General features: G+C 69.2%; 47 protein-coding genes, 4 tRNA genes and 3 pseudogenes (1 of these 54 running past the window's edge). 25 read left to right on the top strand and 29 right to left on the bottom strand.

Annotation, left to right across the window (positions count from 1 at the left end; translation table 11 throughout):
- On the top strand, positions 1 to 317 hold the end of the coding sequence (locus tag D5S19_RS09975; protein ID WP_120023058.1) for a DUF2267 domain-containing protein. 319 nt of this gene lie to the left of the window's left edge; only the last 317 of its 636 coding nucleotides appear in the window; its start codon lies off the left edge, out of view; its stop codon occupies positions 315 to 317.
- Positions 318 to 1,108: 791 nt separating this feature from the next.
- Here D5S19_RS09975 and D5S19_RS09970 read toward each other — a convergent pair.
- Genes D5S19_RS09970 through D5S19_RS09955 form a run of 5 tightly spaced genes read right to left on the bottom strand, consistent with a single transcriptional unit; the run spans position 1,109 to position 5,743 of the window.
- A complete protein-coding gene (locus D5S19_RS09970) occupies positions 1,109 to 2,251 on the bottom strand; it encodes an MBL fold metallo-hydrolase (protein ID WP_120023057.1) in 1,143 nt (380 codons plus the stop codon).
- Between the two features lie 12 nt (positions 2,252 to 2,263).
- The gene (locus tag D5S19_RS32990) at positions 2,264 to 2,959 is read right to left on the bottom strand and encodes a hypothetical protein (protein ID WP_233573803.1); all 696 of its coding nucleotides are present in this window, start codon (positions 2,957 to 2,959) and stop codon (positions 2,264 to 2,266) included.
- Entirely contained in the window at positions 2,956 to 3,852 is an 897-nt protein-coding gene (locus D5S19_RS32985) for a hypothetical protein (protein ID WP_233573802.1), read from the bottom strand. The genes D5S19_RS32990 and D5S19_RS32985 overlap by 4 nt, the downstream gene beginning before the upstream one ends.
- Positions 3,849 to 4,766, bottom strand: a complete 918-nt coding sequence (locus tag D5S19_RS09960) for an ABC transporter ATP-binding protein (RefSeq protein WP_120023056.1) — start codon at positions 4,764 to 4,766, stop codon at positions 3,849 to 3,851. Before D5S19_RS09960 ends, D5S19_RS32985 begins: the two co-directional genes overlap by 4 nt.
- Positions 4,763 to 5,743, bottom strand: coding sequence for an Acg family FMN-binding oxidoreductase (locus D5S19_RS09955; RefSeq protein ID WP_120023055.1), 981 nt, complete (start codon positions 5,741 to 5,743; stop codon positions 4,763 to 4,765). Before D5S19_RS09955 ends, D5S19_RS09960 begins: the two co-directional genes overlap by 4 nt.
- Positions 5,744 to 5,971: 228 nt before the next feature.
- On the opposite strand from D5S19_RS09955, the pseudogene D5S19_RS32980 reads away from it, so the two are divergent.
- Together D5S19_RS32980 and D5S19_RS09945 are read left to right on the top strand one after the other, a co-directional pair.
- Positions 5,972 to 6,315 (top strand): annotated as a pseudogene (locus D5S19_RS32980) (Acg family FMN-binding oxidoreductase); the annotation flags it as partial.
- Between the two features lie 398 nt (positions 6,316 to 6,713).
- Complete coding sequence (locus D5S19_RS09945) at positions 6,714 to 8,045, top strand: phosphoribosyltransferase family protein (RefSeq protein WP_120023092.1); 1,332 nt, start codon at positions 6,714 to 6,716, stop codon at positions 8,043 to 8,045.
- Positions 8,046 to 8,229: 184 nt separating this feature from the next.
- Here the strand turns inward: D5S19_RS09945 and D5S19_RS09940 are convergent, their stop codons facing one another.
- On the bottom strand, positions 8,230 to 8,658 hold the full coding sequence (locus tag D5S19_RS09940) for a CBS domain-containing protein (RefSeq protein WP_120023054.1): 429 nt from the start codon (positions 8,656 to 8,658) through the stop codon (positions 8,230 to 8,232).
- A gap of 1,098 nt (positions 8,659 to 9,756) precedes the next feature.
- Between D5S19_RS09940 and D5S19_RS09930 the strand changes: the two genes are divergently transcribed.
- From D5S19_RS09930 to D5S19_RS32975, 3 genes are read left to right on the top strand one after another with little or no spacing between them, the layout of a single operon-like run.
- Complete coding sequence (locus tag D5S19_RS09930; RefSeq protein WP_120023052.1) at positions 9,757 to 10,017, top strand: SHOCT domain-containing protein; 261 nt, start codon at positions 9,757 to 9,759, stop codon at positions 10,015 to 10,017.
- A 14-nt stretch (positions 10,018 to 10,031) separates the two neighbouring features.
- A complete protein-coding gene (locus tag D5S19_RS09925) occupies positions 10,032 to 10,721 on the top strand; it encodes an AMIN-like domain-containing (lipo)protein (RefSeq protein ID WP_120023051.1) in 690 nt (229 codons plus the stop codon).
- 16 nt (positions 10,722 to 10,737) lie between these two features.
- Complete coding sequence (locus D5S19_RS32975) at positions 10,738 to 12,177, top strand: wax ester/triacylglycerol synthase family O-acyltransferase (protein ID WP_120023050.1); 1,440 nt, start codon at positions 10,738 to 10,740, stop codon at positions 12,175 to 12,177.
- Here the strand turns inward: D5S19_RS32975 and D5S19_RS09915 are convergent.
- From D5S19_RS09915 to D5S19_RS09895, 5 genes and pseudogenes are all read right to left on the bottom strand, one after another.
- Positions 12,159 to 13,487: pseudogene (locus tag D5S19_RS09915) on the bottom strand (wax ester/triacylglycerol synthase domain-containing protein); the annotation flags it as partial. The gene D5S19_RS32975 and the pseudogene D5S19_RS09915 overlap by 19 nt on opposite strands.
- Positions 13,488 to 13,558: 71 nt before the next feature.
- On the bottom strand, positions 13,559 to 13,828 hold the full coding sequence (locus D5S19_RS09910) for a hypothetical protein (protein ID WP_120023048.1): 270 nt from the start codon (positions 13,826 to 13,828) through the stop codon (positions 13,559 to 13,561).
- Between the two features lie 551 nt (positions 13,829 to 14,379).
- Positions 14,380 to 16,164: an AMP-dependent synthetase/ligase gene (locus D5S19_RS09905; RefSeq protein ID WP_120023047.1), complete on the bottom strand. Its 1,785-nt coding sequence runs from the start codon at positions 16,162 to 16,164 to the stop codon at positions 14,380 to 14,382.
- On the bottom strand, positions 16,161 to 16,673 hold the full coding sequence (locus D5S19_RS09900; RefSeq protein WP_120023091.1) for a flavodoxin family protein: 513 nt from the start codon (positions 16,671 to 16,673) through the stop codon (positions 16,161 to 16,163). The genes D5S19_RS09905 and D5S19_RS09900 overlap by 4 nt, the downstream gene beginning before the upstream one ends.
- A 14-nt stretch (positions 16,674 to 16,687) precedes the next feature.
- On the bottom strand, positions 16,688 to 18,025 hold the full coding sequence (locus D5S19_RS09895) for a nicotinate phosphoribosyltransferase (RefSeq protein ID WP_120023046.1): 1,338 nt from the start codon (positions 18,023 to 18,025) through the stop codon (positions 16,688 to 16,690).
- Between the two features lie 192 nt (positions 18,026 to 18,217).
- Between D5S19_RS09895 and D5S19_RS09890 the strand changes: the two genes are divergently transcribed.
- The 3 genes from D5S19_RS09890 to D5S19_RS09880 are packed head-to-tail and all read left to right on the top strand — an operon-like array spanning position 18,218 to position 21,071.
- A complete protein-coding gene (locus D5S19_RS09890) occupies positions 18,218 to 19,636 on the top strand; it encodes a glycosyltransferase (RefSeq protein ID WP_120023045.1) in 1,419 nt (472 codons plus the stop codon).
- A complete protein-coding gene (locus D5S19_RS09885; protein WP_120023044.1) occupies positions 19,633 to 20,559 on the top strand; it encodes a galactose-1-phosphate uridylyltransferase in 927 nt (308 codons plus the stop codon). Before D5S19_RS09890 ends, D5S19_RS09885 begins: the two co-directional genes overlap by 4 nt.
- Positions 20,560 to 20,588: 29 nt before the next feature.
- Positions 20,589 to 21,071 carry a universal stress protein gene (locus D5S19_RS09880; protein WP_120023043.1) on the top strand — a complete coding sequence of 161 codons (483 nt, stop codon included), beginning with the start codon at positions 20,589 to 20,591 and terminating at the stop codon, positions 21,069 to 21,071.
- 309 nt (positions 21,072 to 21,380) lie between these two features.
- Here the strand turns inward: D5S19_RS09880 and D5S19_RS34105 are convergent, their stop codons facing one another.
- From D5S19_RS34105 to D5S19_RS32965, 3 genes and pseudogenes are all read right to left on the bottom strand, one after another.
- Positions 21,381 to 21,764, bottom strand: coding sequence for a transposase (locus D5S19_RS34105; protein ID WP_407641738.1), 384 nt, complete (start codon positions 21,762 to 21,764; stop codon positions 21,381 to 21,383).
- Positions 21,765 to 21,877: 113 nt separating this feature from the next.
- A pseudogene (locus tag D5S19_RS34310) lies at positions 21,878 to 21,970 on the bottom strand (transposase); the annotation flags it as partial.
- A gap of 76 nt (positions 21,971 to 22,046) precedes the next feature.
- Positions 22,047 to 22,679, bottom strand: coding sequence for a transposase (locus D5S19_RS32965; protein ID WP_120023042.1), 633 nt, complete (start codon positions 22,677 to 22,679; stop codon positions 22,047 to 22,049).
- Positions 22,680 to 22,789: 110 nt separating this feature from the next.
- Between D5S19_RS32965 and D5S19_RS31635 the strand changes: the two genes are divergently transcribed.
- The 6 genes from D5S19_RS31635 (at position 22,790) to sbnA (ending at position 31,561) form a co-directional block, all read left to right on the top strand.
- On the top strand, positions 22,790 to 23,005 hold the full coding sequence (locus tag D5S19_RS31635) for a hypothetical protein (RefSeq protein WP_147397362.1): 216 nt from the start codon (positions 22,790 to 22,792) through the stop codon (positions 23,003 to 23,005).
- Between the two features lie 412 nt (positions 23,006 to 23,417).
- Positions 23,418 to 25,904, top strand: coding sequence for a Pls/PosA family non-ribosomal peptide synthetase (locus D5S19_RS09865; RefSeq protein ID WP_199730424.1), 2,487 nt, complete (start codon positions 23,418 to 23,420; stop codon positions 25,902 to 25,904).
- 48 nt (positions 25,905 to 25,952) lie between these two features.
- Positions 25,953 to 28,436, top strand: coding sequence for a non-ribosomal peptide synthetase (locus D5S19_RS09860; RefSeq protein ID WP_120023041.1), 2,484 nt, complete (start codon positions 25,953 to 25,955; stop codon positions 28,434 to 28,436).
- A gap of 25 nt (positions 28,437 to 28,461) precedes the next feature.
- The gene (locus D5S19_RS09855) at positions 28,462 to 29,466 is read left to right on the top strand and encodes a TauD/TfdA family dioxygenase (RefSeq protein WP_120023040.1); all 1,005 of its coding nucleotides are present in this window, start codon (positions 28,462 to 28,464) and stop codon (positions 29,464 to 29,466) included.
- Complete coding sequence (gene sbnB / locus D5S19_RS09850) at positions 29,463 to 30,530, top strand: 2,3-diaminopropionate biosynthesis protein SbnB (RefSeq protein WP_120023039.1); 1,068 nt, start codon at positions 29,463 to 29,465, stop codon at positions 30,528 to 30,530. Before D5S19_RS09855 ends, sbnB begins: the two co-directional genes overlap by 4 nt.
- Before the next feature lie 44 nt (positions 30,531 to 30,574).
- The gene (gene sbnA, locus D5S19_RS09845) at positions 30,575 to 31,561 is read left to right on the top strand and encodes a 2,3-diaminopropionate biosynthesis protein SbnA (protein WP_120023089.1); all 987 of its coding nucleotides are present in this window, start codon (positions 30,575 to 30,577) and stop codon (positions 31,559 to 31,561) included.
- Positions 31,562 to 31,840: 279 nt separating this feature from the next.
- Here the strand turns inward: sbnA and D5S19_RS09840 are convergent, their stop codons facing one another.
- Entirely contained in the window at positions 31,841 to 32,473 is a 633-nt protein-coding gene (locus D5S19_RS09840) for a GAP family protein (RefSeq protein WP_158605514.1), read from the bottom strand.
- A 147-nt stretch (positions 32,474 to 32,620) separates the two neighbouring features.
- The gene (locus D5S19_RS09835) at positions 32,621 to 33,979 is read right to left on the bottom strand and encodes a chloride channel protein (RefSeq protein ID WP_233573801.1); all 1,359 of its coding nucleotides are present in this window, start codon (positions 33,977 to 33,979) and stop codon (positions 32,621 to 32,623) included.
- Between the two features lie 107 nt (positions 33,980 to 34,086).
- Between D5S19_RS09835 and D5S19_RS09830 the strand changes: the two genes are divergently transcribed.
- Positions 34,087 to 34,302: a hypothetical protein gene (locus D5S19_RS09830; protein ID WP_120023037.1), complete on the top strand. Its 216-nt coding sequence runs from the start codon at positions 34,087 to 34,089 to the stop codon at positions 34,300 to 34,302.
- A 178-nt stretch (positions 34,303 to 34,480) separates the two neighbouring features.
- On the opposite strand, the gene D5S19_RS09825 is transcribed toward D5S19_RS09830, so the two are convergent.
- The 8 genes from D5S19_RS09825 to D5S19_RS09795 form a co-directional block, all read right to left on the bottom strand.
- Entirely contained in the window at positions 34,481 to 35,815 is a 1,335-nt protein-coding gene (locus D5S19_RS09825; RefSeq protein ID WP_233573800.1) for a DUF2252 domain-containing protein, read from the bottom strand.
- A gap of 446 nt (positions 35,816 to 36,261) precedes the next feature.
- A complete protein-coding gene (locus tag D5S19_RS09820) occupies positions 36,262 to 36,663 on the bottom strand; it encodes a helix-turn-helix domain-containing protein (protein WP_158605513.1) in 402 nt (133 codons plus the stop codon).
- 285 nt (positions 36,664 to 36,948) lie between these two features.
- A complete protein-coding gene (locus tag D5S19_RS09815; RefSeq protein WP_158605512.1) occupies positions 36,949 to 38,007 on the bottom strand; it encodes a hypothetical protein in 1,059 nt (352 codons plus the stop codon).
- A gap of 123 nt (positions 38,008 to 38,130) precedes the next feature.
- Entirely contained in the window at positions 38,131 to 39,021 is an 891-nt protein-coding gene (locus tag D5S19_RS09810) for a helix-turn-helix transcriptional regulator (RefSeq protein WP_120023033.1), read from the bottom strand.
- 325 nt (positions 39,022 to 39,346) lie between these two features.
- Positions 39,347 to 39,667, bottom strand: coding sequence for a hypothetical protein (locus D5S19_RS32960; RefSeq protein WP_233573799.1), 321 nt, complete (start codon positions 39,665 to 39,667; stop codon positions 39,347 to 39,349).
- 211 nt (positions 39,668 to 39,878) lie between these two features.
- Positions 39,879 to 40,370 carry a hypothetical protein gene (locus D5S19_RS32955; RefSeq protein WP_233573798.1) on the bottom strand — a complete coding sequence of 164 codons (492 nt, stop codon included), beginning with the start codon at positions 40,368 to 40,370 and terminating at the stop codon, positions 39,879 to 39,881.
- A gap of 9 nt (positions 40,371 to 40,379) precedes the next feature.
- The gene (locus D5S19_RS31630) at positions 40,380 to 40,781 is read right to left on the bottom strand and encodes a TetR/AcrR family transcriptional regulator (protein ID WP_147397361.1); all 402 of its coding nucleotides are present in this window, start codon (positions 40,779 to 40,781) and stop codon (positions 40,380 to 40,382) included.
- A gap of 237 nt (positions 40,782 to 41,018) precedes the next feature.
- A complete protein-coding gene (locus D5S19_RS09795; protein WP_120023032.1) occupies positions 41,019 to 41,882 on the bottom strand; it encodes a class I SAM-dependent methyltransferase in 864 nt (287 codons plus the stop codon).
- A gap of 180 nt (positions 41,883 to 42,062) precedes the next feature.
- Between D5S19_RS09795 and D5S19_RS09790 the strand changes: the two genes are divergently transcribed.
- The 4 genes from D5S19_RS09790 to D5S19_RS09775 all read left to right on the top strand — a co-directional run bounded on the left by D5S19_RS09790 (position 42,063) and on the right by D5S19_RS09775 (position 45,428).
- Complete coding sequence (locus D5S19_RS09790; protein ID WP_233573797.1) at positions 42,063 to 42,839, top strand: deazapurine DNA modification protein DpdA family protein; 777 nt, start codon at positions 42,063 to 42,065, stop codon at positions 42,837 to 42,839.
- Positions 42,826 to 43,539 carry a recombinase family protein gene (locus D5S19_RS09785; protein WP_120023031.1) on the top strand — a complete coding sequence of 238 codons (714 nt, stop codon included), beginning with the start codon at positions 42,826 to 42,828 and terminating at the stop codon, positions 43,537 to 43,539. Before D5S19_RS09790 ends, D5S19_RS09785 begins: the two co-directional genes overlap by 14 nt.
- Positions 43,539 to 44,162 carry a hypothetical protein gene (locus tag D5S19_RS32415; protein ID WP_199730423.1) on the top strand — a complete coding sequence of 208 codons (624 nt, stop codon included), beginning with the start codon at positions 43,539 to 43,541 and terminating at the stop codon, positions 44,160 to 44,162. Before D5S19_RS09785 ends, D5S19_RS32415 begins: the two co-directional genes overlap by 1 nt.
- Before the next feature lie 135 nt (positions 44,163 to 44,297).
- A complete protein-coding gene (locus D5S19_RS09775; protein WP_120023030.1) occupies positions 44,298 to 45,428 on the top strand; it encodes a tyrosine-type recombinase/integrase in 1,131 nt (376 codons plus the stop codon).
- Positions 45,429 to 45,545: 117 nt separating this feature from the next.
- Here D5S19_RS09775 and D5S19_RS09770 read toward each other — a convergent pair.
- A tRNA-Val gene (locus D5S19_RS09770) sits at positions 45,546 to 45,617 on the bottom strand.
- Positions 45,618 to 45,990: 373 nt separating this feature from the next.
- Here D5S19_RS09770 and D5S19_RS09765 point away from each other — a divergent pair.
- The 5 genes from D5S19_RS09765 (at position 45,991) to D5S19_RS09745 (ending at position 50,735) form a co-directional block, all read left to right on the top strand.
- Complete coding sequence (locus tag D5S19_RS09765; protein WP_098509629.1) at positions 45,991 to 46,416, top strand: SsgA family sporulation/cell division regulator; 426 nt, start codon at positions 45,991 to 45,993, stop codon at positions 46,414 to 46,416.
- Between the two features lie 139 nt (positions 46,417 to 46,555).
- Positions 46,556 to 46,628 (top strand) — tRNA-Gly (locus D5S19_RS09760).
- Between the two features lie 25 nt (positions 46,629 to 46,653).
- A tRNA-Cys gene (locus tag D5S19_RS09755) sits at positions 46,654 to 46,724 on the top strand.
- A gap of 1 nt (position 46,725) precedes the next feature.
- Positions 46,726 to 46,800, top strand: a tRNA-Val gene (locus tag D5S19_RS09750).
- A 1,520-nt stretch (positions 46,801 to 48,320) separates the two neighbouring features.
- Positions 48,321 to 50,735, top strand: coding sequence for a DUF7617 domain-containing protein (locus tag D5S19_RS09745; RefSeq protein WP_120023029.1), 2,415 nt, complete (start codon positions 48,321 to 48,323; stop codon positions 50,733 to 50,735).
- 196 nt (positions 50,736 to 50,931) lie between these two features.
- Here the strand turns inward: D5S19_RS09745 and D5S19_RS09740 are convergent, their stop codons facing one another.
- The 4 genes from D5S19_RS09740 to D5S19_RS09725 all read right to left on the bottom strand — a co-directional run bounded on the left by D5S19_RS09740 (position 50,932) and on the right by D5S19_RS09725 (position 57,445).
- Positions 50,932 to 53,577, bottom strand: a complete 2,646-nt coding sequence (locus tag D5S19_RS09740) for a phosphoesterase (RefSeq protein WP_456061903.1) — start codon at positions 53,575 to 53,577, stop codon at positions 50,932 to 50,934.
- Between the two features lie 90 nt (positions 53,578 to 53,667).
- Positions 53,668 to 55,017, bottom strand: a complete 1,350-nt coding sequence (locus D5S19_RS09735; RefSeq protein WP_120023027.1) for an ABC transporter permease — start codon at positions 55,015 to 55,017, stop codon at positions 53,668 to 53,670.
- A complete protein-coding gene (locus D5S19_RS09730) occupies positions 55,014 to 55,958 on the bottom strand; it encodes an ABC transporter ATP-binding protein (protein WP_120023026.1) in 945 nt (314 codons plus the stop codon). The genes D5S19_RS09735 and D5S19_RS09730 overlap by 4 nt, the downstream gene beginning before the upstream one ends.
- Positions 55,959 to 56,386: 428 nt before the next feature.
- Entirely contained in the window at positions 56,387 to 57,445 is a 1,059-nt protein-coding gene (locus D5S19_RS09725) for a ParB/Srx family N-terminal domain-containing protein (protein ID WP_120023025.1), read from the bottom strand.
- Positions 57,446 to 57,671 lie beyond the last annotated feature (226 nt).

The raw sequence follows: 57,671 nt of genomic DNA, 5'->3' as shown, positions 1-57,671 counted from the left end.
GTGCGATCTCCGCCGCGTTCGCCCGGTTGTGCTCGCCCGGTCAGCTCGAGCACGTCTTCACCCTGCTACCGGAAAGCCTCCGGGCGCAGCTCGACGGCGCCCAGGTCACCCCGGACCGGCCACCGCGCCCGGCTTCCGCCGAACATCTCCGCGTCAACGCGCTCGAAGACCAGGTGGCGACGTTGACCGACGCGCTCGGCACGCTCGCGCGCGGCCTGGAACTGCTTCCCGACGGTGAGCCCAGCGCGGACCGGGCGGCGAAAGCCGCCCAGGAAGCACACCGGATCCTGCTGGCGCAAGAGGACGTCCCGACCTGACTCGCGGTGACCGCGCCACTCCGGATTCGATCCATTGTGGACACCCCGGCCCGCGAACCGAACCCCGGCCCGGGGTGACACGTTCGCGACGACCATCGTCGACCCCGACATGCCGGCCTCACGGGTGGATCCGCTTCGGCTGCTCAGCGAACCGCTCTTGCCGCCACCGCCGGTACCGATAGGGATTCACACGGCGGCCCGTCGGCGAGCAAGGTCGCGGTGCCGCGCGGCCGGCCGCGCCGCGGAGATCTGCTGTGGACCGACGGAGACCACCGAAAGAGAGTGCCCCCGTTGCCCGGCCGCACCGGACGATCAGCGCGCCGGCTCCCGGATATCAGTCACCTCCGCCATCGAGCGGCACCCGGTCGTCCGCACCGAGTAGCCCTATCCGGAACGCAGCAAAGCACGAGCGTGGCCCAGCCCCCGGACAACTCCGGAAGCGGGCCGACGAATGATGTCGTCAGCCCATCCACCGTCGCGGCGAGCAGGACCGGCCGCAAGACGAGTCCGCACGCATCCCGCGGCCGTTCCCCGATCATCGGCCGGCGAAAGGGACCCGCTCGAACGGACGCGGCGACACAACCGGAATTCTCCGCAGAAGACCGCGACGACACCACCGGCGGGACCCTCGTCACCGGCCCGAACGCGGCAGTCGGCACACCGTCCGAACCGCCCACCGGACGCCCCGTCCACTACTCCGCCTCCACACGGAGCTCCGGATGCATCCGCTGCTCATGCTCGGCCTGCCGGACCAGAGCGGCCACGCGGGAGTAACGCCCACCCGTGCGCTCTCAGCACAGGACCCGTTCCCCGGGGGAGGGCACGACCGCGCACCAGTTCTCCTCGGCGTGCAGGGTCCTGGCCAGCACCGTGGCACGGGCCGGTTCGCCGAGCACGAACGCCGTGCCCGGGACAGGACCGGCCGCCGCCCAGGCCAGGAATTCCCGATCGCGGGCGGTCACGCCGAAATCGCCGATCCGGGTGATCTCGGCCCGGGCCGGCAGGTACCGCCCCAGCAGCTTCACCTGTCGCGCGCCCGCCGTCAGCCGGGCCGCCGGAGTTTCCGGCGCGACAGGGCCGGCGAACACCACCGCGTGCCTCGGGTCCGGCAGCATCCGGGCCAGCAAGGCCCTGGCCCGGCCGGCCGCTCCCGACTCCGGCCCGGCCAGCACCACGTGCGGCGCGCCCGGAGTGGCCACCGTGGGCCGGATCGCCGGCTCCAGGGCGCTGTCGCGCACGATCGGCAGCCGCGGGGCCGCGCCCTCGGCCATCAGCTCGGCCAAGGTCGCCTCGACGACCGCGACCGGCCCACCCCCGGACACCGCGATCAGGACGCTGCCGCCGCGTGCCACCGCGCGGTGCACCACCCCGGCCAGTCTTCCCGCGTCGGGTGCCTCGCCGTCGTGATACGGCGGCACGGTCAGGACCACCGTGTCCGCACTCGGCCTGGGCTCGGGTTTGACACCCAGCACCGGCGCGAACAGCGCGACGCGCTCCCCGACTCTCAAGCGGGCCCAGCTCGCACCGGCGACACCGCCGGCGTCGCCGAACTCCAGCCGGAGCCCTGGCCCGAAAGCACCTGGATCGGGACAGGTCAGCAACGCGGCGGCACGTTTCGCCTCCACCTCACCGAACGCCGCGGCCGATCCGGGCCAGCCCACAGCCGCGGCCTCCCTCTCGTCCTCGATGTTCGCGCGGGCCGCTTCCGCCAGAATCGGCGGCACCAGCGCGATGGTCCGCGCCGAGGCGTACACAGGTCCCGCCCAGCCGCGTCCCGCCAGAACCGGCAGACCGCCGCACCGCGCGAGCGTCGCGTCCGGCAGGACGACCGCGTCCAGGCCGGACGGTCGCGGCCCCTCGCCACCACAGCCCCACAGGATCCGGTTCTCCGGCGTCTCGATCAGGACCCCGGCCCCGGTGAAGGTCAGCAGCACGCTCCCGCCTCCTCACGCAGTCAGGTCGCGCCGGCCGAAGGCGGCGAATCCCACCCCGCCGAGCACCACGGCCACCGCGGCCAGCCACAGCAGCGGCCCGGCCGGCACAGCCGAACCCGGCAGACGCGGCAGGTGCGCATACGGCGAGATCCCCCATACCCACCTGGGGAAGTGGAACAACGAACCGAACTCCCCGAGCACCAGGAAGGCCGCCAGCGCCGCCCAGCCGAACCAGCCCGCCCGCGGCGCGCGCCCGAATACCGCCAGCGCCAACCCGGTAAGCACCCACACCGCAGGCAACTGCACCAGCGACGCACCGGACAGCCGCACCAGTTCCGCCCCGACGTCGCCCTCCCGCGCACCCCGGACCAGACCGGCTCCGAGCCCCGCCAGCAACAGCGGAATCGCCGTCCCGGCCAGGACGATCACCAGAGAGCCCGACAGCAGGCGCCGACGCGAGAGCGGCGCCGCCAGCAACGGCGCCAGGCGCCCGGCGTGTTCCTCCGTTCGCAACCGTCCGATGAGGACGATCGCGAACGCGGACACGAGCACTCCGGATACCCCGAACTCAGCGGCCAGGAAGGCGTCGGTCAGCGCCTGCTGACCGCCCAGCGCGGCGATCATCCGCCGCGCCTGGCCGGTGGCGAAGAAGGGGCCGAGCGAACCGGCGAGGCTGCCCGCGACCAGCCCGAGCGCCACGAAGATCATGGTCCACGCCAGAACCGCGCTCCGGTCCAGCCGCCAGAACAGCCCACCGGACCGGACAGGAACCGGCCCGCCCGATCCGCTCCGCGCCGGGTGGTGACCAGGCCGCCGCCCAGCTCACGCCCGCGCGAGAGCGAGATCGCGGCCACGCCGGCCAGGACCAGCGTCCCGAGCGGCAGGGTCAGCACCCACCAGCGGTCGCCGGCGTAGGGTTCCGCCAGGCCCGGCCAGCCGACCGGGGACAGCCAGGACAGCCATTTCGGGCCGGCCGTGTCGCCGGCCGCCCGCAGCAGGTAAGCCGCCACCAGCATGGTCAGCGTCGCCTCGGACGCTGCTCGCGCGCCCCGGCTGAGCTGCGCCATGACGGCCGCGAACCCACCGAAAACCAGGCCGGTCGCCGTCCAGCCGAGCCCGAACACGAACGAGCCACCGGCCGGCAGGCCGGCGAGCACCAGGCCGAGCGCCGCACCAAGGCCGAGCCCGGTGGCGGTCGCCCCGAGAGCCGCCCCGGCCGCGGCGAGACCGGCGTACCGGCCCACCGCGGCGCCACGGAGCAACTCCCATCGCCCTGACTCCTCGTCCGCCCGGGTGTGCCGCACGACGGTGAGTGTCGTCAGCACGGCCACCACAGCAGCGCCGAACATGGTCAGCTTGAACACCGCGGTCGCCCCTTCGGTGGGCTGCGAGACCGGCCCGTACAGCGCCACCAGTGCGGGCACCCCGTTGATCGCCGCCACTGCGGAAGCACGGTCCGCCGCGGTCGGGTATACCCCGGCGGTCGCAGCCGCGGCCCCGGCGGTCGTCACCGCCGCGACGACTGTCCACACGGGAATGCGCACCCGGTCCCGCCGCAGCGCCAGCCGAAGCAGGCCCCCGGCCCCGGCCAGCCCGTTCACCCCGCCACCGCTTCCGGCTCCCGGTAGTGCCGGAGGAACAGCTCCTCCAGTGTCGGCGGCCGGCTCACGAGGTTGCGCACCCCGCGGCGGCTCAGCTCCCCGAGCACCGCCGCCAGCTCGCCGTTGTCGACGGTCAGCCGTACCTCACCGTCCACCGCGGCGAGATCGTGCACGCCCGGCAGCCGAGCCAGCCCGTCGACCGGCCCGCCGAGCCGGACGGTCAGCGCGGTCCGCGTCAGATGCCGGAGCTGATCGAGACTGCCGCTGTCGACGACTCTTCCCGCGCGCAGGATGCTCACCCGGTCGCACAACGCCTCGGCCTCGGCCAGGATGTGGCTGGACAGCAGGACCGTACGGCCACGATCGCGTTCCTCGCGCACGCACCGCCGGAACTGCTCGGCCATCAGCGGGTCGAGCCCCGCGGTCGGCTCGTCCAGCAGCAGCAGTTCCGCGTCCGCCGCCAGCGCGGCCACCACCGCGACCTTCTGCCGGTTGCCCTTCGAGTAGGCCCGGACCCGGGTGGCCGGATCCAGCTCGAACAGCTGCAGGTACCGCCTCCGCCGCAGCGGGTCGAGCCCGCCGCGCAGCCGGCCCAGCAGGTCGATCGTCTCCCCGCCGGTCAGATTCGGCCAGAGCGCCACGTCACCCGGTACATACGCCAGACGCCGGTGCAACGCCACCGCGTCCCGCCACGGATCGCCGCCGAACAGGCGCATCCTGCCCGCGTCGGCACGCAGCAGGCCGAGCAGCAGCCGCAACGTGGTCGTCTTGCCCGCCCCGTTCGGCCCCAGGAAGCCGTGCACCTCTCCTGCGGCCACAGTCAGGTCGAGCCCGGCCAAGGCGCAGGTACGGCCGAATGTCTTGCGCAGACCCGAAATGTCGATCACGGGAGCCGAGGATCGTACGTCGGTCATGCCGGTCCTCCCCAGGAATCATCGATGATGAGCTCGCCGGGCGGGCGCCGCGGGGACGGCGGCGACGGCAGCTCCGGACGTCCGAAGCGCAGGATCACCTGTGGCAGGCCGGGCAACCGCAGGCGCTCGACCAGCGCGTCGCGTACTCCGGCCAGGTGCAGCGGCTGGGTGAGCACCGAGCCGGCGAGGCCGCGCGCCGTCGCCTCCAGCCAGGCCCGCTCCAGCGCGATGCCCGCCCCGACCACGTCCGGCCGGGCATCGGTGTGGGTACAGAGCAAGACAAGCCGCTCCGCCGCGAGCCAGGCCGCGAGACGCGCGTCGTCCGGGACCGGGGTGTCCCGGCGTACCAGGCCGGCGTAGGGCGGCGGCCCAGTGCCGAAAGCCGCTTCCGGGATTCCGTCCCCGACCGCGGTGCTGCCCTCGGTGTGCGCGGTCCAGACAGCCAGCTCCCGCTGGTATGCCGCGTCCGCGCGGTACACCCTGGTGGCGAACCCCATCAGTTCTGCCAGTGCCATAAGGTCGCACGGCTCGGCCACGTAGGTGCCGGGCAGCTCGGCGGCCGCGGTCACCGCCGCGAAATCCGCCTCGCCGACCGGGTCCGCCGAGAACCGCGCCCGATGGCTGTGCCGCCGCCCGATCGCCCGGTACCGGGCGAGACCGGTGTATGTCGGCCGCTGGCCACGTCCGATGTGGACAGTCGCGACGAGGGGGCCTTCCGCCGCACGCACCGTCGTGACCGTCCGGCCGAGCACCGCGAGTGCGAGCTCGACATGCGCGAGCGCCGCGCCGCAGGACAGCAGCCGGTCCCGGCCGTCCGGGTCGTGGCCGGGCACCGCGAGGTCGGTGCGCTCGATCAGGTCCACGTCGGACTCCCGGATCCGCAGCCGCCAGGGCTGGGTGTTGTGGACCGAGGGAGCCCGGCTCACCGCGCGGGCGAGCACCTCACGCTCGGACGGGGTCAGGGCCGTGGTGATCATGGTCGCTCCCGGAACCGGGGACCTTCGCCCCGTACGCCTCATGCTCACCCGGAACGTGCCCCGTCCGCCGGGGCACAAAGTCCCCGGCGACCCGCCGGACGGCCCCGCCCCGGCCCGTCCGGGCGAAAGTCCCCGGCTGAGGGGAAACCCGGCTCCGCCGGACGGACGCGGCACCAGGCGAGAGTCGGACAGGACAGGACAGGACCGACGAGCCGAAAGCAGCCCGCCATGGATTGTGGACTCCCCGACGACCTCACCGTCCGCAGCGCGGTCGCTTTGGCCACCCGCGCGCCCTCGGTGCACAACACGCAACCGTGGCGCTGGGCCGCCGGCCACCGATCCCCGCGCCTGTTCGCGGATCCGGCCCGATGGCTGCCCGGAACCGACCCTGACGGGCGGGATCTGCTGATCAGCTGCGGCGCCGCACTGCATCACCTTCGCGTCGCCTTCGCCGCGCTCGGCTGGTACGCGCAGGTCCACCGCCTGCCCACCCGGACGAGCCGGAGCACTTGGCCGCGCTCCAATTCCGGCGGAACGAACCACTGTTCGGCAAGCTCGTCACCTGTGCCGCCGATGCGGGCCTGCTCGCGGCGGCGCTCGAGGAGGCGATCTTCCGCTCGGAGACCCACCGGCCGGACGCGGGCGGCAAGTGCGTGTCGTTGGCATCGCGGACGGGCCGCCGCGGACCAACGTCATCGGCGCCGAGCCGGCCGTTTGACTCCTCGACCGCGCACAGGCCGCCCATCTCGCCGAACCCCGGGTGAACGATGCCTCGACCACCCGATGGCGCAACGCATCCCGGCCGGCTTCGACCAGTACGGGTACCGGCCGTTCAGGAGCCCCGCGCTCTCCACCCCGAGGTGGCGACCAAAGTCCCCGAAACCGCGACGGCCGCCTCTGCTCAGCCGCGGTGAGGCCATCACAGGCTTGGCAGGTATCGATCGTGCCGCGTGAGTTCGGGAGGCTCGCGATGCCGTTCAAGAATCGGACCGACGCCGGGCGCCTGCTGGGGCGCCGCCTGGACGCCTTTCGTGGTGAGGACGTCGTGGTATTGGGTCTGCCCCGGGGCGGTGTTCCGGTGGCATTCGAGGTCGCGCGGGCACTGGACGCCCCGCTCGAGGTGATCGTCGTGCGCAAGCTCGGCGTGCCCCACCAGTCCGAGTTCGCGCTGGGTGCCCTCGGCGAAGGCGACATCCGCCTGGTCAACGACGAGGTCGTGCGCCGGGCCGGGGTGAGTGGCGAGGAACTGGCCGCCGTCGAAACGGCTGAGCGCGGCGAGCTGCGCCGGCGGGTGGAGAAATACCGCACCGGACGAGACCGGGTAGCACTGACCGGGCGGACGGCGCTCATTGTCGACGACGGAATCGCGACGGGGTCCACCGCCCGCGCCGCCTGCCAGGTCGCCCGAGCGCAGGGTGCCGCCCGCGTGATCCTCGCCGTGCCGGTCATCTCCCCGGGGGCGATCCGATCGCTGCGCGCCGACACGGACGACGTGATCTGGTTGGCGGCGCCAGCCTCGTTCACCGCTGTCGGCCAGTGGTATCGGGATTTTCGGCAGACCTCCGACGACGAGGTCGCCGCCCTGCTGCGCCGCGCGGCGCGGCGAATCCCGGCACCACCGGATGCGGCAGCCGACGATCCGCCGATCCGCGACGACGAGGTCGAAGTACGGGCCGGTCAGGTCCTCCTGGCCGGGCACCTGACCATTCCCGAAAATCCGCTGGGCGTGGTCGTCTTCGCCCACGGCAGCGGTAGCAGCCGCCACAGCCCCCGCAACCGGCAGGTCGCCGCCTCCCTCAACGAGGCCGGGCTCGCCACTTTGCTGTTCGACCTGCTCACCCACGGCGAAGAGTTCGACCGTGCCCGCGTCTTCGACATCGAGGTGCTCGCCCACCGCCTTGTCCAGGTCACCCGCTGGCTCACGAACCAGCCGGAGGTCAGCGCCCTGCCAGCCGGATACTTCGGGGCGAGCACCGGCGCCGGGGCGGCGCTGTGGGCCGCGGCCGACCCACAGGTCGACATCCAGGCCGTCGTGTCGCGCGGGGGCAGACCCGATCTGGCCGCACGCCGCCTTGCCGCCGTCACCACTCCCACGCTGCTGATCGTGGGCAGTCACGACGAAGTCGTGCTCGGTCTCAACCAGCGCGCGAAGACCGCGATGCACTGCGATTGTGACCTGGCCGTCGTGCCCGGTGCGACTCACCTGTTCGAGGAGCCAGGGGCGCTCGACGAAGTCGCCGAGCTCGCCCGCGACTGGTTCGTCCGGCATTTCACGTCCGCTGGAGCCGAGCCGCGGGCCTGAAGCCCGGCCACCGGTCCCAGCGACGGACGGCGGAAGCGCACGACCCGCGCATCCGCACCGTCCAGGCCGGGCTCGGCCGTGCGGGTGCCGGTTCACCTCGGCGGTCGGCGACCATGTCGAACGCCTTCTTGGCGGGCGGGCGATGCCGATCTCGCGTTCGAGCCGCGCCGGGGCCTCCCGCCGGCTACGTGGTCGATGCCCTCGCGCAGATGGCTTCGACGAAGCGACCCACGGTCTTCTCGGGCAGGTGGCGCGCGAGGTCGGCCTCGCTGATCATCCCGACAAGACGGTGCCCATCGAGCACAGGTACCCGCCGGACCTGGTGTTTCTCCATCACATCGAGCACCTCGTCGACCTTGGCGTCGCTGCGCACGAGGTAGGGAACGCCCTCGGCCAGCCGGCCGGCGGTCATCGTGCGGGGGTCACCGCCGGCGGCGAGACATTTGACCACTATGTCGCGATCGGTGATGATGCCACGCAGTCGGTCGTCCTCGCCGCAGATCGGCAATGCTCCGACGTCGAGGTCGCGCATCCGCTGCGCGGCGTTGTGCAGGGTCTCGTGCTCGCCGACGCAGGTTGCGCCGGTGTGCATGATGTCTTGTGCGACCGTCATCTTCCCTCCCGTGGAATGCCACTGATGTTCCTGACTCCGCAGAGTGCTCCCGCCGGCACTGGCCGCATAAGAGTCGAAGGTCCCCGTTGTGAGACACGCTCCTCGACCGGCCCGGATCGGTTTCCCGCGCGTCAGGGGGAACACGGCGAGACGGTGAACGAGAAACCGTCGCGGCGATCATGACCGAGATCCGGACCGAGAGCATCGACCCACGCACCCTCGAAGACCGCGCGAGTACTATCGCCACACCTTCGCCACCAACGCAGAACTCGTTGCTGCAGTTGACGATTGGATCGGACGGTAGCCCGTTCGCGGCGCCGTGACGGCTGCCGTCCTCCTGGTCCTTGCGCGCGCCGCCGGTTCCCCTGGACCGAAACCGGGTTCGGCCTGCCGAGGTGGCTCGCTCTGGTCCTGAATTGCGACGGCACGGCGTTTTCGACCAGCCCGCGCGGCATCCCTGCCGGACGGCTTCATTCATCCCCGCGGGATCGGCTCCGTGACCGGTCCGCCACCAGGGACCAGCGGACCGGGCCGCGGGACTTCCGGCGGAACCTCAAGCAGTTTCGACCGGCTGCCGCAAGATCGTGCGCAACCGCTCCGGCGCGCTCCGCCGGGGGTCGCCGAGATAGATCTCGTGATGCCGCCCGACGAGCCTGCACCCGACCGCCGCGATGCTCTTGTGCAACCGCTCGATCGACGGCGAAAGTCCCTGTCCCGGAGGGATTCCGGCCCTGCTCGCCCCCGCCACCGGCTGCCAGTGTCGAACCGACCACCGGACGACACGACGAGGCAGGTCGCCATGGAACGCGGACTCCCCGACGAATACCTCGTCGCCGCCGTGGGCGGGTTGGCCTTGTGCGCCGCCGGTGCGCAATTCGCGGCCCTGGTGGTTCGCTGTCGGATACCGGTCACCGTATCCCTACGCCGATCCTTCGCGGCGACAGGCACGGACGGACCCGGGTGGCCGCGAGGTGATGATCGGCCGGTCGGCTTCACGCGGCCGACGCGAGCCCCCTGCCCACGACTCCGCTCCGCGACGTCGCCGACGTGCTCCAGCCGCTCGACTCGGCCCGGCGGTACTGACCCGAGGAGGACGCCATGCCCTACTGGCATTACGGAACCGACGCCAGCTGGGTCGGCCCGGTCGTCATGATCGTCGGACTGGTCCTGCTGGTGGCCGCGATCGGGATCGTGGTCGCGTTCCTCGCCCGCCGCCCGGTCGGCGGCCCGGGTCCGGGGTCGGGGTCGGGGTCGGGGTCGGGGTCGGACGACGCGATAGCGATCCTGCGCCAGCGGTTCGCCCGCGGCGAAATCGACCAGGAAGAATACGACCGGCGTCGCGAAGCGCTCCTGCGCTGACGAGGAGACACGCGATGCGCCGCATTCCCACCGCGTTCACCCGCCGGGTTGGCGTTGCTCGCCGCGTGCGGCCAGAACGGCGCCGGCACGGCCGCGCCGAGCAGCAGCCGACCGTCGCTCCGCCGACGATCGCCGGCTCCGCACCTCAGACCCCGGCCGGGCCGCCCGCTGCCACCCACCTCGACCGCACCGTCAACCACCGCCCCGCTCCGCCCAGCGTGCGCGGCTGTCCCGCGACGGGCAGGGGCGCCGGCGAGAAGGAAGCCCCCGGCTCGGCCAACTACGCGCTCTACCTGGTCCGGGTCGGCCGCCACGACTGCTACGACCACGTGAACTTCTCGATCAACGGCCCCGCCGCGATCGGATACTCGGTCCGGTGTTTCCCACCGGTGACTGCGGATGCCTCTGGCAAGCCACTGCCGGTCGGCGGCGCCGCGATGCTGCAAGTGGTGGTCCGGCACCCCGAACAAGGCGCCGACACCTGCGGGCACCAGGCCGGTCGGACCCTCGCCGCTACCGGCGGCCACCTCTACCCGGCCGCTCAGCTGGCCGGCCGGCCTTCGCTGCGCGGTGCGCTTCGCCGGGTTCTTCGAGGGGCAGTGCACGTTCGCGGTCGGCACCCGCGCGAAACCCCGTTCCGCGTGCTCACCCTGCTCGACGAGGCGAACCAGGTCGGGCTGGTCGTGCCCGACATCGCGCACTGAACCGGAGGTGGTCAGGATGGAGCGGCTGAGTCCACTGGACGCGGCGTTCCTGGCGATCGAGGACGAGGATCCGCAGGTATCGCTGGCGATCGCGTCGCTCGCGATCGTGGCAGGGCCGGCGCCCTCTCCGGAGCAGCTCGCCGCGGCGGTGGCAGCCAGGCTCCCACGCGTGCCCCGGTACCGCCAGAAGATCCGCCGCGTGCCGCTCGACCTCGGCGCGCCGGTCTGGGTCGACGACGACTCCTTCGACCCGGCGGCGCACGTGGAGAGGTTGTCGGTGCCCCAACCGCACGATCAGGCCGCACTGTGCGAGCTGGTCGCCTCGCTGATGGCCGAACGGCTCGACCGGGACCGGCCGCTGTGGCGGTTCTGGGTGCTGGACGGGCTTTCCGGCGGCCGGTGGGCGCTGCTCGCCAAGGTGCATCACTGCATGGCCGACGGCGTCTCCGCAGCGGGTCTTCAGCAGTTGCTGTTCGGAGAGACCGCGTCCACGACCCAGGCCGACCCGCATCCCGACCCCGGTGCCCTCCGGGTACTGGCCTCCTCCCTCGCCGACCTGGTCACGGGGCCGTTCGCCCAGGCCGGTGCGCTCGCCTGCGGTCTGCTGCACCCGCGCGCGCTCGCCCGCCGCACCACCGACGTCGCGCGCGGGTTCTCGACGCTGGCGCAGGCCCTCATGCCGGTCAGCCCTTCGTCGCTCGGCGGACCAATCAGCGGACCCTGCGGATATGCGATCGCCCAAGCGGAGCTGTCCGGCGTGACCGCCATCGCGGAAGCCTTCACCACCACGGTCAACGACGTGCTGCTCGCCGCGATCACCGGCGGGCTCCGCGAAATCCTCCTGCGGCACGGCGAAGAGCCCTCTGCGGACAGCGTGCGGAGCCTGGTGCCGGTATCCGTCCGGCTGCCCGGCGACCCTACGCTGGACAACGAGGTTTCGCTGCTGCTTCCGCTGCTCCCGGTCGACCTGCCGGACCCCGCGCAGCGGCTGGTCCAGGTGCATCGGCGGCTGTTGGCGCACAAGGAGGGCAAGGAAGCCACCGCGGGCAGGTTCATGACGGCCACGGCCGCGCGCGGACCGTTCGCACCCGCGGCATGGGCGGTGCGCGCCGGGCTGCGGCTGCCCCGCCGCAACGTGGTCACGGTGACCACGAACGTGCCCGGCCCAGCCGAAACCCTGGCGATCGCGGGGCACAAGGTCCTCGCGCTCTACCCGTACGTGCCGATCGCCGTCGGCCTGCGAACCGGCATCGCGATGCTGACCTACCGCGGCCGGGTCTTCTTCGGTGTGACCACCGACCGCGCGACAGTGCCCGACCCCCGGGTGCTGGCCGACGCGACCGTCGCCGACCTCACCGCGCTCAAGGCGGCCGCCGTCTCCTCTTCAAGGGCGCGAAGCAGCTCTCCGGGGTCGGGGAGCAACCGCCGGTCGGTGCCGAAGCCGAAGCGGACCTGACCGGCGTAGCTGAAGACGCAGACGGTGATCGCCTGGCGCCCCGAGCACGGGGCCCAGCCGACGATCCCGGCCACCCGCGCTCCCGCGAGTGCCATCGGCGCCCGCGGCCCGGGCACGTTCGTCAGTACCCCCACCGCCTTCGCGGACAGGAACTCGCTCGTCCGCACCGCGACCGGGTCCGGGAGGCGGGCCAGGGCGGTCTGCAGCGCGTAGTTCACCATCGGCTCGTAAGAATCCCGGATCCGCGCGATCCGGCGGTGAGTCTCGGTCAGGCGTTCGGCGAACGTGCGACGCCCGCGCGGGAGCCGCGCGAAAACCAGGGCGAAATGGTTGCCCAGTTCCGCGGGCAAGTCCTCGTCGAACGCGGTGAGGCTGACCGGGACGAACCACGGCAGATCGACGGGGACGCCGGCCACCGGGTGTCTGTCCAGGTACCGGTCGAACGCGCCGGCGACCAAGGCCGCGCATACGTCGTTCACCGTCGTGCCGGTGGCGTGCCCCAGCTCGGACAGGTCCGCGAGCGGCACCGGATCTCCCCAGGCCGCGGTCTTCTCCGTGCCTGGCCACCCCGACCACCCGAACGAGGCCACCGGCGCGAGCACCAGTCCGGTCAGGCCGGCGACGCTGTGCCGCAGTGAGGTCACCGTCGTGGCGACCCGGCCGGCGACCTGCCGGGGAACGCCGCCGAGCAGGCCGCTCGCGGCCCCGGCCGCCGCGGCGGCGACTCCGGTGGCCGCGGCGGCCGCGTATGCGGGGACCGAGACCAGGGTTTCGGCGACCGGGCCGATCCGCGCGGCGCGTGCTTGCAGCGCCGCGGCCAAGTCGTCGACCGAGCGGGCGGCCGACGCTCCGGCGCGGGCCACCGGGTCGGCCACCGGCGGACGACGCGGCGCGGCGCCGCCGACCCGCGCGGGCAGCGCGGTCACCGCCGGATCCGGATCGAGCAGGCTGAACAGGACCTGGGTCAGCCGGATTCCGTCGGCGATCGCGTGGTGTGTCCGCACGACGACCGCGCTGCCCCGCCGGTAGCCCCGCACCAGGTCGATCGTCCACAGGGGATGGTCCGGATCCAGCGGGCCACTGCGCCGGGCGGCGACGAACTCCTCCAGCTGCTCCCGCGTGCCAGGGGCCGGCAGCGTGCTGATCAGCAGGTGCCGGTCGAGGTCGAAGTCCGGGTCGGTCACCCAGCGTCCGCCGACCGGCCGCCGCGAGTACCCCGGGTAGCGCGCGACCAGGCGATCGGCCACGAGCGACCGGAGCCGTCCCGGGTCGACCGGTTCAGCCGTCCACAGCACCGACGTGACCACCATCCGGTTCTCCGGCCGGTCGAGGCGCAGCCACAACGCGTCCTGCGCGGCGATCCGCCGGGACTCGGCTCCGCTCACGGCTCCGCCCTACCCCGGTCGCGGCGAAACGGTCGGTACACACTGGTCAGGAGCGAGGCGCGGGCTGCGACCAGCCGGACCCGGCGGTCCACGCCGAGCACGAAATCGGAGACCGAGCGCGGGTACTTCCCGGGGGACGGCGACAAGACCGCGGCGACCAGGACCGGCCCGTGGGAACGCCGTTCCGGGTGAGCGACTTCCGGCCACGCCGGATGGTCCGGCACCGCGGCCTGGGTGAACAGCAGGTAGCGGTCGTTGGCCGGCATGGCATAGCTGTACCAGCGGATATTCGAGCCGCAGCACGGCGCACGCGATCCAGCGCGGCACCAGCACCAGCCATTCGCCGGCCACCGCCGGCGGGAGTGCGGCTCCTCGAAGCCAGCTTCCTCCCGGACCCGACCGGGCGCGGCGACCGGGATCTCCATGACGTCCCCTTTCGCTCGGCCTGTTCACCCTCTCCGGGCGCACCGCCTTGGCACAGGGCAGGAAGTCCTCTCGCCGGTGACGAAATCGGGGCCGGAAGGCCCCGGTCGCGAATGGGCACCGCCCGGCCGACACCCGGGCCGCGAGTTCGCGCTCGGCGCGGCGGGGAGTTCCGGCGGCCGGTCATCGTCGAGAACCTCGTGACGGCCTTCGGCGTCCGGCCCGGCAGGGCATGCCCGGAGCATGCTCCCGGGTCCAGCTCACCGACCCGGCCGGCCGGCTGAGCTTCCACCGTTGCCGGGGGGCGTATCGCCGTTCGCGCCCGGGTCCACCCGGCATTGCTCGGCATCGCCCACGACGTGCGGGCCGTGCACCGGAGACCTACTGGCCGAGTTCACTGACGAGCCGCATAAAGCTCGGCGACCTCGCCGGAGTACTTCTCCAGCACCCGGCGGCGGCGGACCTTCAGTGTCGGCGTCAGTTCGTCGCCGACGCTGAACTCCGCCCCCAGCACCCGGAACCGTTTGATGGTCTCGGCGGCGGACACGGTGGAGTTCACTTCGTCGATCGCCTCCTGCAGCAGGGCGCGCAGATCGGCGTCGTCGCGCAGGTCCGCCACCGTCGCGGCGGCAGGCTTCGCCCGGTCGAGCTTCCAGGCGGCGAACGCCTCCCGGTCGAGCGCGACCAGCGCCCCGACGAATGGCAGCCGGTCCCCGGTCACCACGCACTGGTCGATCAGCCAGTGCGCGCGCAGCGAATCCTCGAAGTAGGCGGCGGCGATGTTCTTGCCGCTCGCGGTCACCAGCAGGTCCTTCTTGCGACCGGACACGGTGAGGTAGCCGTCGTCGAGCGAGCCGAGATCGCCGGTGCGGAACCACCCGCCCGGCGCGGTCGCCTCGATGGTCGACGCTTCATCGTTCCAGTACCCGGCGAACACCGCGGGCCCGCGCACCAGGATCTCGCCGTCCGCCGCGAGCCCGACCGCGGTGCCCGGCAACGGCCGGCCGACCGTCCCGATCCGTTGCGCACCCGGGAGGTTCAGCGTGACACCAGCGGTGGTTTCGGTGAGCCCGTAGCCCTCCAGAATCCGGATCCCCGCGCCACGGAGGAAATGCGCCAGGTGCGGCGAGAGCGCGGCCCCGCCGCTGACCACGTACTCCACGCGGCCGCCGAGCGCGGCCCGCAGCCGGCGATAGACCAGCCGGTCGAACAGCGAGCGGCGCAACGACAGCAGGCGCCCCGGATGTTCGGCTTCACTCCAGGCGACCGCAGTCCGCTCCGCGGCACGGAAGATCCGGCCCGCGATGCCTCCGTCGGCTTCCCGCTCCGCGGTGTCGCGTAGTTTCTCGAAAACACGCGGAACGGCCGCCACCGCCGTCGGCCGGAACGAGCGCAGCACGGCCGGAAGCCGGGCCAAGTCGCCGAGATGGCCGGTCCGGGCACCCGCCCGCACTGCGGCCAGCTGCACGACCCGAGTGAGAATGTGCGCGAGCGGCAGGAAAAGCAGGACGGATGTGCCCGGCGTCAGTACCCGATCGATGATCCCCGGCGCCGCGAGGACTCCGGCCGTCTCGGCGAGCAGATTCCGATGGGTCAGCACGCAGCCCTTCGGCCGGCCGGTGGTTCCCGAAGTGTAGACGATCGTCGCCGGATGGTCCGCCAGCACCGCCGCGCGCCGCTGCGCCAGTACCGGTGGTGTGATCCGGCTTCCCAGCGCCGCCAGGCGGTCCAGGTCCGGGCCGTCGGTCCGCCAGACCAGCCTTGCGCCGGCTTCGGCCGCCACCCGCGCGCATCTTTCCCCGCCGGCGAACACCGCCACCGCGGCGGAGTCGCGCAGGATCCAGCGGGCCTGCGTCACCGACGCGGTCTCGTAGATCGGAACGGAAACGCCTCCCGCGGTCCAGATCGCGTAGTCGCAGCGGACCCATTCGCAGCTCGTCGCCGACATGATCGCGACGCGGTCGCCCGGCTTCACTCCCGCCGCGACCAGCCCGCACGCGAGCGCGCGCACTTGGGCGGCGAATTCGCCCGCAGACACGTCCGTCCAGCCGGCCCCGGTTTCCCGGGCGAAGAGCGGGTGATCGGGTTGCCGCGCAGCCAGCTCCTCGAGGTCGTCGGTGATCGCAGCCGCGTCCGGGAGCGCGGGGCCGGGCGGGCCGCAGCACTCTGCGACGCTCATGCCCGGCTCGCCCGTCTGCGCAATCGGAGCCCGGCGCCCCAGTCGCGCGCTCGCGTCGCCTCCCCAGCGACCAGCTTCGTGTCCGGGCCGTCGCCCTCGACCAGGAAGCTCTCCACCTCAGCCGGCGCACGGCCGAGATCGCGGAGGATCTTCGCCGCGCTCCGCGCCGCCGACCCGGTCAGCCAGCGGGGCTTGCCGATCCGGGTGTCGAAGACCGCCGTTTCCAGCGCCGGCGGCAAAGCGGCGAAGGCGCCCAGCCATTCGCGCAGACCGGGTTCGCCGGTGCGCGCGCCGCCCTGCTCCTGCTCGGCCGCGGCCTTGCGAGTCGACGGGCGGCTCAGCCCGTGGACGTGCGTCGGCGCACCGACCACGAGCAGGTCATACCCCCGGAGATCCCCTGGCGCCTGATTCACCGCGAAAACCTCCGAAGCGCCGCACCCTTCGCCGACCGCGTAGGCGACCTCCTCGGTGTTGCCGAACATCGACTCGTACACAACGATCGCTCGCATCCGCGACTCCTCCTTCACCGGGTCAACGCGGCCAACCGCCGGATCGGCATTTCGGCCGCCACCTCCGCCGCCATCGCGGCCAGCGCGGCCGACGGCCGCACGTCGATCGGCACTGGGCCGCGCAGCCGACGGGCCGACGACGGCAGCCACACGAGATCCCGCTTGAGCCGCCGCCGCGCCGTGGCCAGTCCGGGTCGCGCGACCCGACGGCCGGCCAGCATCGCCGGGACCAGCATCGCTTCCCCGCCCGGCCGGGGTTCGGCGGCCAGGGACAGCAGATCCGGTCCGCCCGCTGGATCCCGCCAGACCTGTTTCGCACCCGGCAAGGTCCGTTTCCCCACCGACAGCTTCATCACCGGCCGGCCGTCGTACTCCACGAGCTTGTACGCGGTGTCCAGAGACGGTGCATCCGAGGAAACCCCGACCGCGGTGCCGACCCCGTACGCGTCGATCGGCGCCCCGGCCGCGGTCAGCCGCTCTAGTACGTACTCGTCCAAGCCCCCGCTGGCCATGATCCGCGCCGCGCTGAGGCCGGCGTCGTCCAGCATCCGGCGGGCCAGGCGGGACAACTCCGCGAGATCGCCTGAGTCCAGCCGGATGCCGACGCTCGCCGGCGGCAGATCCAGCTCCCGCACCACATCGATCGCATGCGCGATCCCGGTCGCCGGGTCGATGGTGTCGACCAGGAACACCGGAGCAGCGGGGAAATCCTCGGCGAACGCGCGGAACGCGGCGTGCTCGCCCGGAAATGCCTGCACATACGCATGCGCCATCGTCCCCGCCGGCCGCAAGCCGTACCGGAAAGCACCCTCGAGGTTGCTGGTGCTGGAGAAACCCGCCAGCGCCGTCAGCCGGGCAGAGGCCAGCGCCGCGGCGGAACCGTGCGCGCGACGGGCGGAGAAGTCGATCAGTTCCGCGTCCGGCGCCGCGAGCCGGCAGCGCACCGCTTTGGTGGCGACGGCTGTGGCGAAGGTGACCGTGTTCAGCAGCAGGGTTTCCGCCAGCTGGGCTTCCGGCAGCGGCGCGGTGACCTCCAGCAGCGGTTCTCCCGCGAACACCACACGGCCTTCCGGGATCGCCCGCACGTCGCCGCTGAACCGTAACCGAGACAGTGCTTCCACGTCGGTCGCCGGCAGCCGCAGGCCCTCGCTCACATACTCCAGCTCCTCCGGCTCGAACCGAAAGCACTGCAGCGCGTCCAGCGCTTCCGCCAGCCCGGCCGCCACCAGGAATCCCCGCTCGCGCGGCAGATCTCGGGCAAACAGGCTGAATGTGGCCGGGCCGGTCATGCCCCGGCGCAGATAGCTCACGGCCATCCTGACCTCATACAGATCCGTACGCAGCCCGTTCATCGCGGTCCCTTCCGGCTCGGCCGGCGCCCAGTGTGCGGCGGGACGCCGGGTGTGGAGAGGGCCGCATGTCCCTCGCGCGGGCGACGATGGTCCCCGGTCTTCCCTCGGTCCCGAACCCCGGGGTCTTTGGTCTCTTCCCGCCGGCGGGCCCGGGCACGTTGGCTGGAGCAAGTCCGAGGAGAGGTGCCTGCGATGCAGACCGTGGACGTCGGCGAACTGTCGGTCTCGGCGTATCACACGGTCGCGCCCGGCTGGATCCTCGACGCACTCGCGGCGGTGGCCGACCGGCTGCGCGGAGCACGGGTGCTGCACCTGAGCGCAACTCCCTACGGCGGCGGCGTGTCGGAGCTGCTGCGTTCGACGGTCCCGCTCTACCGGGACCTCGGCGTGCACGCGACCTGGAAGATCATCAGCGGCGAGCCGGCGTTCTTCGCCGCCACCAAGAAGATCCACAATGGGCTGCAGGGCGCGCCGGAACCGCTCACGCCAGCCGAACGCGTCGTGTACGAGGAGACCACGCGCCGCAACGCGGCCGATCTGGCCGCCGAACGCGGGTTCCGCGACTGGGACTTCGTTTTCGTGCACGACCCGCAGCCCGCCGCGATCCGGTCCATGCTGGACGTCTCGGCCGCTCAGTGGGTCTGGCGCTGCCACATCGACACCTCGCAGCCGGAGCCGGAAACCTGGGACTACCTCGGCGCCTTCGCCGACGACTACGACGCGACCGTGTTCACCCTCGCCGACTTCGTCCCGCCGTCGCTGCCGGCCCCCCGCGTCGACGTCATCCCGCCCGCGATCGACCCGCTGAGCCCGAAGAACCTCTCCCTCGACGACCGCACCGCGCACGCGGTCCTGAACTGGATCGGGATCGACCCGGCCCGGCCGCTGATCACCCAGGTGTCGCGGTTCGACCCGTGGAAGGACCCCCTCGGGGTGATCGACGCCTATCGGCTGGTGCGCGACGAGATCCCGGGCCTGCAGCTCGCGCTGGTCGGATCCATGGCGCTGGACGATCCCGAGGCTTGGGACGTCTACCGCATGATCAGCGACGCGACCCGGCGCGATTCGGGCGTACACGTGTTCACGAACCTCACCGGCGTCGGCAATGTCGAGGTCAACGCCTTCCAGCGGACCTCGGAAGTGATGGTGCAGAAGTCGATCCGCGAGGGGTTCGGCCTCGTGGTCTCCGAGGCGTTGTGGAAGAACACGCCGGTGGTCGCCGGGCGGGCGGGCGGGATCCCGCTGCAAGTCGCCGACAACGCGGGCGGGGTTCTCGTCGGTTCGGTCGAGGAATGCGCCCGCGAACTGGCCATGCTGCTCGCCGACCACGCCCGCGCAGCGGCCCTCGCCGCGGCGGGGCACCAGCGCGTTCGGCGGCACTTCCTGCTCCCCCGGCTGGTGCTCGACGAAATGGCACTGCTCGACGGGCTCGCACATGGCGACCCGCCGGGCTCGCTGATGACCCGGTCAGGCGACCGCGATCCGGTCTGCGGGCTGTCGGTCGTGCCCGGCGACAAGTCATTCACAGCCTGCCGCGACGGAGTCCTGCACCGGTTCTGCTCGGGCCTTTGCCGAGACACGTTCACGGCTTCCGGGAAAGGACGATCGTGACGACCCACACCTGGCACGGCGGCCAGCTCCGCTGGAATTCCGAGGCACGGGCCTGGTCGGTGCTCGCGCCGGGCCGCCGGGACCGCCCGCACGTCGGCCGCGCCGGGTGCCCGTTCTGCCCCGGTCCCGGCGAGGACACCCCGCCGGAGACCTGGCGGCTGTCCGAGGGCGCCGACTGGCTCGTGCGCGCCGTGCCGAACCGGTACGCGCTGTCCGACCACCATGAGATCGTCATCGAATCGCCGCGCCACGACTGGGACATCCCGACCGGGACGGTGGCCGAGACGGCCGCCGTACTGTCCGCGTGGCAGGTGCGGCACCGCGCATTGCGCGCGGGCGCCGCGCAGGTGGCGGTCTTCCGAAACCACGGCGCCGCCGCCGGCGTCTCGCTCACGCACCCGCATTCCCAGGTCACCGGCCTGCCGGTGCTGGCGGATTCGGCTCGCCGGGACCTCGAGACCGCCCGCGAGCACCATGCCGCGACCGGCCGCCGGTTCGCCGAAGACGTGCTCACCGCCGAGCTCTCCGCCGGACGCCGGATCGTGTTCACCGACGAACAGATCGTCGCGTTCAGCCCGTTCGCGAGCACAGCGGACTACGAGGTGGCCTTCCTGCCGCGGGCACTGGATGCTGATTTCGCCACGGCGCCACGCGAAACGATCGACGCGCTGGCACATTCTCTGCGAGTCGTGCTGTCCGCGCTGCGCGCGGAACTCGGCGACCCCGCGTACAACCTCGTTGTCCGGACCGCTCCCACCGGGTACGAGGACGCCCCGTTCGCAGCGTGGTCGCTGCGGCTGCTGCCCCGCCTCACCATCGCCGCCGGCCTCGAACTCGCCACTGGGATCCCGGTCATCACCGTGCCGCCGGAAACCGCCGCGGCCCGGTTGCGGACCCACGTCTCCCCCACCGTCGCGTCCTGAAATGGCTTTGCCTGAAGGAGGAACGGCACATGAATGCACCTCGGTTCATCGTGGTCGGCGTCGACGGCTCGGGCGCCAGTGTGGGCGCCTTGTACTGGGCGGCCGAAGCCGCTTCGGCAAGCGGCTCGGAACTGCTCGTCGTGTCCGCGTGGCTGCACGACCCGCTGCTCGACGACCTCTCGATAGGCCGCACCGTCGGCGAGGCCCGCAAGGCTCACCTCGCCGAACTGGACGCGCTCATCGCCCGGGTGGTCAAGAACGTGCCGGTCTCCTCGGTGCGGTCGGCGGTGCCCGAAGGTGACGCCGCCGCCACGCTGATCGACCAGTCCCGCCACGCCGCGCTGCTCGTCGTCGGCAGCCACGGCAAGGGCATGGTGAGGGAGGCTCTCACCGGTTCGGTCGGCAAAGCCTGCCTGCGCCGCGCCTCCTGCCCAGTCACGGTGATTCCGCCGCGCGCGCTGGCCCCGGCAAGCCGGCTGGGCCGCAAGATCGCCAAGAACACCGGCGGCTGAACATGCCTGCGGTTCATCTCGCCGGTCGTCGACCAGCTCCGCCGGGGTGTCGCCGCTGACGAGCGTGTTTCGAGTGGCGCGCAGCAGTGACGGCGAGGTAGGTAGGGGCGAGCCAGGGTGATGTGCCGGTACCGGGCGTCGTAGCGGCGGACCTGGTAGTTGTCCAGGCCGACCTCGTTCTTGGCGAACTGGAAACACTCCTCGACCGCCCACCGGGCGCCAGCGATCCGGATCGGTCGTCGTCGGTGGTTCCTGGTGAGGCGCGACATAAGTAGCAGGCCAGCTCGAGTTCGCCCCTGCTGTTCGGGGTCAACGATCGGCGCACCGGCGGCCAACGGGACCAGCCCGGCGGCGTGGTGTCTTCATGCACAGGCAGAGAAGCAACTGCCCAGTCGAACAGCCGGGGCCCCTTGGCTCCATCGCCGCGGCTGCGTCGTTTCCACGCATCCTCAGGTGCGCGTGACGCCAAGACATCGGCCCGTGGGGTGCCTGCCGTGGCGGGAATGGTCTGGTGGCAGGGGACCGCGACGACATAGTGATACGCCTGGTTTCCAGCCAGTGACGGAATGTTGAGTCGCCTCCCCAGGCTTCGTCGGCGGTGACCCACGCGGCGGGCGCGCCGGCATCCAGCGCCCGAGCGAGCATCCGCTGAGCCAGTACCGGCTTGGTGGCGAACTCGACCTCGTCGGGGATCGCGGCTTCCTGACACCGCTGCCGGTCACCGGTTCAGGACTTCGGCAGGTAGAGTTCAGGTCGATCAACATGCGTCCTTTGCTTGTGGTGTAAGCAAGAAACACACCCAATTGGCAGTTCTCGATACGCCCGGCGGTACCGGAGTACCGCCGCTGCACGCCGGCCGAGCGGGTGCCCTTCTTCAAGAATCCGGTCTCGTCGACCACGAGTACGCCGTCACGGGCCGGGCGCCAGGGTGATCAACTCGTTGACCAAGGCGGGCCTGGTGGGCCTAACCGGGCGCTACAACCGGAACAACACCGGCCGGGCGATCGGGCGCCGCGCGAACGGCGGGTTCACCACGACCGCCGCGATCACGAAGGTGGTGCCGCGGAACAGCTTCCTCTGCCCGGCGGCCACTTTCCTGGACCCGTCGTGGACCCGGCACGCGCCGTAGGCGTAACGGCCGCCGCGCCGGAACGGGGTGTCATCGACGGCGACCAGCAGGGGCGCGCCGGCCGCAGTCAGCCAGCCGACCACCAACCCGAATATGATCAGGCCAACGTGGTCCAGGCTCCAGCGGGCGGTGGCGAAGAACCGGTGTGCCCGACTGTGGTGCTGCCACACCCCGGCCATCCTCGCGTCGGCGAGCATGCCGCGTACCGTCCGCCGGGCCGGCGCGGCGATCACCCCCGCGGTCAGCCGACGAACGTGGCAAACGCGCGGCTGGTGAGACACGGTCGGAACGCGTCCGGTAAGCACTCCACCGACCTCGGCAGCCGGGACTGGCACAAGCTCCTGATCCTGGCCTGACGAGCGGGCCCGTGAGTATGCGACACGCCGTCGACCACACCGCGAGTGACATCGGTCGTCGCCGGGTCTCGGTGGTCCTCGACAAGCGGGTGGCTGCTCGGCGGGGCGCGAACGCGCGGACATGCCGATGACAGTGCGTCCGCAGATCGCTGCTGAGATGTCCTGCCCCGCATGATGCTGGCCGGGGAAGCACCGACGCCGTCGCTTCCCGCACGCCACACTTGGGGTGGCACGTGATCAGCGGGTACTGGCCGGTGCGGGCACAGTGCACTCAGGGCAACGCACCGGTCATCCGCAGGCCGGTTCTCGTCAAACCCGGCCACCTCGGCCTCGGCGATGCGATCGGTGACCTGGATGAGGAAGCCACCAACCCCGTCAAGAAGCCCGCCAGCCTCTGCTACAGCAGACCCGTCATGATCCGCCTCACCCCTCCCTCTCGCGCGGTATGATCAAATTACGCTTACGCGGCAGGCGCCTTGACCCACACCCGACTCGGCGCTACTCAAAACCAACCGGAAGCCTGAATAAGACGGGCACGATACCCCCGGCTGGCCCGACCTCTTCAGGGATAACTGGCTACGGCCAACCTCGACAGAATCACCCTAACCGGGTGAGCACTACCACGAATGCGTGACACATCACCTTTATAGACACCACAGGGGCCCGACACTCCTACTTCTCTGACAACACATTTTTTGACCGTTGGCCAATAGCACACTTGACGCACATGGTCCGATTTGACGACCAACCTTCGCCTGTGTGTTATTTGTCAAAAATATTGCGTGTCGAACAGGTTGCAAAATTGTCAATTTCGACGCCGAGAGGGTTACGCGCGAGTTACATCGGGCGATCATCGAGAATATGGATCTCACCGAGTCACCGGTCGCCCGCTCCGACTCGGCGACCGACACTGAACGCGCATTTGCCCAGGTGATGGCTGATATCACTGGTCAAGAGCGCGTGTCGGCCGACAGCAACTTCTTTGACGATCTCGGAGCCAACTCACTGCTGATGGCCCAGTTCTGCGCACGGGTACGCAAGCGGGCGGACCTTCCCTCAGTGTCAATAAAGGACATCTACAGGAATCCGACCATCGTCAGTCTCGTCTCGGCATTGGCTGCGAGCCAGGACGTCCCCGCCGAAGCGCCTCCACCAGCTCCGACGGGGCCACCGCGCAGCGCCGGAACGCTGGAATACGTCGGCTGCGGGGTACTGCAAGTCCTGGCCTTCCTGGCCTACTCTCTCCTCGTAGCCGAGGTGCTCGGTGTGGGCACCGGCTGGATCTCGGCAGGTAGCGGTCTGCTTGACTACTACTTGCGCTCGGTCGGCTTCGGCGCCGTGGTGCTGGTCATGCTGTGCACGCTTCCGATCGCGCTCAAATGGATACTCATCGGACGCTGGCGACCTCAGCAGATCCGCCTGTGGAGCCTGGCCTACGTCCGCTTCTGGGTGGTCAAGACATTGGTCCAGCGGAACCTGCTGGTCCTGTTGTTCGTCGGCTCACCGCTCTACTCGCTGTACCTGCGGGCACTCGGCGCGAAGATCGGGCGAGGAGTGACGATCTTCTCGCACTTCGTCCCGGTGTGCACCGACCTGCTCACCATCGGCGACGGCACAGTGATCTGCAAGGACACCTCCTTCACCACCTACCGCGCGCAAGCCGGGGTGATCCAGACCGGCGCGGTCACCGTCGGCGCCGACGCCTACATCGGCGAGATGTCCGTACTGGACATCGACACCCGGCTCGGCGACGGCGCCCAACTCGGACACACCTCGTCCCTGCAGGCCGGACAGGCCGTCCCGGACCGTCAGAGTTGGCACGGCTCACCGGCGGTGCCCGCCGAAGTGAACTACCGACGGGTCGAACCGAGGACATGCGGCAGGTTCCGGCGGGCCATGTTCGCCGTACGCCAGGCACTGACCATGGTCCTGTTGCTGGCCCCGCTGGTGCTCGGTCTGCTGGACCTGCTGTTGACCGCGGCACCGCAGCTCATCCCGGTGCTGGGACTGGGAACGGCCGTGCTGGACTTCAGCGACCCGACGTTCTACGGCAAGGCCCTCATCGTCTCCTGGGTACTGTACTTCGGCTTGCGGCTGATCGGTTTCCTGCTCATGATCAGCCTTCCGCGTCTGCTCAACGCGGCCATCACCCCAGGCGCGGTCTATCGCCTCTACGGCCTCCGCTACTCGGCACACCGCCTGATCAGAGTGCTCACCAACATGCGGTTCTTCAAGACCATCTTCGGCGATAGCTCGGCCATCGTGCATTACCTGAGCGCACTGGGCTGCCAGGTGTCCACGGCTGAGCAGACTGGCTCCAACTTCGGGTTGCAGGAAAAGTTCGAGAGCCCCTTCCTCGTCTCGACCGGGGCCGGCACGATGATCGCCGACGGTTTGTCGATCATCAACGCCGAATACACCAGCACCTCTTTCCGCCTGTCGCGGACGACCATCGGGGCACGAAACTTCCTCGGCAACCATGTCGCCTACCCCGCCGGTGCCAGGACCGGAGAGAACTGCCTGCTGGCCACCAGAGTCTTGGTGCCCCTGGACGGTCCGGTGCGGGAGGGGGTGGGACTGCTCGGCTCGCCCAGCTTCGAGATCCCACGCTCGGTGGAGCGCGACAGCCAGTTCGATCACCCGAGGACCCCGGCGGAGTTCCGGCGCAGGCTGGCCGCCAAGACCCGGCACAACGTGGCGTCCATGCTGCTCTACGCCCTCCACCAGTGGCTGTTCTTCTTCGGGCTGGTGCTGTTGGCCTGGGCTTGCGCCCTCCACTACAACGCGGTCGGCGGACCGCTGCTCGCGCTCGCCTCGGTGGTCACGATCGTCTACGGAATCGTCTACTTCATCGCCGTGGAGCGGATAACGGTCCTGATCAGGCCGCTGAACCCGCTGTCGTGCTCGATCTATGACCGGCGGTTCTGGCGGCACGAACGGTTCTGGAAAGCGGCCGCGACGTCCGTGCACATGCAGGTACTCAGTGGCACTCCGCTCAAGGGCGTGGCATGGCGACTTCTGGGGGCCAGCGTCGGCAAACGGTTGTTCGACGACGGCTGTGCCATGCATGAAAAGACGCTGGTGAGTATCGGTGACGATGTCACGCTCAACGTCGGCGCCAACATCCAGTGCCATTCGCAGGAGGACGGAGGCTTCAAGATGGACCGCATCACCATCGGTCACGGCTGCACCGTCGGTGTCGGCGCCTGGGTGCACTACGGCGTGACGATGGGCCCGGGTTCGGTCCTCGACCCGGATTCCTTCCTCATGAAGGGTGAGCAGGTCCCCGACAACGCGCGATGGGGCGGGAACCCGGCACGCCAGATTCGGGCCGACCACTACCAGTAGGGCCGGCAGCCCTGGTGGAACAACGACAAGTACGGGAGGGACGACCCCATGACAATCGGCGCGGGGGACGACCGTGAGCATTGGCGTCAGGTACTCACCGCCGGCGGCCGTACCATCATTCCCCGATGGACACTCACCCCTGTCGCCGGCGTCACCGAACGCCAGGCACCGATTCCCATCGGGGTCATGGCCACAATCCGGCTGCTGGCCGAGCAACTTCGCGTGCCGCTCAGTTCGGTACTGCTCGCAGCGCACGCCAAGGTACTGGCCGCGCTGTCGAGTGAACACGAAGTGCGCACCGGCTACGTCATCGAGACCGGTGGCCTGCCACTGCCCTGTCGGCTCAGTACCGAATCCGCGTCCTGGCGCGAACTGATCGAGCGCACCGGGCGGATCGAATCACAAATCCTGGCCTACAAGGATTTCCCCATCGACGATCTGCGTACCGAACTCGGCATCACCGAGCCGCTGTTCGACACGGTGTTCGACCCCACCGGCGCCGTTGGGCCTCTTGCCGGGGACACCGTGTTGTGGGTGGGCGTTTCGGCCGAGCAGCAGATGCTGCGGCTGCGCTACCGAACCGATGTGCTGGACTCCGACAGTGCCGACCGTGTCATCGGATACCACCTGAGCGCGCTCACGCTGATCCACACCGACGTCGACGCGCGGCACAGCGGACAGAGTCTGCTCTCCGCCGAGGAATTACAGCTGCAACTGGAAGAGCTCGCCGGGCCACGTGTCGAGTTGCCGGATCTGCGCTGCCACGAACTGTTCCAACGCCGCGTCGCCGAACGCCCGGACGCCATCGCCGCCGTATGTGGCGAGCGACGATGGTCTTACCGGGAACTCAACGCACGCGCCAACCGGCTGGCCCGAGCGCTGGTGGCGCGCGGGCTGCGTCGCGAAGGCGTCGTCGCGGTGGTGACCGAACGCGACCTGGACTGGCTGGCCGCCGTACTCGCCGTGTTCAAGGCCGGCGGGGTCTACCTGCCCATCGAGCCGCGGTTCCCCGCCGATCGCATCGTGGCCACCCTGCGCAGGGCCGGGTGTGAGCTGGTCCTGACCGAACTGGGCAGTACGACCACTCTGCGCAGAGCCGTCGAATCGCTTCCCGAGGTCCGCACGCTGTTCGTGGACGCCGCCTATGCGGAGGACCACGCCGACAGCGATCTCACCATCGCCGTCGACGCCGATCAGCTTGCCTACATCTACTTCACCTCGGGCTCCACGGGCGAACCCAAGGGGGCGATGTGCGAACACGCCGGGATGATCAACCATCTCCACGCCAAGATCAACGGCCTCGGTGTCACCGGGGACTCGGTGGTGGCGCAGGTCGCTCCACAGTGCTTTGACATCTCGCTGTGGCAATTGGTTTCCGCCTTGGTGGTGGGCGGCACCACGCTGCTGATCGAGCAGGACGTGGTCCTGGATGTGGAGCGGTTCGTCGATCAGCTCATCCGGGACCGGGTCACCGTGTTGCAGGTGGTGCCCTCCTATCTTGAGGTCGTACTGTCCTTTATGGAAAGCCACGCGGTCGCGTTGCCGGACCTGCGGTGCGTGTCGGTCACCGGCGAGGCGCTCAAGGCCGAACTGGCCCAACGCTGGTTCGCCACGATGCCGGGTATCACGCTGGTCAACGCCTACGGGCTCACCGAGACCTCGGACGACACCAACCACGAAGTGATGGACCACGCGCCGCAGCGGGAACGAGTGCCGCTGGGGCCACCGGTGCACAACGTTCGCGTGTATGTCGTCGACGAGCATCTCACCCCGGTCCCGCTCGGCGCCCCCGGCGAGATCGTGTTCTCCGGGGTGTGCGTCGGCCGCGGCTACGTCAACGACCCCGAGCGCACCAGGCTGGCGTTCACGGCCGACCCACACCGGCCGGGTGCCCGCCTCTACCGCAGCGGCGACCACGGGCGCTGGCTGCCGGAGGGCAAGCTGGAGTTCCTCGGCCGGCGCGACTCCCAGGTCAAGATCCGCGGCTTCCGCATCGAAATCGGCGAGATCGAGAACATCCTGCTGCGGGTGCCCGGAGTGCGCGACGGCGCGGTGGTCGTCACGCGACGTGGCGGGCAGGGCGCGCGGCTGGTCGCGTTCTACTCCGCCCGGCAGCCCCTCGACGTTGACCTGGTGCGGGACAGCCTCGGCGCCGCGCTGCCCGAGTACATGATGCCCTCGGCCTTCCACTGGCGCGAACAGTTGCCGGTGACTGCCAACAGCAAGATCGACAAGAAGAACCTCACCGCGCTGGCCGCCGAGCTCGACGCCATGGACGAGGACTACCACGAACCCAGCACCCACACCGAGCGGCGGCTGGCTGATGCCTGGGCCAGGGTGCTGGGCACCCAAGTCGACCAGATCGGTCGCAGGGACCACTTTTTCGACCGGGGCGGTACCTCGCTGTCGGCGGTGAAGCTGGCGATCACCCTGGACCGCGCGGTCTCGCTCAAGGACGTCACCAAGCACCCGATCCTCGCCGATCTGGCCGCGCTGATCGACGGCCGGTCAGAACCACTGGCTTCGTCCTGAACCGTCGCAACCGAAGGGAATCACGATGTCGTCCTTATCCAAGGCATCCCCGCACGAGATGGATCTGTGTCCCGGCCTACCGGCATTGCTGCGGGTCGACGCCGGTGGCGATGCGGCCGGCTGGGCGAGTACGCACCGGGACGCGATACGCGGGCTGGTCGCCGACCACGGCGCGGTGCTGGTCCGCGGCCTCGGGCTCGCCGATCAGGCCACGGTCGCCACGGTGTTCGGAAAGCTGACCGCCAGTCCGATGACCGAGCGGGAGGCCTTCGCGCCCCGCACGGCCTACCCCGACAGCGTGTACTCCTCGACGGCATGGCCACCGAACCAGCCGATGTGCATGCACCACGAACTGAGCTACACCCTGGAGTTCCCCAGGCTGATGCTGCTCGCGTGCCTCAGCCCGCCGACCGTCGGCGGGGCCACGGGAGTCTGCGACTCGCCCACCGTACTGGCCGCGCTGCCGGCCGACCTGCGCGCACGGTTCGAGCGCGAGGGCTGGCTGCTCACCCGCAGCTTCAACGACGAGATCGGGGCATCGGTCACCGAGGCGTTCGGCACCGAGAACCGCACCGCGATCGAGGACTACTGCCAGGCCAACGGGATCGAATTCGCGTGGCAGCCGGGCGGCGGTCTACGCACCAGGCAACGCCGCAGCGCGATCGTCAGGCACCCGGTCACCGGCCAACGCTGCTGGTTCAACCAAATCGCCTTCCTCAACGAATGGACGCTGGCCCCCGAGGTGCACGACTACCTGGTTGACATCTACGGCGCCGACGGGCTGCCGTTCAACACCAGGTTCGGCAACGGCGAACCGATCGGTGAGGACGTCGTGCACCTGCTCAACCAGGTCTACGAGGCCAACACCGCGCGCGAGCCGTGGCAGGCAGGAGACCTCATGCTCGTGGACAACATCCGTACCGCGCACAGCAGGGACGCTTTCGAAGGACCGCGCGAGGTACTCGTCGGGCTGGCCGACGCGGTACGTCTTTCCGACTGTTCCCCCACTGTCGAGGTGAGAACCAGGTGACCGCAATCCCTTCCGCCGCCAACTCCGCGTCAGCCGAGCCGATCACCTTGCCGCCATTCGCGGTGATCTCCGGTGCCCAAGTGCGACAGGCCTTGTCCGGACGCGAGAGCCGGATCGTCGAGTTGGTCGAGGACGCCTACCGAGTCCACGGTACCGGTGACTCGGTCAACCCACCCTCCTACTTCCTGCGCTTTCCCGACCGCCCAGCCGACCGGATCATCGCCCTACCCGCCTGCCTTGGCGGGCAAACCAACGTCGCCGGCCTGAAATGGATCTCCAGCTACCCCGGTAACGTGGCCGCCGGCATCCCCAGGGCATCGGCGGTGCTGATCCTCAACGACCCCGAGACGGGCTACCCCTTCGCGTGCCTGGAGAGTTCCATCATCAGCGCGACCAGGACGGCCGCATCCGCCGCATTGGCCGCCGGCTGGCTCAGCCGCGACCGGCAACGCCCCCGGCGCGTCGGGTTCTTCGGCGTCGGTCTGATCGCCCGCTACATCCACACCTTCCTCGCCGGCACCGGCTGGACCTTCGACGAGATCGGCGTGCACGACCTGCGCCCCGACAATGCCGCCGGCTTCCGCGGTTATCTGGAGCAGTCCGGGGTCACCGGCCGGATCAGCGTGCACGAGACCGCCGAACATCTGATCCGCAGCAGCGATCTGGTCGTCTTCGCGACCATCGCCGGCCAGCCGCACGTACACGACCCATCATGGTTCGCACACAACCCCTTGGTACTGCACATCTCCCTGCGTGACCTGGCACCGGAGATCCTGTTGGCCTCGACCAACATCGTCGACGACATCGACCACTGCCTCAAGGCCGACACGTCACCGCACCTGGTCGAACAGCGCACCGGCACCAGGGATTTCCTGCTCGGCACCCTGGACGACGTGATCTCCGCCCGGGTCACCCCACCAGCGGACCGGCCACTGATCTTCTCCCCCTTCGGGCTGGGCGTACTGGATCTGGCCGTGGGCACATTCGTCTACGACCAAGTGTCCAACGCCGGTGGATTGCAGATCATCGAGGACTTTTTCCACGACTTGCGCCGGTATGGCTGAGCGGCCGACCACCCATTGGCCCTGTGGCAGACGAGGAGATCACCGTGCCAGTCATCACCGTTCCCGAGTCGTTCAACGAGGACGATCTGTATGTGGACCTCCGATGGAGCTTCGGGTATTCCCTGTTTCTCAAGTGCGAGGGCTTCAACTTCGCCGGCTCCATCAAGCTCAAGGCCGCGACCGAGATGGTGGACTCGGCCGAGCGCGACGGCCTGCTAAGGCCGGATTCGATCCTCGTCGAGTCCTCGTCGGGCAACCTCGGTGTCGCGCTGAGCATGATCGCGGCCAGCCGGGGGTACCGGTTCCTGTGTGTCACCGACTCGCGCTGCAACTTGGCGACGCGGCGGGCCATCGAGGCACTGGGCAACGAGGTACACATCATCACCGAACCCGACCCGGACGATGGTTTCCTCGGCGCCCGCATCGGCCACGTGCGCGCGTTGTGTGCCTCTGACGATCGGTATGTGTGGCTCAACCAGTACAGCAACGCGAACAACTGGCGAGCGCATTATCACCGGACCGGACCGGAGATCGCCGCCGCGTTCCCGAACCTGGACGTGTTGTTCATCGGTGCCGGCACCACGGGGACCCTGATGGGCTGTGCGCGGTACTTCCGGCAGTGGCGCCGGCCGGTGCGCGTCATCGCGATCGACAGCGTCGGCTCGGTTACCTTCGGTGGTCCCGCCGGCCGCCGAATGCTACCCGGCTTGGGTACCAGCGTACGCCCGCAGTTGCTCGACGAATCCTATGTGGACGAGGTTATTCCCGTGGCGGAGACCGACGCGGTCCGTGCCTGTCATCGGTTGGCCCGCAACGGGTTTTTGTTCGGTGGCTCGACGGGGACGGTGGTCAGCGGGGCGACCGGCTGGCTGTCCACGCACGACACGCACCACTTGACCGCAGTGGCCATCGCCCCCGACCTCGGTGAGCGCTACCTCGATACGATTTACCAGACCAATTGGCTACAAGGCATTTATGGTGAGAATGTGCTCACTGAACCGTCACAGGCTGGGGGCCGCTTTCTTTCGTGAGGATGAGGGTCACCGCGTTGAAGCGTTACCCGCCCGCGGTCCGTGAGAAGGCTGTCCGTCTGGCCATGGATCGGCTGGACGAGTACGGATCTGCCTACGCTGTCGCGCACGCCATCGCCGGCCTGCCCGTCAACGCCTTCGCTGTCGAGGTGTTGCGACGACCAATTGAATCCGCCAGGCCATTGGCGCCGGCCGCTTCCGGAAGGTACCCGTCCGGCCCTCCGCCCTGCACCGGGATAGGGTGAGCATGCGTTCCGAACGCTATTCCCATCGCCCGTTTCACACGAGGTGGGCTATGCCCGAGCCGATGAGATAGGCACCGAAGCCGGCCGCGACGATGACAATGAGGGTACGGCCGTGTTTCGCCAGCCAGGTGTTCACGGCGGTGACACCGCGGACCGTGGCGTCCGGCCAGATGGCATGGGCGATGATCGGTATCTCGATCAGGAGCATGTAGATCGCGGCAACGAGAATGATGCTGAGCACGGTCACCAGCAGGCTGGCGTGTGCCTTGGCGATGGAATGCAACGAGGACAGGTACAGCGGTGCCGGCGTGTACATCAGCACGCCGACGCCCAGTACCCCGATGAGGCCGAGTTCGCGGCGCTGTTTGGCGACTTTGGGCCCGCGCGGCGGCCGGAAGTGGATCACCAGGGCGAACGCTATCAACAAGACACCGATGGCGAGGTCGATCCAAGCCGGCACGGTTCGGTGCTTGGGGCTCTCAGCTCCGGTGCCCTGCAACACCAGCACGAAGACGAAGCCGAAGCCGAGGGTGATGAGCACGGCGCCGGACAGGAAGATCAACGCCCGTCTCCGGGGTCGCGGGTGGACCAGGAGGAACGCGATGAACAGCAGGGCAGGCGGATAGATTGCCGCGCCCAGCGCGGCGGGTACGGCTTCGGATAACATCGCTGACACTGCCTCCCCGTGTCGTCGTGCCGTTTCGTGTTGGCCGGGTTGCCGCCGTGAGCCGAACTCCTCCATAGGCTGCCACCGGCATTTCGCTGCCGGCGTGCTGACACGATTTCCAAGATCGGCAGCCGGCTGCCCGAGGCATTACCGGGTCCCACCCCTGTCGCCGGCCTCCGGATCAGCCTCGACGACTTCGGGCCCTGGCTGGTCTGCCGCAGGTGCGGGTCGCGGCGTCAGTCGTGCCGTGACGACGTATGCGACGACGGTGGACACGATCACCAGCGGCATCACGGCGATCCCGTCCGAGAGCAGCAGCAGGGTCGCCAGCATGACGGAGGTGAGCGGGAGCATGAGCATGCTGGCGCACATCGCGCCCATGCTCATTGCCACGGCGGCCACCACCGACAACCCGGGTAGGTGCGACAGCGCTACGCCGGCCGCCGCGCCGAGGAACAGCGAGGGAAAGACTGGGCCGCCGCGGAACGCGCTCAGCGATAGGCTGTACCCGAGGCCCTTGCACACGAGCAGCAGGACGAGAGCCGCGACGGAGTAGCTGGACGCGTTCTTGATGAGCGAGCTCAGTGCCGACTGGCCGGAGAACAGCACGTCCGACGAGCTCTTGCCGGTGATCTCGGCGTAGCCGATGGCGAGTACGGCGATGACGATCCCCACCAGCGGTGTGAGGATGATCGCGCGCCTTTCGATATGCGGTCGGACGAGCTGCGCGAGCCGCCGGATTCCGGTGCCCAGGAACGCGGCGGCGAATCCGATGGCCAGAGCCCACCCGAACTCGGCGAGGCTGGGATGGGTGAACGGGGGCAGCCCTGGTATCGACAGGGAGAACGCACCCAGACCGGTCCAGGAACCCAGGCCCACGAAGATGAGCGCGCCGATTCCGGCGGCCAGCAGGCCGGGTAGCAGCACGAGGATGAGCATTGCCCCGCCCAGGCCCGAGGCCTCCATCAGGAGGAAAGCCCCGAGGATGGGTGAGCCGAGCAGCGTGCTCACCGCCGCGAAACTGCCCGCGGCCGCGATCACCGCGACGGCCTGTTCCGGCATATCGCGCCGAGCGAGCCGTCCCGCCAGCACGGCGAGCCCAGCCCCGAGCATGATCAGCGGCGCCTCCGGGCCGAGCACCACACCCAGGCACAAGGAGGCCAGCGCGGCCAGCACGATGCCCGGCAGGTCAGCGGGAGCCGGCGTCCCGGCCGGCTTGAACCCGTCCGCCGGGGAGTGGCCTCCGGTACCCGGCAGGTATCGGATGGCCAGCGCGACGAACAGGCCCGCCATGGCCAGCAGCGGCACCGGCCACCAGGCCGGCGCGGTGTGAAAGCCCATCCCGACAGGAAGGCGGATGAACAGTGCCGGTTGCAGATAGTTGACCAGTGCGAGGAATCCGTACGCGACGGCCGCGACCGGTGCTCCGAGCAGCGCCGACAACAGCAGCAGCCCGACATACTTCCTGCTCCGCACCAACGCGCGTGGATCTTCCGATGCCGTCACCTCCGGCTGCCCCTCATGGCGGTCAGGTGTCCGTGTCGCCTCGGGCGAGCTCGATCGCGAATCCCAGTGCCGCGGCGACCTTTCGAGCTGCGAAGAAGGTGCGTAGCGTGGACACGTTCGAGGTCATCGTGACCAGCACGTCCTGGACCCTGTCGAGCGTCAGGCCGGTCGCGGTGGCCGCGTCCGATGTGCGGCAGGCAGGACGCGGCCGTCGCTTCCAGTTCGGGCGCCTCTCCTTGGACCATCAGAACTCCTCTGGTTGCGAATCCATGCGCACACCGTGCGTCATGCGGTTGCGCGGCCAGGCTGGGATCGCCCTCTGAAGACGAACAACCTCCAGGTCGCGGAAAATGCACGCGCCACGCCGGACCCGCCCCTGCAGGTTCCTTGCGCGCACCCGGCCGGGCCCACCAGCACCGCCCAAAACCCGCCAGGCCGCATCGCCCAACGTGGGCGAACTCGCGTGCGTCTGTCGCGTCGAACGACTGCCGGAGCCGGGTGTCAGATCTCGGTGGCCGCCTCGACTTTGCCTGCTTTGACAGCGGCCCCGAACGCGGCGTAGTCGCGTTCGTTCTGGTCGGCGTAGGTTTCGGCGAAGTCGGCGATCGCATGGTCGAATGCGTCGGAGCCGTCGAGGTAGGCGGCCAGGGCAATGCGGTCACCGGAGCGGGCGTGCGCCCGGGCCAGGGTCCACCCGCACAGGCCGGCGTAGACCCGCAGACCCGAGGGGATCGCCTGCTCGATGGGGAAGGAGAATTTCCAGTCCTTGAGCTGGCGCACGTAAAAGTCGCGGTTCACCCCGTCCGGGCCGGCCACGCGAGTCCAACCGAGGAAAATGTCGCTTTCGGCCTGCATCAGATGCTGACCGGCGACGGCCCGCTCACCCTGGTTGCCGTACCGGCTGCGCCCGCAGTACTCCGCCAGGACCGACGGCTGGGCCTCTTTTGCCTGCAGGAACAATGGCTCGACTCCGCCTCCACCGTCCATCAGCAAAATCCAGGCGCGGGTGCCGACACTACCCACCCCGACGACCTTACGAGCCACCTGGACCAGCGTGAACTGCTCCAGCAGGTGCCGCCGGTCGGACTGCAGCGTCCGCCGGTACTTGCCGAGGACCGTATGGATCTCGTCATACAGCTGTCCGGCATCGACATCGGAGAAGAGCTCCTCGATGGGGACGATCATCGGCGGGTCGCTGATGATCCGCCGCCGGCCCTCGACCAGCGTGGTCAGCTTGCCCATCGCCTTCGTACTGTCCTTGGTGTGGGCCTTGGCCAGCATCTTCTTGGCGGCCTTGTATCCGTGTGCCTTCAGCTGGGACCGGACGTCACTTATCGTCTTCTCGATGTCCAGATGCGCATACCAGACCTGGAGCAGGGGCTGCTCCGCGAAGCCGCCCATCGCGGTGCGGTAGCTCTCGGCTGCTGCGAGGACGATCTCGCGGCGGGCCTTGGCCGGGAACCCGTTGTCCCGTCCAGCCACCTCCAGGCTCGCCGCCAGCCTCTTGAGGTCCCATTCGAACGGGCCGGGCAGGGTCTCGTCGAAATCATTGACGTCGAAGACCAGGCGCCGCTCCGGCGAGGCGAACGCGCCGAAATTCGAGAGGTGCGCGTCCCCGCACAGCTGAACCCACAACCCCGATGTGGGCGTGGTGGCCAGATCAGCCGCCATCGGCAGCGCTGCTCCCCGGTAGAACGTGAACGGCGACACCAGCATCCGCCCATGCCGGACCGGCACCAGCTCCGCAACCCGTGATTCCGCCTGTCCCGACAGCAGCCCGATCGGATCCCGCGCTCCGCCGGGGGTGAAATCCGCGTGCGATTCCAACGGCGCCACCGCCCTGGCATCTCTACCCCGGGCGACGCGGGCCGCCCGGCTCAGGTGTTCCACCGCCCCCGCCGGCAATGAACCCTTGCCGGGTGCCCGCCGGGCTGGGCGCGTGCGAACACCCCCTTCGGTCTTGGCAGCCATAACCACTCCCTTCGCCGAGGCCGCGGAGCTGTCGGTAACCATCTGATTCCACCGGCACGGCCCCGATGTCACATCTGAGCGGGGTCGCCAGCCGGGAGCGGCGCGGCCAACCCGGCCGAGCCTGGCTACTGCGCACCGTCTCGTGAAATCTCTCCGTCCGGCCCATGGACCTCCGCTTGCTGTCAAGCGCCAGTCCACGTCGCGGCGGGGCGGGTGACATCCCCCTCTGGGGATGAAGACGGCCGTCATCCCGCGAGGAGCCCCGGCTCAGCTACCGCCGGCTTGGTGCCAGGAATACGGGTTTCGAGTGGTCATGCCGTAGGAGCGTCCGGTTCGCACCTTGCCCCGCGGGCCAGCTCCGGGCAGCTCCACCGCGCCAAGGGCGCCTCCGTCTGGGTGGGCAGCTCACAGGCAAGTGCCTTCACCTCAGCCACGACGGTGGCCGGGAAGACCCGCGGCCGCCCACTGCGCGGCCGGTCAGCCAGTCCCGGCAGCCCTTCGTGGCAGAACCGCTTGCGCAATTTGCGCACCGTGTCCACGACAACCCCGAGCGTGCGAGCGATATCGGCGTTGCATTGCCCGTCAGCGGCGGCCAGCACGATCCGCGCCCGCAACACCTGCCGATGTTCAGCACGCCCACGTCGCGCCAGTGCCTCCAGCATCTGCCGATCCGCCGGGTCCAGCGTGATCACATACGGGCTACGCGCGGCCACCCACCCACTCATTTCACGATCGACTATAGGAGTGAGACCGTATCGGGCAGGATCGTGCCCATGGCCTCCCCACCCGAGTGGACCAAGACCTCGCTGCGTCAACGCCTGCTGGCCCGCGCCCGGGAACGCTGGCCCAACTGACCACAGTCCAGGTCCGTCACCACGGTGCGTTCGCTTACGTCACCGGCGAACTCACCGACGGCACCACTCTGCCCTGTTCCGGTTGCGGTACAACGGATCCGCCAGCAGCTGGGGCTTCGCCATCTACCGCGCCAGCCACCAGGACTACGAAAAATCGACCCTGCCCAGGGCGTCCAACCGACCCGCCTCTGTCGGGGTATGTCGCAGCTCCGCGAGCAGCAGATTCGGGTCGTTCCCGGCCAGGTTGGCGCCGTTGGTCACATAGGCCCGGTTTCCTTGAACGGCGACGGCCGTGGTCCCCTGCATGCCGTCCTCGGCGTCCAGCAGGGTCTCGTGGGCGCCGTCCGGGCCCACCCGCACGAGCTTGCTGGTCTGGTTGATCGCGGCGAGGATCTCGGTGCCCCGACCGGTGAAGTCGAAGTCGTCGACGCCCTCCAGCCCTGTTGCCCGGACGTCGGCGCGGCCGGAGCCGCCGCGCTTGGTCACCGGGATGCGGACGATGGTGCCGTGGTCGGAGTTGGTCGCCCACACAGCACCGTCATGGACCTTCAGGCCGTTCGCGCCGAAGAAGGCACCGGGCGCCAGGGCCGGGTCCGCCGACCACACCGAGGCCTCGCCGCCGCGCAGCGGGGCCTGCCAGATGCGCCCGCCGGTGGAGTCGGTGACCAGAAAGCGGTCCCGCTTGCCGTCGATGACCAGTGCGTTCGGGAAGGTGTCGGCGGGCAGCGGCACGACGAGCCGGGGCGCACCTGAACGACGGACCTGCCAAATCCCGGTCAGCCCGCCCTGCCCGGAGGAGTAGAGGAAGTACACGGCGCCGCTGTCCGAGCGGGCGACCCCGGTGACCACGGGGATCCCGATGACCGGGGTGGTGCCGCCGCCATCCGGAGGTAGCGGCATGGTGGCGAGTACCTGGACGGCCCCGTCCGGCGCGACCCGCACCACCTGGCGGGCGGGGATCATGCCGATGACCGCGCCGCCGCCGGGCTCCAGGGCGATGCTCTCGGCGGCTTGGCCTGCGGCCCGGTCGAAGTGGGCGAGGATGCGCACCTCGCCCAGGCGGGTGCCGGCAGCGTGGTCGAGGTGCGTCGAGGTGGTGTCCAGGACCGCGGTCGGGGACGCGTGGGCCGCCGGGGTCGCGGCGACCCCGGCGCCCGCGGCGAGCAGGGTGGTGAGGCCGAGCGTGGCTGCGCGCCGCCTCATCCCGGTGAGTCGGTGGGGGAACATGGTCTTCCTTTCGGTCGTGCGGGATGGGGATGGGCCCGGGCACGACGGGGCGCCCGACGGCCCGTGCGGGGCCGTCGGCTGCGTGCCGATGGTGCCCAGCTAGCCCGGGAGGTGTCGGTCCGTCCGCGCTTCGCTACGCGGGTCGGTCCCGGACGGGGTGAAACGTTCCTGGCCGAGCACGGCCAGCAGCTCCAGCTGCGAGACCGCGGCGCTGCCCGGCGCGGGTGAGTACACGATCAGGCGCTGGTCCTGCCGGGCTGTCGCCAGAATGTCGAAGTCCAGCTCGATGAGCCCGACCGCAGGGTGCAGGATGCGCTTGCGGTCGCTGCGACGGACCGCGACGTCGTGCTGGGTCCAGAGCTCGGCGAACTCCGCGCTCTCCGCGCGCAAAGCCCCGACCAGCCTGTTCGCCAGGGGGTCAGCCGGGCGGACCGCGAGGGTCGCCCGCAGGTCGTCCACCTGCGCACGGCTCTCGTGCTCGTGGTCCTCGGCGCGGTAACGCCCGCGCATCTCCGAGTCGGTGAACCACCGGTAGGTGCAGCTGCGGGCGAGGCCGCGGAAATGGGTCTGTTCCCCCACCAGCGCATCTGCCATCGGGTTCTGGGCGAGCACGATGTTCAGGTCGGAGGCGATCAGGGCGGGCAGGCCCTGCAACCCGTTCAACAGCCGGAGGAGGCCGCGGCTGACGTGCTCGTCACCATCGATGCGAGGCGGAGCGTGGTGACCGGCGAGGCGGAAGAGATGGTCGCGTTCGTCGATCGTCAGCCGCAGCGCGCGGGCCAACGCGGTGAGCATCGTGACCGACGGTTGCGGGCCGCGTCCCTGCTCGAGCCTGGCGTAGTAGTCCGGTGACATGCCGGCGAGCTGGGCGACCTCAAAACGCCGAAGCCCCGGCGTTCGACGCCGCCCACCGACCGGAACACCGACGTTCTCCGGCTGGAGCAGCGCACGTCGGCGTCGGAGGAAGTCTGCGAGCTCGTTCCGTTCCACGCTCTCAGCATGCTCCTCGCGCAGCGAGACAACCAGGACTCGTCGATACCACCTTCATCGGACGGACGATGATCACTCAGCTCCCTCGGAGTGCGCGCGAGGGCAGCCTGCCGAATCTGGCTCCCGGTGAACCGGCCGAGGTGGGTGAAGCCCCATAAGAGCGCTGTCTCGGTCGCGCCACCGCGGCCGTCGACGAGATCGACGCGCACCCACTCCAGCCGCACGACGCGGAGGCAGACGGTCGGCGAACGGGGCAGTACGGAGTTGTCAAACATCAAGGCGCCGCTCAACCACGGCACGAGACCTAACATCGGAACTGCAGTGGTCAACAACGCGGCGGCGGACCGCGGGGAGACGTCCACGACCGCACGGACAATGGACAGGTAACAAATCGGCGACATAAGTCGGTGCTGATGCCGATGGCCTGCTCGACGTACACCCCACGAGGCACCCGTCGCGGGTGCGGGTAGCCGAGCAGCTCGCGCGCTGCCTTCTTCAGCGGCGAAATTTTGTACTCGCTAGTACATTGCCTGCGCGCCAAGCCCCGGCTGCCGTCGGGGTTGAGCACGTGCAGTGGCATCGAGACGAACCGGTGGGCCGGGTCGAGCGCGTCGTCGCGGATGTTGCCCGCCGATACCGTGCGCACCGGAATGCCGAACTTCTCCGCTGCGCACGGAGCCGGGCGAGGTTCATATACACCGCGCGTGGTTCCCAGCCGGTGTCGGCGAACAGAGCGACGTCGAAGCTCGGGATCACACCGTCGCACGCCAGCAATAGCACGGCGCTGCTCTGGACCCCGGCGCCTAGCGAGAGGCACCGCAAGACCGTACCGGTGTCGTGAGTGGATGATGGATTGGTCATGCCGCGTTCGCCTCTTCGGTGTATCCGGAGGGCTCGGTGGAACCGGCGTCGAGGTTGGCGAGGTCGGCGAGTAACTGGGCGACGGCATACGTGGCCTGCTGCGGTACGACGCCGTTACCCAGCGCGCGAAGTTGGGCGGTGCGCGGCAGTGGAAGATCTGTCACCCAGCCCGGTTCGAGACCTTGGAGCCATTCGACGAAGGCTGGGGCCAGGACGGGGCGGCCATGGATGCCAGCCAGCCGCGTGACTAGGCCTGCTGGTCGCCGGGGCCGAACAAGGGTTTCGCCGTTGTCGTGGCCGAGCAGGAACGTGAACCGGGCCAGGTCGGTGCGGAGTTGGCCGATGTCGTAGACCGGGCTATCGATGAAACGCCGTAGGGATGGGTGGACATGATCGTGGTCGGCGGCCAACCAGTCATGGAGAAAGCGTAGGAGTTCAGCCAGCTCGGCCGTGTCCCCGGCGTCGACGTTCACCGCGGGCATGGTCACGGCCTCAGGTTAGCGTGGTTGCTGGGATTGATGGTGGTTACTCCGGCGGTGTGGCTGAGTTCGGTGCGGAGTTTGTCGTTTTCGATGGTGATGCGGCGGATGTGTTCCTCGTAGAGGTCGAGATGCAGGCGCAGTTGCTGGGTTTCCGGTGCGCAGCTTGGTGATGCGCTCGTTCAGCTGGTCATTGCCGCCCGGCCGGGATCGCGTGGCCCGCTGGATGGTTGCTGTTGCCGCCTCGGTCAGGAACTTGTCGATCAATGCTGGGTAGTTGCGGTAGAGCGTTGGACGGGTGATCCCGGCGCGGGCGGCCAGCGCGCTCACGGTGGGCCTGACGGTTCCGGCGCGGCCTTCGGCCAGCAATGTGTCCGCGGCGGCTTGGATGTCGGTTTCGGTGACCGTGCTGGGTTTCACTCCTAGGTGTCCTTTCCGGTGGCGAGAAGCCGGCTGATCTGGTCGCGGCGGGTCCGGAGTCGTTCGTGGACGTAGGGCACCAGCAGCTCACCGGTCTCCAGTGAACTGTCTACTTTGGATAGCCGGTTGTGCCAGGCGGTGCGGTTGTCTTTGGTGAGGGCGACGTTGCGGCAGGCAAGTGGCTGGCAGTCGCCGAGTGACGGGTTGAGGTTGCCCCCGGGAACCGGACACCGGGGTTTATGCCGCGAAGGCGAGATGTTGATGGTAGCTTACGCGGGTTTCGTGTGGGGTTCGGTAGTTGAGTGTCGAATGTAGACGGTCGTGGTTGTAGTAGCCGAGGTAGGCGAACACGGCCCGGCGGGATACTTCGACGAACGTGGCACAAGGGACATCCTTCCCCAGACCAGTGTCTGGGCTCAGGGTGTCCGGTCCATCGGGGCAACCCCAAGGGGCGGCCGAGCTTGCCGAACTGGCCTCAACCTCATCACGCTCACGGAACCGCAACGTCGAAGCGGAGGTCAGGGTCGCGCCATCGGACGCGAACACGAACGTCCAGCCGAGGCTTACCAGCGGCCAAGAGAAGTCGGTCACCTCAACCCAGCTCTCGACGTTTCCCTCCCCAGGGACACTGGTGAGCCGATAGGTCGCCTCCCTGGTCCACCGTTCCCAGCCTCGGGCAGCCGGATCGCGCGTCTCGAACACCAGATAACCACCCGGCCGCAGGGCAGCGCACACAGCCCTCAGCGTCGCCTGCCAGTGCTGAGGATCCACGATGTGCTGGACAACGTTGGCGGTCATCGTCGTCACGTCTCGATCAGTCACACACGCAGCGGCGGCGTCGCCATCCACCCAGCAAACCCTGCCTGCACCAGGCTTGCTGCGCGCAACCGCGATGGAAGCAACGGCCGGGTCCACAGCCACCACGTCGTAACCACGCTGCGCAAGCAACAGCGCAAACGTGCCCGTTCCACAACCGACATCGAGCACCCGCTCGGCGCCCAACTCATCGAGGATGGCTACGTAGACATCAAGGTCGCTGCGGTCCGAATCCAAAGCGTCATAGATCGCGGCAAGCCGCGGGTCTCGAAATTCCTCATCCACAGCAACACTCAATCACGGCATCAAGGAAACGCAGACCGCGACACCAGCTGCCATACCGTCCTGCACAACAGACGACCGACCACAACGCCCAAACCTTGCTCACATCGCGACCGCCACCCGACTTCGCGGTGTCTCATGAGACACCGCGTTCCGGGGAACGGCGGCTTCACGGAGTTGTCGATGCACGGCCGATGGCGCACCGACGAACGCGGCTACGTCGCGGCACTTCGCCGCTACGCCAGCGAGATCGGCCAACTCGCGTGGTGCGCGCCGATGGACCACATGACCGAGGCGCACATCCTGTCCCGGACCGGCGGCACGGTGCTCAGCCACCAGCAGCGCACTTTCGCAAACTACCTGCGTCTGCGCGATCTCGCGCCCGATCTGCCAATTATCCCTGTCCTGCAAGGACAATCGCTTTCACACCAGCGGTGCGCCGGCTCCTACGAGCGGCATGGCGTCAACTTGGCCGCGCTGCCCTTGGTGGGCGTGGGCAGCGTGTGCCGCCGCCAGCACACCGCCGAGGTCGAGCAGATCCTGCGGTCCTTGGCAGCACGTGGATACCGCTTACACGCCTTCGGCGCGAAGGTTCTGGGATTGGGACGATTCGCCGATGCTATCGCTAGTAGCGACTCGGCCGCATGGAGTTTCCGGGGCCGGTATGTCCCCGGCTGTATGCCCAGCCACCGCAGCGAGTCCAACTGCCAGCGTTTCGCGTTGGCCTGGCACGCCCGGCTGCAGACATCACTTGTGCGCCACGAAGAAGCCCCACAGCGGCGAGATCCGGTATGCAACCGGACCACGGCCGTTGCTCGCCGCCGACCGCTCAAGGGCCACGCCGGCCGAGTAGTCCGCACACCGCGCCCGCTCCGGCCCGCTGCCGCCGCGCACAACGCACTCGCCGTTGCCGCGCGCAGCGACCCACAACGAACAGGAGTCCACCATGCCCACCACTGACGGACGACACGAGCGGGACGGTGAAATTCCGCGCTGGGCCGCGACCGCCGGCAAACACACCCTCCGCGCACCACGTTGGGTCTCGCGGCTGTTCCGTCCTGATCACCGCGCGACCGACGACAGCGAGCCGCAGGTCCCCCCGCCGGACGTGTCAGGGCCGATTCGCCACCGAGTGCGGCGCGAGTACCGCGCGGCCACCCTCGCCAAGGCCCGCCGGATATCCGAACAGTGGGTGCACGCCGGGTTCAACACCGGCACGGTGCCCTACGGCTACCGCGCCCAGCGCGTCCGGATCACCCCCGGGCAACGACGCGCGCGGTGGCGGACCCTCCTGGTGATCGAACCCGCCGAAGCCGCGACCGTGAAAATGATATTCACCTGGCGGGGCGAGGACCGTCTATCCGTGACCGCTATCCGGCAGCGACTGGCCCCGGACACCGGACAGCCGGCCGCGTGGACCCACGCGACCATCACATCGATCCTGCGGAATCCGAAGTATCTGGGTCGGCAGGTGCGGGGACGATGCCACCACGGCCGCCGCACACCTCACCAACTGTGGGTGTGGTCGCCGGTGCAGGCACATCCACCCATCGTCTCCTCAGACGAGTTCATCGCGGCCAACCATCGCACCATCTTGGCCACCGCGCTGCTGGCCGCCGACAGCACGGCGTCCGAGTTGCCGGCTCGGAGGGCGGCGTGATGACCAATCCCGACTTCATCACCGCTGACGACGTCTCGACCGGCCCCGGCTTCCACCCGGACGGGCTGACCCGCGAAACGATCACCGTGGTGCAGCGTGAGGTGGATCGCGCGCTGCGCCGCGAGGGATACCCCGTCCAGGACAGGCAGCCGCCGACCACACGACGATCGGCACCTGCCCGGGTCGAGCCCCACGCAGACCGGACCTGCGACCCGACCGGCGAGCCACCATCGGCGGCAACCACGTCAGCACCGGAATCTTGCGCGTCACCGCAGCCGGACGTGACGGGACAGCCGGGCGGAACCAGGACGGCAGACGACGCGGGACCGTCTACGGGCGAACCAGCGGGCGATCCGGTCCCCACGCTGTTCACCCCAGCCCAGGCAGCGAACCTATTACAGGTGCCGGAGTCCTGGCTGCGCCGCCGAGCCGCCCGCCGCCTGGTGCCGTCCACGTTCCTGGGCAAACACCTGCGCTTCGCCCCCACCAACCTCCACCAGATCATCACCGACGCAGCCCGCCCCAGCGTGACCCGGCCCGCCTCCGGCCCGAACACAGCGCCCCGTCGTCGCGGCCGGCCGCCCCTGCAGGTTCGGACCGATTCCCGCCGGCCCACCCGCTAACCCCGCACCCATTCCCCCTTATTTTCGCCGCTGAACACAGTTGGGTTGCGTTCTTCGGTCCGCAGAGCGTCCATATGGCCGTGCCGCATTCCCGGCACGGCCATATCCACTCCTTCCAGAAAAGAGAACCCAGCCATGGCATGGGCAGAACACCGCGGGGACGGATTCCGTGTCCGCTACCGGCTCGACGACGGATCCATCTTCACCGAAACCGGCTTCGCCGACCGGAACGAGGAGGAAAACCGTGCCGCCGACATCGAGTCCGACCAACGCCGCCGCCGCTTCGTCGACCCGCGACTGGCCGAAACCACCATCGACGAATGGGTCCGCCAGTGGTCGGACGCGCACCGCGTCGCCGACATCACCTGGGCGGCCTGCGACTCCCACATCCGGCCCCGCTGGTCAGGCTCCGCCGTGGGTGATATCCCGCGGATCGCGGTCAAGGGATGGGTGAACAAGACACTCCGGCCGACGCTGTCCGACAAAAGCACGCAGGACATCCTCGTCGTGTTCTCCATGATCCTCGGCGAAGCCGTCGACGAAGGACTCATCGGCGCCAACCCCTGCCGCAAACTACGGATCACGTTCGCCGACCGGCCCGAGCGCCCGCACGCCACCACCGACGAGGTCGACGCACTTGCCGGACGCATGTCACCCGACAACGGGCTCATGACCATCACCGCCGCCTACACCGGACTCCGGTGGGGCGAGATCACCGGGCTGCAATGGACCCGCACCCACCTCGACGACGACATCCCCACACGACGTCGACCCGAAGTTCGGCGCGCTGCACGAGATGAAGAGCAGATTGGAACTCGGCCCGCCCAAGACCCCCGCCAGTGTCCGCACCGTGCACCTGCCACCCTTCCTCGCCGACGAGCTACGAGCCCACCGGGACGCAACCCGGACGCGCAGTTCGTGTTCACCGGAGTCAACGGTGGGTTGCACCGACGGTCCAACTTCCGCCGCCGGGTGTGGCTGCCCGCGCTGGCAGGGGACGAGCAGAAGGGATGGTCACCACTGAACAAGGAGATGCACTTTCACGACCTACGCCACACACACGAGACCTGGCTGATCGAGAACCACGTGCGACGCATCCTGCGGCTGGTCCGCCTCGGACACAAACGCGAAGACGTCGACGACCTCTACTCCCACATCACCCAGCAGATGATCGAGGAGACACTGCAGGCCCTCCAGCAGCGGTGGGAGCAGGACGGCGGCTGGACCTGGACCGAAAGTCCCACTATAGCGCCAGAAGCGGCATGACCCCTTCGGATCAGGGCTTGTGGTCAGGAGACCGTGCTCCCCATCTGCTCCCCACAATCAGAAAAAGCCTGCCGACAAAGATCATCGACAGGCCATCTGACCAGCAACAACACACGGTGGGCGATACTGGGATCGAACCAGTGACCTCTTCGGTGTGAACGAAGCGCTCTCCCCCTGAGCTAATCGCCCCTTGCGGTGTTGAGGAGAACTCTACAACACGACTTTCGGGGGCCTGCAAACGGGTGGTCGCTTCCGACCACAGCGCGTCTACCAGCGAATACGGAGCGAACAACCCCGAGCTAGCCAAGGCCCTGCCAGGGAGGGGCCGCGCGCGGGCCCGTTCGACATCCGTGCGACGGTGCTATCGCACGGCGGCCGAACCGCGCAGTATGTAGGTCAGCGTCGGCAGCAGGCTGCGCGGCGCGGACGGCGAAGGGCCAGCGAGGGCGACCGGACCTCGAACGGGTGATCTCGAGCGCACTCGCGAAAGATCCGGTGCCCCGGGGCGTCCCACCGCCGTCCTCGGTCGCCCGGGCCGGGAAGGGAGACGAAGGGTAGGACGATGCGCAACGATCACGTGACGCTCCGCTCGACGGCGGTCTTCGACCTGCTGGCGCCGCGCTCGCCGGCGGTTCCGGTCAAGGTTGAGCTGCGCTACGACACGCGGGACCCGTACGCGGTCGTCGCCGCCTTCCGCACCGGACGCGCGGGCTGGGTCGAATGGGTGTACGCCCGCGATCTGCTCGCCGACGGCCTGCTCGCCGACGCCGGTGACGGGGACGTCCGGATCCGGCCTTCAGTGGAGGACCCGGAGTCGGTGCTCATCGAGCTGAACTCGCCGTCCGGGCACGCCATGTTCGAGGCCGCCGCCCAGGAGCTGGCCGACTTCCTCGACCGCACCTACGACGTCGTGCTGCCGGGTAACGAGCACCTGTGGGTCGACGTGGACGACGCGCTCACCCACCTCATCCCGAACGATCGGACCTGATCACGAGCCCGTCACCGGTTGCGGACCCCCCGGTGACGGGGCGGTTTCGGGAGTCCGATATGGTTCTCTCACACCACGGCGACGGGGTGCGGGACACCGGCCGACAAGGCAGGCGGAACCGCGTCGAAACCATGGTAGTGCGGACGTAGCGCAGCTGGTAGCGCATCACCTTGCCAAGGTGAGGGTCGCGGGTTCGAATCCCGTCGTCCGCTCGGAAGGCCCTCGGGGCCTGTAACCGGTGGAGTGGCCGAGAGGCGAGGCAACGGCCTGCAAAGCCGTGTACACGGGTTCGAATCCCGTCTCCACCTCGCGCGATTAGCTCAGCGGGAGAGCGCTTCCCTGACACGGAAGAGGTCACTGGTTCAATCCCAGTATCGCGCACCAGATAACACCGCAGGTCAGAAGCCCTGTTCCTCCTCGGAGGAGCAGGGCTTTACTGTCGAAAAGGAGACGGCAGGCCGGGCCGGCTCGACCTGCCGCTGCGCACAAGGTCACGCGCAGGTGCGGGAACCACTCCCCCAACACTGCCCGCTCGCCGGACGTCAACGCCAGCAGCGACGCCGCCCAACGAGTCTCCAGCGCCAGGACGACCCGTCGCCGCATCTCCGGGCGTCGCGTGGTCGTAGACCCGCGCGATCCCCTTGATCTTCTCTGCCCGGGCCGAGCCCGGCGAGCCACCTTGGGGATCCCGTCCTCAGCCAGGTGTTGTGGCTGTGCCGACCCTCATGAAACGTGAACATCGACAAGACCGCCGGCTGGTGCTTGCCGGCACCCGGCCGGCTGGGGTCGAGGCCGTCCCACACCGGCCGCCAGAAGTGGTTGCGGAAGTTCGACCGGCGCACGGGATTGCTCTGGGGAACACCGGACAAAGGGATGACGATGGCTGTCCATCAGCTCTTCGTGGAACACGGCAATGCTGGGCGGCAGTTCCACCCACCGAGTCCCGTGGGTCTTCGTCCACACCTTCTTTGACTTCCCCTTCTCCGGCCCGTGCCGGTCGGCACCGGACCGGGGACGTCGTCTCGCCCGCCCAGTGCCGGATGCCCACCTTCAAGAAGCCGCCCGCCGACTTCCTTGAGAGGCGTCTCGATGGCGAGAGCATGACGCTCAGCGTCGTGCGCGTGTGTCCACCGAGGACGAGAAGGCGGGCTGAAGAGACGAGTTGTGCCGTCACTCTGCTCCGGGTCGACTGGGACAAGTAGGCGACGGCGACCACAGCGCGTTTCTTCCCGCGGCGGCAGGCCCAGCGCCGGTTCAACATTCTTGGCGTCAGGCACGCGCAACCATTTTCCAAAGCTGTGGAACGCACCCTCCCGTTCGGACTGCTCTGCCACAGCCTGCTGGACATCCGGTACGCGCCGTCACGCCTGGGCACAAGCCGCCGCGCAACCACGAAAGTCAGGTCATCACAGTGACTGCCCGAATAGCACCCCTCTCTGCTCGTCCGGCGATGCATCGGCCAAAGTGTCGACCAAATCGGTACGGCGGACTTTTTCCACCCTTCTGAAAAACTGAAAATCACTACCCTGATCGGGACAGCTCCACCGGCGGTGCCCCTTTCACGGAATCGTTACCGCGCGCGTCATTCGAGCGGAATATTCCGATAGGCTGTCCACCGGGCACGTGTGTAAATGTTTCCGCGAGGAATCGTTCGGACTATCGGATGACCCATTCCGCCCAGTCGTTCGACGCGAACCTGCGCTCAGGGTCGCACAGTCCACATGGGAGTTTACGCAGACAGAGCAACAACACTGGCGTCCCGGCGACCCTCATTGCCCGGCCGTGGCCCTCTTCCTAGGATCGCGTTCACGCAGGGGTGGGCATTTTCCGTTCCAGTCCATTTGAGAGCGAGGAAGAGTATGGGTCGAAGATTTGGCAGAACAACGGTGCACCTACGCTCGACAGTGACGATCGGCATAGCGTTCGTGGCGGCGGCAGCCGGCGTGTCGGCTCCCGCGGCCGCGGCACCCGCGGCGCCGTCCGTGCTGACCAAAAGCGCTCAGGACGTGACCAGTCCCGGCGCGAACCCGGTCAACCACGGCGACACTCTCAACTGGGTGCTCAACTACCAGAACAACGGCCCGGCTGGACCATCCGCGGCGACCATCACCGATCCGATCAACGGCGCCGGTACCACGCAGACCTACGTGCCGGGCTCGCTCCAGGTGCCACCCGGCTGGACACCGTCCTGGTCAACCGACGGCACGAACTATCAGACCACCGACCCGGGCACCGCCACCGTAGCCGTGCGGGCGACCAATCCCGGCGCCCGGCCAGGCGGCACCAACCTGGCCAACATCCTGCTCGCGCCGGTGAAGCCGACCGCGACCCCGACCGGCGGCGACGGTTACACGCCGATCATCTTCCGCCGGCCCAGCGGCACGGTCGAAGCGTGGAACATGTACCACCACCTGGTTGCCGCGGCGCCCAAGCTGGTCTGCACCGACCTGACGGCCGGCGCACCGTGCGCCGGCGGCCCATGGCCTCGGCCGGTCAACACCGCGCCCGGACCGTTCGGTACTGGTTCCACCGGCGACATCGCCAGCACCCTGACCCCCCAATACGTCCAGGACCCCGGCCGGCCCGGCGTGGTGTACTACGCCGCCGTCACCGCCTCCTCGGTGGGAGTCGGATGCCTCGACCTCGGCACGCGGGCCAATTGCGGGTACTTCCCGCTGATCGCCACCGGTCCCGGCGGCGCGAACGGGCTCGCGGGCCTGGTCACCACCGCCGGCAACCTCTACGGCGTCGGCAGCAACGGTCAGGTGCTGTGCCTGACCATCGCCTCCCACTCCCCGTGCGCCGGCCAGCCGTATGCCCCGATCGTGCCGGCCAACAACAACTCGCCCGGCGCCAACTACATGGGTTCGATGGCCATCGCCGGGGGCAAGGTGTTCGCCTCGTCCTCGCCGGCCGGCGGCGCCCCGGTGCTGGGCTGCTTCGACCCGGCCACGGCGACGGCCTGCTCCGGCTGGGCCACCCCGCAGGCGATCGCGCCGCCTGGCAACTCCACGTACAACGCCTACACCGCATACGACACCGCGAGCAATTCCGTCGGCGCGTGCGCGACCACGACCGGCAATCCCACGTCGACAACGACCTGTTTCACCGTGGGCGGTGCCCCATTGGCCGCTCCGACCGTGTTCAACTCCTTGGCCAACCGGTTGATTTTCAACCCGGAGACCGCTACCGGCCCGGACGGCCACCTGCGTAGCTACACGGGGACCTGGGGCGGGTCGAGCACAGGCGACACCGTCTGCTACGACTGGAACACGGCCGCAGCGTGCGCTGGTTTCCCTTTGCCGGCAACACATCCCAGCGCCAACGGCGGCGTCACCCGGGACTACGGCTATGCGTACGACCAGGTCACCCAATGCCTGTTCGGACTCGGTGACGCCGGCATCCTGTTCTCCGAGGACCCGACCACGTCGAGTTCGCCGTGTATCCACAGCGGGGCGGAGGTCACGCTGTCGCCGTCGGCGTTCTACTGCGATGGCGCCACCGGCCACATCCGCAGCTACACCGACGCCCGCCTGGACAACATGAACCTGGCCAACGTCAACCTGACCGCGTCGACCGCGGAGGTCAGCGACACCGGCGGTTCCGTGATCGCCCATCCCGCGTTCGCCCCGGACGGCACCCTGGACCTGTCGGGAATCTCCCCGGCCGCACATCCCGGCATCACCGTTTCCGCACACCTCGTGCTGAACAACAGCAATGACTTCACCGGCGGCAACCAGCCGCATCTGGTCGTGGCGTTCGACGGCGACGCACCACAGGTCTGTTTCAAGACCACGGTCTCCCCGACCTGCACCGCGACCGGGGTGTCCGACACCGCGACCGGTGACGACACCACCGGAACGCTCACCTCCAACACCGTGAACCTGCCGGTCGCGCCGGGGCCGGCCTGCCAGCCGGCAGTAACGATCAACAAGGAGATTTGCGCATCGAACAATGACAACAACTGCCAACCCGGCGGCCCAGGGCCATGGGCGAAACAGGCGACCCCGGGCTTGCTCGGCTTGTTGCTGGCCAACCCGCACTGGCGGATCACGGTGACCAACGCCGGTCCGACCGGCATCACCGGCGCCACCATCAACGACAGTGCAGTTCCGTCGTGCCGGTCCGCCGCAGGTACCTTCGGCCTCGCGGCAGGAGAGAGCAAACAGATCTTCTGCTCGACGTCGCTGCTCTTGTCCTTGCTGCCGTTCACGAACACGGCGTCGGCCACCTACACCCCCGCGAACTCTCCAGCCGGAACCCCGCCGTCCAGGACCAGCGGATCCTCGGCGGTGGCCTGTTCCCTTCTCTGGTGCTGAGCACCTGACCAACACAAAACCGCGGTGCCACCGGGCAGAGGCATCGGTGGCACCGCGGCAGTCTTGTGACCGAGCAGCGACTCGGCTGGAAGCCCGGCCGAGCGCTTCGTGGAACCCCTTGCGGGAGTCAGTCGATCACGCTGTGGTGCGGCAGTCCCGGGTATTCCGCCCTCAACGGCCGGGACTGCCGCTCAGCTCAGCCTTCGGCGTCGGCGCCGGGGATGAGCGCGCCGGGGACGTCGTCGGGAGCGTAGAACTTGTTCTCGCCCGGGAACGGCTGCTGCCAGCTGTGTGCCTCGTACCAGTCGAGGTGGTTGAGCTGTGCGGGGTTGAACGCGTCGACCTTGTCGGCCGTCCCGTTCGCCTGCTGCTGGGTCTTCCAGTTCGACCATTGCGCCGCGAGCTGGGTCTTGTCCGCGGGCACCGCAGTGGCCTGGGCTGGTGCGGCCGGAGTGTCGGCGCCGCATTCGGGCAGGGTCTTCAGGCCGTCGGTGAGCGCTACCTGGTTGGGCACCGCGGTGTACGGCGTGAAGTCGGCGCTCGGGGTGAACGCGTGGCGCATCGGCGACGCCGCGGTGTCCTTCTGGTTCATCGGCTGGATGCCGAGGATCTGTTCGACAGTACGGAGCAGGGTGATCTGGCTGCCGTAGTGGCTGTCGACCGCACCATGGCCGGCCCACGGGCTGATGATCTGCACCGGTGCGCGGTGGCCGTCGACGTGGTCGGCCGCGGCCTGCGAGTCGTCCTCGACCACGAAGATGGCCGTCTGCGCCCAGTATTTGCTGTGCGAGACCGTGTCGACGAGCTTGCCGAGCGCGAGGTCGTTGTCCGCGACCTGGGCCGGGCCGTTGGCCGGACCGCCGGTGTGGTCGTTGGACAGCCACATCATGTTGAGGTTCGCCGGGCCGTTCTTCTGGAAGTCCTGCTTCCAGACCTCGTACTTGTAGACGTCGGGAACGTTGAGGTCGAAGTGCGGGAAGCCCGGCACCGACACCTCGTTCAGCGACGGGATCGCCGAACCGGTCTTGATCGGGTAGGCGCTGGGTTGCCCGGTCGCGGCCATGGTCTTCGCGTCACAGTAGTACTTCTGCCACGTGGCGCCGGCCGGCTTCTGCTCGAAGTCCTGGAATTCGCCGAAGTTCTTGACGGTCTTGCCGGCCGCCTTCGCGCCGGTCCAGATGAAGCCGGAGCGCTGGTGGCCCAGGACGTCGTCTTCGGTGTCGTAGCTGCGGAGGTATTCGCCCGCGGTGGACTCGGTGTACTCCGGGTTGTCGGCCTGGGTCACCCAGCTGTGGCCCTCGGCCGAGTTGGTGCCGGTGTCGTAGAAGTTGTCGTACAGGCCGAACTGATTGGCCAGCGCGTGGTTGTTAGGGGTCACCTTCTGGCCGAAGGAGGCCAGCGAGGGGTCCCCGTTGCCCTTGGCGATGTCGCCGAACTGCTGGTCGTAGGTGCGGTTCTCCTTCACGACCCAGTACACGTACTTGATCGTCGAGGGGTCACCGAGTTTGACCGGGACCGGAACCGGCTGCGCCTTGCCGGTGTTGTCCGCCTTGGCGAGCGAGTTGCCGCGCCAGCCGTTCTGGGTGAAGACGGTGCCGGTCTCACCCTTGATCACGTCGTCGCCCGGCAGCGTGAAGTGCGTCAGGCTGGCGGTGGTGTCGTGTGTGCGGTGCTGGTCGGTGGTCGAGCGGCGCGCGTCGATGCCGCGGGTGTTGGTGACCACGATCTGGTCGCCGACCTGAGCGATCTCCGACGGGAAGTAGTCCGTGGGCAGGAGGCCGACGTAGCTGACCGGCTCCAGCGGGTTGGCGTACTTGTAGACCGCGACCGCGTTCGCGCGGCCCAGGGTCACCAGAAGGCGGCCGTCGCCGGTCAGCGTGGTGGCGGTGGGCTCATATCCGGCCGATGCCTCGGACCACGGCCTGGTGGCGATCGTCTGAGCCACCTTGTCCTTGGCCGTGTCGATCACCGACAGGTCGTCGGACGCGGTGTTGGTGACGAACAGGGCGCCGTTCTTGGCGTAGAGCGAGGTCGGGTGCAGGCCGACGTCGATGCTGCCCGGCGTCGCGGCCGGGTTGGCGAGGTCGATGACGCTGACCGTGCCGGTGGTGGAGGCGCCGGTGTCGCCGTTGGCCGGGACCTGGGTGCCGTAGGAGTTCATCGTGGTTTCGCCGGGCTTGGCGGGACGGCCACCCTCGTTGCTGACGTAGAGTTTGCCGCCGACCAGCGCGAGGTCGCGCGGCGCGATGCCGACCGTCCAGCTCTGCACGATGGCACCGGTGGCGGCGTTGATGGCCACGACGCGGTTCTGGCCGTTGACCGCGGAGTACACGGTCGAGCCGTCGGCGGAGAAGGCGGCTTCGCTTGCCAGGGCGCGCTTTCCGCCGACCGCGGGGATGCTGACGAACGTGGGGTTCGCCAGCGTGCCGTCGGGGTTCACCGCGAACTTGCGGTATCCGTCGGCCTGGCCCAGCCACAGCGTCTTGCCGTCGGGAGAGTACGCCGGGCCTTCCTGGCCGATGTCGTTGCCCGGGATACGCAGGTCCGCCGCGGCGTTGTTGCCGATGTACTGCTGGACCCGGTAGCCTTTGAGGTCCACAATGGACAAAGCCATGCCGCCGTCGGTGATCGACGCGGCCAGGTGCGTGCCGTCCGGGCTGAGGGCGGACGACATGATCTTGCCGTTCTGCAGGACCATGCGGTCGCCGTAGGGCTTGAGGTACTGGTCGGAGGAGGCGACCAGTCCGTTGTCGGTGTTCTGGCCGACCTGGTCGGTCCCGAACAGGTTTGTCTGCGCGACGCCGATGCCTGTACCGGTGACGACGAGCGCGATCGCGGACACTCCGGCTCCGGCCAGGGTGAACCGCCGGCGCCGGCCGTGAAGCGTCTGCTTCCCGGCACGCCGTCTGAGGCGCGTTACCTGCATTGCGAACTATCCCTTCGTGGTGGGGAGCAGTTCGACGTTGCCGTCGAACTGCCACAGCGGGTTCGGTGCGTCTCCTCGCGGGGTGTGCACCAGGAAGTAGCCGTTCACTTCCTTCGGTCCATCGCCGTCGGCGGTGTACCGCCCGTCAGGGGTTGCGTGGACTTGGTAGATGGCCGTGCCGGCGGCGTCCACGCCGGGGAGATGCCAGGTGACGACGCAGCGCCAGTCGTTACCCGGTCCTTCTTGTTCGCCCTTGCCACCGGATTTCACGCACTCCGCGCCGGCGCGCAGCTGCTCTTCGGTGACCGCGGGGCGATTGAGCTGCCGGGTCTGCATCCGGTAGAGGTGGGCGAAGGCGACCGATACCGAATCCTGGACGGTGTCCTTGGCGATCCCGGAGCCCAGCGACGGGGTCGAGGCCGCGACGACGCCGGTCGACACCGCGAGCAGTCCGGCCAGCGGCAGGACGCCGAAGAGCCATACCCGGCGTCCGGAGCCGTCGTAGGCGAGGTCGGTGAAATCGCGGCGGAGGAACAGGACGAACGCCAGCGCGGTCGCGGCGGCGGCCCAGGCCAGGCTGACCACCACGTTGATCATCAACGGCGCGAGCTGCACCGGGTCGGTGAACAGTCCGTCCCAGGCGATGAAGGCGTAGCCGGGCAGCGCGAGCCGGACCGCGACCGGCAGGGGCAGAAGCTGGCACAGCTGCAGCGCAAACGCCACGACGGCGGGCACGAGCAGGCCCATCGGCGACCGTCCCAACGCGACGGACCCGAGCAGGCCGATTCCGGCGAGGGCAAGGGTCGGGGCGAGTACGCTGAGCCAGGCGAGCAGGACCTTGCCTGCCGCGTCCCCGGTGGAGAGCAGGTTCCCGTCGAGTCCGACGAGCGGCTGGGCGCCGACGGCGAGCACGCCGCCGAGCACGCCGGACGCGCAGAGGCCGGCGACCATGACGAGGACGACGGCGAGGCTCGCCAGCGCTTTGGCGGCGAAGATCCGCCGGGGCGAGCGGACCGCGACCAGCAGGTGGCGCCAAGTGCCCAGCCGGTCCTCGGCGGCGAACACGTCGCCCGCGACGATCGAGGTCAGCAGCGGCAGGGCGTAGCTGCCCGCGAATCCCAGCAATACCAGCGAACCGGCCCACCCGGACTGGCCCATCCAGCGCCCGAACAGGGAGTCGACCGGCAGCGAATCCTGCTGGCTCACCACGGCGACCACGAGGCCCGGCGCGATCCAGCAGGCGAGCACCAGAAGGCGGATCCGCCACTGCGCGAACAGTTTGACAAGCTCGAAGCGGAGGCCGCGCGCGATCGGCACGCGCGGGGCGATGGAGGTCTCGGCAGCGGTCGCGGTCATCGCGCGGACTCCTGATCGGTGAGGGCGAGGAACGCGGCCTCGAGCGGCGAGGTGACCGGGGCGAGTTCGCGCACCGCGATGCCGGCACGCGCCAGACCGGCGACGAGGGTGTCGAGCGCGGGAACCGAGGCGCGCACGACCAGGAGTTCGGCGTCGTCGCGGGCCACGTCCTCGGATTCCTCGACGACCCGGACTCCGGCGGTTTCGGTGGCGAGTTCACGGGCGGCGCCGGGATCGGAGGTGCGCAGCCGGTAGTCGAGTTCGCCGGTCTCGGCCGAAAGCTTGGTACGCGGGCCGGTGAACACGACCCGGCCGGCGGCGACGATGGTCACCTCGGTGCACAGCGCCTCGACGTCGTCCATCCGGTGGCTCGACAACACGACGGTCGCGCCCTCGTCGGCGAGCCGGTTGAGCACGCGGTGGACGTGTTTCTTGCCCGCGGGGTCGAGCCCGTTGGCCGGTTCGTCGAGCACCAGCAGCCGCGGCTTGGCCAGCAGGGCGGCGGCAAGCCCGAGCCGCTGGCGCATGCCGAGGGAGAATCCGCGGACCCGGTCGCCGGCGACGTCGCTGAGGCCGACCTGCGCCAGCACGTCCGCGACGCTGGACATGTCCGCGTCCCGGCCGCGCAAGGCGGCCAGTGCCGCGAGGTTCTGCTCGGCGGAGAGCGACGGGTAGAGGCCCGGTCCGTCGACGAAGCCGGTCACTCCGTCCGGCGTCTCCAGCGTCCTGCCGACCGGCGAGCCGAGGATTTCCAGCGTGCCCTCGTCGGGGGCGGCGAGGCCCAGCAGCAGGCCCAGCAGGGTCGTCTTCCCGGCCCCGTTCGGGCCTACGAGGCCGTGGATCCGGCCTTCGGCCATGTCGAGGTCGATACCGTCGAGCGCGATGACGTCACCGAAGGTCTTGGTGATGCCGCGCGCCCGGATCGCGAGAGGTCGCTCCATGGTTCCCTTCCCTGCGTGGACCGGGATGAGAACTTAGGTTCGGCAATCAACCCCCAGCCAAGCGAGAGACAAACACCGCAAGAACACGGAACGGACGCACCGCGGCGTGCGCCGGGAACTTACTGGTACTAAACGGACATAACGTCGCGCGAGGGGTCGTCCGGGAAGCGCCGGACGTGGTCCGAAAAGGACGGTGAGCCCGGGGACCAACCCCACCGTCACCACGAGGAACCGGAGATGGCGAGACGCAAGAACCAGGTGACAGACCGTGGTAAACCGTCGACCTGAACCTCTGACGTCGGCGCCTCCGCTTTCGCCCGCTCAGCCCCTCGACGGCCCCGCTTCCCCACGGTGTGACCGCAGCTCGCGCACGGCAAAGACAAGGCGGCCGGGCGAGAGGAAACTCGCCCGGCCGCCTTTCGCGAGCCTCAGGCCAGGTCGTGAACCTTCTTGTACTCCAACGCATACCCGAGCTTGCCGGGCTTGCTGTCGGCGTAGAGCTTGCTCAGCTTGCCGAACTCGCCGGAACCCGGGGCCGATCCGTCGTTCCACTTGTCCATGGCGTGCAGGTCCGCGGCCGTGAAACCGTTGTCCACGACGGTGTTCTTCGGCAGTGCGACCATCGCCTCGGTGAAGGACTTCACCGTCGCGAGGTAGCTGTCCAGGGCGCGGTTGTCCCACTTGCTCAGGTCGACCGGTTTGGCGTCACGCAGCCACGCGCCCCAGTAGAACTCCTGGAACGGCAAATCCGTCTGCGTGTAGCCGATGTCGCGGCCGAAGTAGAGCAGGCTGCGGTAACGGTCGTTGCCGAAGGAGGCCAGGCCGACCGACTTCGGCAGCTTGTTGACGGTGATCGGGTTGCCGTCGGCGTCGCGCAGCCACACCCACTTGTGCGCCTGCATCTGCACCCAGAAGTCCTGCCGGGTCAGGGTGCTGTAGTTCGCCAGCACCCGCAGGCGGACGTGCAGGTTCAGCCCTCCGTCCGGAGTTTCGGCGAACGCGGTGAGGGTGTGGTGCCCGTCGGTCAGGAACGGCTCTCCGCCGGGGCCGATCACGACCGTCTTCATCGCCGCGACGCTGGCGGCGGTCTCCTTGCCGACGTCCAGCTTGCAGGTGAACGACGACGGGTCGGCGAGCCGCGCGCCGGCCGGGACCGAGCCGGCGGAGTCGCGGCCGTCGGCCTCGCACCAGTCGTCGAACCGCTTGTTGATCTTGTCCTTGCCGAGCGTGTAGCGGCCGAGCTTGTAGTAGACCTCGTCGTAGCCCAGCGAGGGCTGGGTGGGGTGCACATCGCCGATCCGGACGTCGAGCAGCTCACCGGCCGCGGCGCACAGGTAGGCCGCGTACGGCGTCGACCGGTTGTCGTGATCGCAGAACGACGGGTGGGTGCCCGGCGCCGCGCTCGCCCCGGAGGCGGCCACGCCGAGACCGGCGGCCGCCACCACGGCGGCCGTGGCGATCCGACCGAATTTCGCACCAATTCGCATATTTTCACCCCAGGGAAGTCAAGGAATGTCAGCGAGATCCTGCGGTCCGCCGCGGAACACCGCCCGACGGCAAGGTGGCCTGAGGGTGACGGGGTGGTGAACTGCACCGCCGGAATTCACCTGGGTGCGCAAAGGCGGGCGGTGCCGAAAAGACAACCCGCCCGCCCTCCCGACGCACCCGTCCGACGAGGTCGAGCTGTGAAGGGTCCCTTAACGGACTCTGAGT

Origin of the sequence: Amycolatopsis panacis, from assembly GCF_003600245.1 — a bacterium.
GTDB classification, from domain to species: Bacteria; Actinomycetota; Actinomycetes; order Mycobacteriales; family Pseudonocardiaceae; genus Amycolatopsis; species Amycolatopsis sulphurea.
This window is presented reverse-complemented; position numbering and strand designations above follow the sequence as displayed.

What these genes read in the sequence shown, in the direction of transcription:
- D5S19_RS32990 (WP_233573803.1), bottom strand. Translation starts at nt 2,959, where the DNA reads ATGATCTTCGTGGCGCTCGGGCTGGTCGCGGGCAGCCTCGCCGGTTCG.
- D5S19_RS09960 (WP_120023056.1), bottom strand. Translation starts at nt 4,766, where the DNA reads ATGACCGACGTACGATCCTCGGCTCCCGTGATCGACATTTCGGGTCTG.
- D5S19_RS09955 (WP_120023055.1), bottom strand. Translation starts at nt 5,743, where the DNA reads ATGATCACCACGGCCCTGACCCCGTCCGAGCGTGAGGTGCTCGCCCGC.
- D5S19_RS09945 (WP_120023092.1), top strand. Translation starts at nt 6,714, where the DNA reads ATGCCGTTCAAGAATCGGACCGACGCCGGGCGCCTGCTGGGGCGCCGC.
- D5S19_RS09940 (WP_120023054.1), bottom strand. Translation starts at nt 8,658, where the DNA reads ATGACGGTCGCACAAGACATCATGCACACCGGCGCAACCTGCGTCGGC.
- D5S19_RS09930 (WP_120023052.1), top strand. Translation starts at nt 9,757, where the DNA reads ATGCCCTACTGGCATTACGGAACCGACGCCAGCTGGGTCGGCCCGGTC.
- D5S19_RS09925 (WP_120023051.1), top strand. Translation starts at nt 10,032, where the DNA reads ATGCGCCGCATTCCCACCGCGTTCACCCGCCGGGTTGGCGTTGCTCGC.
- D5S19_RS32975 (WP_120023050.1), top strand. Translation starts at nt 10,738, where the DNA reads ATGGAGCGGCTGAGTCCACTGGACGCGGCGTTCCTGGCGATCGAGGAC.
- D5S19_RS09910 (WP_120023048.1), bottom strand. Translation starts at nt 13,828, where the DNA reads ATGCCGGCCAACGACCGCTACCTGCTGTTCACCCAGGCCGCGGTGCCG.
- D5S19_RS09905 (WP_120023047.1), bottom strand. Translation starts at nt 16,164, where the DNA reads ATGAGCGTCGCAGAGTGCTGCGGCCCGCCCGGCCCCGCGCTCCCGGAC.
- D5S19_RS09900 (WP_120023091.1), bottom strand. Translation starts at nt 16,673, where the DNA reads ATGCGAGCGATCGTTGTGTACGAGTCGATGTTCGGCAACACCGAGGAG.
- D5S19_RS09895 (WP_120023046.1), bottom strand. Translation starts at nt 18,025, where the DNA reads ATGAACGGGCTGCGTACGGATCTGTATGAGGTCAGGATGGCCGTGAGC.
- D5S19_RS09890 (WP_120023045.1), top strand. Translation starts at nt 18,218, where the DNA reads ATGCAGACCGTGGACGTCGGCGAACTGTCGGTCTCGGCGTATCACACG.
- D5S19_RS09880 (WP_120023043.1), top strand. Translation starts at nt 20,589, where the DNA reads ATGAATGCACCTCGGTTCATCGTGGTCGGCGTCGACGGCTCGGGCGCC.
- D5S19_RS32965 (WP_120023042.1), bottom strand. Translation starts at nt 22,679, where the DNA reads ATGTCCGCGCGTTCGCGCCCCGCCGAGCAGCCACCCGCTTGTCGAGGA.
- D5S19_RS09865 (WP_199730424.1), top strand. Translation starts at nt 23,418, where the DNA reads ATGGATCTCACCGAGTCACCGGTCGCCCGCTCCGACTCGGCGACCGAC.
- D5S19_RS09860 (WP_120023041.1), top strand. Translation starts at nt 25,953, where the DNA reads ATGACAATCGGCGCGGGGGACGACCGTGAGCATTGGCGTCAGGTACTC.
- D5S19_RS09855 (WP_120023040.1), top strand. Translation starts at nt 28,462, where the DNA reads ATGTCGTCCTTATCCAAGGCATCCCCGCACGAGATGGATCTGTGTCCC.
- D5S19_RS09840 (WP_158605514.1), bottom strand. Translation starts at nt 32,473, where the DNA reads ATGTTATCCGAAGCCGTACCCGCCGCGCTGGGCGCGGCAATCTATCCG.
- D5S19_RS09815 (WP_158605512.1), bottom strand. Translation starts at nt 38,007, where the DNA reads ATGAGGCGGCGCGCAGCCACGCTCGGCCTCACCACCCTGCTCGCCGCG.
- D5S19_RS09790 (WP_233573797.1), top strand. Translation starts at nt 42,063, where the DNA reads ATGCACGGCCGATGGCGCACCGACGAACGCGGCTACGTCGCGGCACTT.
- D5S19_RS09785 (WP_120023031.1), top strand. Translation starts at nt 42,826, where the DNA reads ATGCCCACCACTGACGGACGACACGAGCGGGACGGTGAAATTCCGCGC.
- D5S19_RS32415 (WP_199730423.1), top strand. Translation starts at nt 43,539, where the DNA reads ATGACCAATCCCGACTTCATCACCGCTGACGACGTCTCGACCGGCCCC.
- D5S19_RS09775 (WP_120023030.1), top strand. Translation starts at nt 44,298, where the DNA reads ATGGCATGGGCAGAACACCGCGGGGACGGATTCCGTGTCCGCTACCGG.
- D5S19_RS09765 (WP_098509629.1), top strand. Translation starts at nt 45,991, where the DNA reads ATGCGCAACGATCACGTGACGCTCCGCTCGACGGCGGTCTTCGACCTG.
- D5S19_RS09735 (WP_120023027.1), bottom strand. Translation starts at nt 55,017, where the DNA reads ATGACCGCGACCGCTGCCGAGACCTCCATCGCCCCGCGCGTGCCGATC.
- D5S19_RS09730 (WP_120023026.1), bottom strand. Translation starts at nt 55,958, where the DNA reads ATGGAGCGACCTCTCGCGATCCGGGCGCGCGGCATCACCAAGACCTTC.
- D5S19_RS09725 (WP_120023025.1), bottom strand. Translation starts at nt 57,445, where the DNA reads ATGCGAATTGGTGCGAAATTCGGTCGGATCGCCACGGCCGCCGTGGTG.